The organism is Sporosarcina sp. Y1004 (assembly GCF_057669665.1).
In genome coordinates, this window is record NZ_JBYHFQ010000030.1 from 1 (window position 1) to 46,593 (window position 46,593).

Genomic DNA, 46,593 nt, shown 5'->3' on the forward strand with positions numbered 1-46,593 from the left:
CAAGACCCCGAACATCCTTCAAACAGGAATGCTGCCCCGTTAGTTTAAGTACATTTCTTCACAATCTTTACAACTATACTAACAAAAAATACTTGTAGTCTTTAGTGTGTTGACTTTGGGTATACCCTGTCACGTTATTTATTTGCGTACTTTCAAAGCAGCTAGACAGGAATACCTTCCCTCACCGTTGACTCGTTTGCGTGACTACATCGGCTTTCCGGTGTGCTTCCAGTTTTTCACGAATTGATGCCGGAATCGTGACCGCTTTTGGTTTTCCATCGAAGGAAGTCCAAGCGCGCAACGTGAACCCTTCAGCGATGAATGTATCCCCCCTGTAGAAGCTATGGGACAATTTAAACACCTTATTGTGGATTTCGACCACTTTCGTTATGACGACTGCCTCGTCATCAAATACGAGCGGCGTTTTAAACTTACAGTTGGATTCCAAAAGCGGAACACTGATTCTTTCTTGTTCCATCAACTCGGACGCGGGGTGTCCGAGTTCCGTTAAAAACTCATGTGTCGCTTCGTCCATCCATCTATAAAAGTTTGGAAAGAAAACGATTGTTGCAGGATCAGTGTCGCCCCATCTCACCTTAAACGAATAGTTTGTAGCCATCATGTCAGCCTCCAATTTTATCTGTACGTATTCTCTAAGGGTAAGACCCCCTAGGTGGGGGACCAATCAGGGAGAGTCGAATCTTTACCTGATTCCCCGATGTTTCAGCTTTCTGAAACGAGTTTATACAGTGATATTTTCTTCTAAAATCAATTCTTTCATTTTTACCTTCTGAATTTTACCGCTTGCCGTCAATGGAAATTCATGGGTGAATAGGATCCGATTCGGCAACTTATAGGTCGCAATTTTCGGTTTCAGATAGTCCAAAATCTCTTGCTCTGTACATGTTTCCCCGGGCACTATTTGGATAACTGCGCAAACGATTTCGCCCAACACTTCATCAGGCAAACCAACAATGATCGCGGTACCTACCGATTTCTTTTCATTTGGATTCTCAAAGTCCCTGGGCTCTAAAATGCTATCCAGAATTTCTTGTTGCATAGATTTCACTTTATCTAGTATTGAATCGATATCCATAGATCGGCTTTGATTATGTTTCTTAAGCTTATTCAAATCAGCGACCAATGTCTTCATTTTCTGTGTAGCTTCTATCCCTGCATCAGTCGAATTATCTTTCAACATTGAATTGAACACTTCGTTTTGTATTGAATCAATGGCCCGAGCCACAACGTCTTGTGCATGACTACGAACAATAAGCGATACTGTGTCCTTTTGATCGACCGTTTCCCAAAGGGCATTTTCAAGAATGACAATATCATCGACTTTTACAACTTGCCGTTGATTGATGAGTGCCTTCGCTTGCAGCACGCTCAATGATTGTTTGATGCGTCGATCTGATGGGCGAATCCCTCCATCTCTTAACTCCATGCGTATCTTTGAAAGAGTCTCGTAAACTTCATTAGGAATGGCTACCATGTCCATGAAAAACTGAAGTTGAATCAATTCTTCCATTGTCATTGATGGCATTGGCTGATGTTGTCCATTCCCTTTCATCATGGAAACAAAATTCGTTTTATCTGCTATATAGTCGAATTCAAATCTTAACAGGAACCGATTGAATAGAGCCTAAGTCAAGTGAACCGTTAGTTTTTAAAAAAGGACAAATTCATTCTCCGAACTAAAAGTCAGGAAATGAATTTGCCCTTTAAACAAATGTACCCGTTCACGGTGCAACTAATGGATAACGCAATTAATAGTTAATGAACCTTTATAAGTTATTGATTAAATCGTCCGCGCTGACGAAGCAATTCACGATTTAAATCTGGATTTTCTTCGAACGCAGCCCGTCCGTGAAGCCAAAAGATATTATTGAGAACAACCAGATCGCCGACCGGAAGCTCCAATTCAATAACGCTTTCATCATTTTCCATCGAATGAGATAGCTCGCGAAGGTATTTTGCCTGCTCAATGGTTTCGGGATAAACAAATTGATCAATGTAACAGATTCCCGGTTTGTTATTGTGATTAAAGAAAGTCAAGCGATCAACCTCTTGTGCAACATTTTTACTTGCAGGAGCTTTATAGGTGAATTTATGACCCGCCAATGGATGGCTCGCATACTTGTCAAGCTCTTTCCAGTCATCGAGATGCAACAAGCGTGATTCGCCGCCTTGAGCATTCTCTTCAATTATCTTCATCATCAGAAGCCAGTCTGTCGGCTCATCTACAAACGTGCCATCTGTGTGAAGTGAAAATAAGCGGTACGCCTGGCGAAGATAAGAATCGCTACTGTCGGTATGTTTTACGCTAAAGCGCGCATAGTATTTTCCAGACATGGAATCGTGGTTAGGTGTACCCAGCAAATGCGAGATGGCTGTAGCGAAAATAACGAATTCGTCAGTATTTTCCGTGACGCCTTCTAAACCAAGCGTAAACCCACCAGACTCTCGGTCATGCACGATTCTGCGAAGCAGAGCTTCGAATTCTTCCCCTGTTTCCTCTAACAGATAAGAAGAGACGATGTGGCGCTCATATGGCGTATATTCCAAATGCTGGACAGTTTGATTATTCTGTTTCACTTTTTCTAAAAAGTTCACAATCACATTTGTTGAAATGTCAATGTGATACAAACGATTGGACTGCGGGTGAATTTTCACCTCATAGGCTTCCGTTTTCTGTTCAAATTTTACTTTTCTCATTTCTGCAATACTCATGAATAACTCCTCCTGTTATTTGTAATGTAGGTGAATCTGACAAACAGGAAATATAAAAAGCCAATCGTACAAGATCCCTAATAAATAAGGAATTTCTCTTGTACAACTGGCTTATATTCACTTCACCGCTCTATGTAAATAGAGTCGCAGCAAATTAGCAGTTAATTGTCATTTATGTTTCCTGTTTTCAAGTATTTATAATCCATCCACGATTCCGAAAGGGTGTTTTTCGAAAGGTGGAAATATCTTAAATACTTGATTGACTCTATAATACCTCTTTTAAACAGATATGTCAAATACTTTTAAATATTTTAATTTATTAAACTTTAATCTTATCTTCAGTCTGAATTTGATGAAAATGTTGACCAAGATCCTTCAATGCTGCAATGAGGGCATTTGTTGCCTTACCGTGGTAATAAGTTTGAATCTCATTGACTGCGTCATCTACACTATCTTTTAGACTTGTTCCTCTTAATATACGGTCAATAAATTCGCGGCTGTGCTCTGTTGCCAAAGTACAAGATGCTTCTAATACAACTCCATATTTAACATCGACCTCAGCAGTAATCGTTAATGTTTCAAAGACAGTTTTCGCCGCCATTCCCTGCGGTAAACGTGCATGACCAGCAATGAAAATCGTTTTTCCATTTAGCATAATTGAACCACCCCTTAAATAATTATTTATTAAACTAGTACAGCTTCTTTTATGTTTAACTGTTCTGGTATTCTATTAACAATCTCTTTTCCAATTTCAATAGAAGCTGTTGCAGCTGGAGATGGTGCATTACATACATGGATAGTTCGTTTCCCCATTATAATATGGAAATCATCAACCATATTACCATCACGTTTTAATGCTTGTGCACGAACACCAGCAGGTGCAGGTATTAAATCAGCTTCTTGGATTTCAGGTATCAATTCCTGAAGGCTTTTTGTAAATTGCTTCTTGCTAAAAGAACGGACATATTCATCTAGCCCTTCTTTCGCAAACTTACTAGCCATTTTCCATAATCCGGGGAAACTTAAAGATTCTATTAAATCTTTTGCATTAAAGTCTGTCTTTTTGTAACCTTCGCGTTTAAAACTAAGCACTGCATTGGGTCCTGCATCGACTTCACCGCTAATCATTCGAGTAAAATGGACGCCTAAAAAAGGAAACTTTGGATTCGGAACTGGATAAATTAAATGTTTAACTAAATGACGCTTTTCTGGTACCAGTTTAAAATACTCACCTCTAAACGGCAAAATTTTCATATCCGTTTTATATCCTGCAGCTGCCGCCACACGGTCACTGTGAAGCCCGGCACAGTTAATCACCATACCAGCTTTTAAGGTTCCCCGATTTGTTTCGATGATAACTCGGTCAGATTCTTCATGCATTTTTTCCACTCTTGTATTTAAGTGTATTTCCCCACCGTGCTTTTGTATAATTTCGGCGAATTTTTCACTAACTTGTTTGTAATTTACGATACCAGCCTGCGGAACACGAATTGCACCTAGTCCGTTAACATGCGGTTCGATTTCCTTTAATTCATCTCCACCGATTTTTTGAATGGCTAATTCATTTTGCAGCCCACGTTGATATAAGTTCTCCAGAAGTGATAACTCTTCCTGTTTTGTTGCGACAATTACTTTTCCACATATATCATGGTCTATTCCATAGGTTTGACAGAATTCAGTCATCGATTTACTTCCTTGTCGTGCAAAACGCGCTTTGAAACTACCAGGCTTGTAATATATCCCCGAATGAATAACTCCACTATTGTGTCCTGTTTGATGCTCAGCAACAACCGATTCCTTTTCAATAATGACTACTTTCGCATTAGGAAAGCGTTCGTAAATTGCCATCCCCGTAGACAAACCAACAATTCCTCCACCAACTACTGCAAAATCATACATTAATCAAGCACCCCTTTTATTTCAGATTTTCGCTATTAAGCAGTTCCAAATAAATAATTAAATTATTTTTGGTCCGCAAAATATGATATTCCACGGCTGCTCTTACCTCATCAGGATCTCCCCGTAAAACTGCTTCATAAATCATTCTGTGCTCCCAATCAATTAGCAAATTCGGTGCAATGGGAGAAATGCCAAGCGTTTCTACCGTTTTTTGCACCCTTTGCCATGGACAACCTTTACGTAATGTTTCATGAAATAACGAATTTACTGAATATAACGTTCATTTTTTTCGCTAGATATTTGAGATCTTCCATTTTAATCAACATTTCTTCCAAATATTTTTTCCTCATCCGTTAAAAATGGGATAGACTTTTCAACTGCAAGCCCTTCTAAAATTGAACGGGTATGATAAATTTCTTCTATATTATCCCGGGTAATTGGTGTAACAATTGCTCCCTTATGCGGAACCATTTCTACTAAACCTTCTATCTGGAGTTGAGTAAGTGCTTCTCTCATCGGCATTCGACTCACATCCAACCGTTCAGCCCATTCCTCCTGAATAAGTCGATCACCCTTTTTTAGCGTCCCATTCAATATCGCCTTCCTAAGGCTTGCCGTTACATAGTTAACAACTGTTGATTTTTCTTTACAGATATCGTCCAATACACCACCCCCTACATACAGATAAGAGCAGTACCTTATCCAATTTGTATTAACTGAATACCGTATCTATCCCAGGAATAGTTGTTGAACAAAACATGGACAATTCTTTGTTTTTTTCTTTTCTTTCCTTACGCATTTCAGCTCGTTCCGGTGCAGTTATATTTAATTTTCTCTCTTCTTCAGTTTCAGGAATAACTTTTGCAACATGTGTTAGACGTTTATTTATATCTTTAGCGACAAAAGTTAGAAAAGCAGTTGCAGCCACCTTACGCTCACCACTTTTTAAATCTTCAGCAATCACTTTCACAAACACTTCTATAGATGATGTGCTTGCCCATGTTACATACGATTCAAAACAGACTGCATCTGTTGTTCTGATAGGATATAAGAAGTCTACTGAATCTGCGGAGGCAGTTACACAATCTGTACGGCAATGTCGCAACGCAGAAATTGAAGCAACTTGATCTATATCGCTCATTAATCGACCACCGAATAACGTATTATGACTGTTTACGTCATTTTGAAATACTCGATTTGTTCTTACAACTCTTGATTCTCTACAATACTTTGCTTGCATACTTACTACCTCTTTTCCTTCAATTTTAAAAAGTTTGTATCTAATTATATTGACTAATCGCTGATTTCTCCAAAATTTCAACGATATCCAACAGAAACGGGGAGGATATGCCCTGTAATATAGGCTGCCTCATCACTAGCTAAAAATAGTGCCGCAAAGTGCCCTTTAAATTAAGGGCCATCGCATCATCCTAGCGATCGCCATCAATTTCAAAAAAGATTTAATCATGGTCGTATCACGGATACCCCCACAACATTCACTAGAATATCTATTTTCGAGAACCTTTGATTTGCTTCATCCACAATTTCTTTTATTTCATCAAAATTCAGTACGCTTCCCCATGAGTTATGTAAGAAAAGAGCCTGCATCCCTCATTTCAAAGCATTAAATAATACTGTCCTCATTAAAAACTCCTTAGAATTTTAACATCGAGTTTTTCGACAGAAAATAAACTACTCTTTACGAAAACAACTTTAGTTTAATAGCTTTATATAGTAAAACTCCCCTCAGTGCAGAATTTTCTTTCATCTCCACTGAGGGGTTAGTCACCCGATCTAGCTCTCTTTATTGATATTTCCGATGCAATTGAGCTGCAATAATATTCTTTTGAATTTCAGATGTCCCTTCATATATTCTCGTAATGCGGGCATCACGGTAATAACGTTCGATTGGATAATCAGATATATACCCCATTCCTCCATGAATTTGGACGGCTTTATCTGCAACTCGACCGTATGTTTCCGAACCAAGCAATTTGACCATGGCTGCTTCTTTAATCACATTCTTACCTTGATCAACCAGATTGGCTACATGATACGTAAATGCACGAAGCGCTTCAATTTCTGTCGCCATTTCAGCTAAGTAGTGTTGAATAATTTGTTGTTCAAAAATGGGTTTTCCAAACTGTATACGCATATGAGCATATTCAAGTGACATATCTAATAATTTATCAGCAGACCCAAGGTTTCTTGCCGCCATCGCCGCTCGTCCGTTCGCTAATATTTTCAACGCATTGACATACCCTTGACCTTCTTCACCTAGCACATTCTCAATTGGAACTTTACAATCTTCAAAGAAAATCTCCCATGTGTGTGATCCATGAAGACCCATTTTCTTTTCTTTGTTTCCTAACTTAAATCCTGGGAAATCCTTTTCAACTATGAACGACGTAATCCCTTTCGGTCCTTTAGATGGATCTGTAACGGCCATCACTGTGAATACATCTGCAAGTCCAGCATTGGTAATATAGCACTTAGAGCCATTAAGAATATAATGATCACCTTTTTTTACAGCTGTTGTTTTTAAATTGTGCGCGTGAGATCCGGCACTTGGCTCAGTTAAAGCAAAGGCACCAATGTATTCCCCGCTAGCCATTTTCGGTAGATACTTTTGTTTTTGTTCTTCATTTGCCAATTCTACAATTCCAACACTACCAATTCCCGTATGACCACCAATAACAGTTGTATAACCATTAATGGTTCTGCCGACTTCCTCTAACACAGCACATTTTCCAAGCATTCCAATCCCTAGACCGCCATACTCTTCTGGAATACTAAGAGCAAATAAACCCATTTCCTTCGATTTGTCTAAAATACTTTGGGGGATGTTATCTGTTTCTTCAATTAAATTTGCATGTGGTTCTATTTCATTCTCAATAAAGTCACGAATTCCTTGTTTTAATTGTTCAATATCCTTTGTTAACACTTGTACCATTTAACTCACGTTCCTTCCATTTATTATTTTTCTGTGGTTTTTCGCTATTTCACTTTCTAATTATTTATAAGTATAAAAACCTTGTTCCGATTTCCTACCTAATCTTCCTGCTTTCACATACTTTACTAGTAATGGAGAGGGACGATATTTCTCACCTAGAGCGTGATAAAGAAACTCCATATTGCGAAGACGACTGTCCAAACCAACGAGATCTGCCATTTCTAGTGGACCCATTGGATGATTTAAGCCTAGTTTAATCGCTTTATCAATATCTTCAGCTGATGCGACACCTTCCATTAACATATTCATGGCTTCATTTCCGATAATGCAATTCATCCGACTTGTTACAAATCCTGGAAATTCATTGACCTCAACTGTTTCTTTTCCCATCTTTCCGGAAACTTGACGGACAATCTCTACCGTTTTGTCTGAAGTATCCATACCGCGAATAATTTCAATTAATTTCATACGGTGAACAGGATTGAAAAAGTGCATCGCAACAAATTGATCTGGTTTTTTCGTTGTAGCACCAATTTCAGTCGGGCTCATCGTTGAGGTGTTTGTAGCCAAAATAGCATGGCCTGGTGCAAATTCCTCAATCTTCTTAAAGGTTTCAATCTTTAATTCCATAATTTCAAGGATGGCTTCAATAACCAAATCTGCACTTTCCACTGCTTCTTGCAACCCTGTTGTATAGGTTAAATGTTGTTGTACAAAGTCACGTTGTTCACTTGTGATATATCCTTTTTCAACACTTTTATTAGCAAGTATTCCGTTATCATTCTTTGCCTTTTCAAGTGCTTCTGCTGATATATCTTGAAGGGTTACTTCAAAACCTGATAAGGCAGCTGTATAGGCAATGCCGCGCCCCATAGTTCCACTGCCAATGACTGCAATCTTTTTTACTTCCATTTCATTTCCTCCTATTTATACCAAGCAATTTTCAAATACAGTCGTAATTCCTTGTCCGCCGCCAATACACAATGTCACTATTCCATACTTCACGCCTCTGCGTTCCATTTCATGTAGTAGTTTTGTCGTAAGAACAGACCCCGTGGCCCCCAGTGGATGACCTAGTGCAATCGCACCACCGTTAACATTCAATTTATCTAGATCCAGATTTAGTTCCTTTATAACCGCAATGGATTGAGCGGCAAAAGCCTCATTTAACTCAATTAACCCAATGTCCCCCAGTGTTAAATTGGCTCTTTGTAGAGCAAGTTTTGTGGATGTAACCGGTCCAATTCCCATAATTTCAGGAGACACACCTGAAACAGCTTGTGAAACGATCTTTGCTTTTGGCTGTACTCCAAATTGATTCACTGCATCTTCAGACATCAAAATGACGGCCGATGCCCCATCATTTCGTCCGCTGCTGTTTCCAGCTGTAACGGATCCATTTTCTTTAAAAACTGGTTTCAAACCTCCCAGCTTTTCTAAACTGGTTAGACGTGGATGTTCATCCACCTTAAAAGTCTTCACGCTCTTACGCTCCTGAACCTCATAAGGAACGATTTCTTTTTCAAACCTGCCTGAAGAAATTGCATCATGCGTAAGTTGCTGACTCCTCATGGCAAACTCATCCTGCTCTTCTCGAGAAATACCATATTGTTCAGCTAAATTTTCCGCCGTTAAGCCCATGGTTAAATTCCCATACTCTTCAATCGGTTGAGAGCGTAATTGGCTTTCCGTATTGGAATCGACAAGAACATTATTTCCTGTACCTATTCCATAACGGGCATTTCGAATATAAAATGGCGCTAAACTCATCGATTCAACACCGCCTGCAACGATTACCTCATTCAGCCCGAATGCGATTTGCAGTGCTCCATTATTGATCGCTTGAAGGGACGAACCGCACTGTCTATGAACCGTGTACCCTGGAACATCCACAGGAAGTCCTGCACGGAGCGCAGCAAGCCGGCCAATATTTGGCTGATCTGACGTTTGTTTTGTCTGGCCAAGTATGACTTCTCCTACAGCACTTTTATCTATGTTCGCTCTACTAACAACTTCTTCAATCACTTTTGCGGCAAGAAAGTCAGATGGAACATCCTTTAACGTCCCCCCCATTTTTCCTATAGCCGTTCGAACTGTTTCAACTACATATACTGGTTTCATATGCTCCTCCTATAGAAATGAATAGATTTAAGGAGCCATAAACTCCTATAGATCTATTACTGTATTTGAATGCTTATTTTAACGAATCTACCAATAACTGAATTATCCGAACTACCACCATGTTCAACTTCAACTTTTGGACGTTACTAATTGATGATTCGTAGATTTGTATTCTTTACCGATGATTTCCTTCGCAATGACCATCATATTTGCTTGTGCCGTTCCATCCCCAATTTCCAAACCAATGACATCACGTAAACGCTGTTCGTGAGGCATTTCCTTTGTATAAGCATAGTGACCGTTAAACAACAGACATTCATGAATCGCTTCTACACCATATTTTGGTCCTAACCATTTGACAGATGCAGATTCCTTAGAGTGCGGTAATCCCTGGTCACGAAGCCAAAGGCCACGATACGCCTGCCATTTGACAAACTCTAATTGAGTATAGTGAGTGACAAGTGGGAAAGATACCCCTTGATAAGTTGCTAGTGGTTTGCCAAAGGAAGTTCTCATTTTGACGTGTTCAATCGTCTCATCTATACTTTGTGAAGCGGCTCCTACACATTGAAGACCGATTAATAGACGGCTAAGATCAAACCCATTCATAACCTGGGAAAATCCTTTGTTTTCAAGGCCAATCAAATTCTCCTCTGGTACCACTACATCGGATAAATAAACTGAACCGCGTCCTACTGGAATGTTTCCCATATCCTCGTAACCTTTACATTCCACACCTGGAAGATCAGAAGGAACGATAAAGCAGCTAATCCCACGGTTACCCAGTTCAGGATCAGTTTTAGCAAAAATGAGAAAGGCATCTGCGACGGTTGCTACACTAATTCCTGACTTTTCACCGTTTAAGACATACCCATTTCCTTGACGGACGGCCGTTGTTTTAATTCCGCCAGCGTCTGTTCCAGCAGTAGGCTCTGTAATCGCAATCCCGACGATTCTCTCGCCACTCGCTATTTTCGGAAGCCACTCCTGCTTTAAGTCTTCAGTTGCATGTTTATTGATAATTTCACCAATTAAAGCATTTAACATGACAGCATAAGTAAGATTGAAATCACCGCGACCGATTTCCTCGGCTGCAATCCCTGTTGTTACACAATCCGCTCCACTTCCCCCATACTCAACCGGAATGCGAAGTCCATTTACACCTAATTCACCCAACTTCCTCCATAAATGTCTTGGCGTGATCCCTTCTCTATCCCACTTCATATAGTTTGGTAAGAGTTCCTCGCTTGCAAAGTCCCTTAACACCTTACGAAAAAATTCTTGCTCCTCTGTGAATGAAAAATTTAACATGTTAATTCCCCCTATTAATTATTTAATAAAACTATTTATACCTACTTATAATGCAAGTTTTGTGCCAATATATAACCTTGACATTAGAGCATAAAATCTAAGATTTTCGCGTAATTGATAATTTTTTCGCAAAATTAAGAATCACTTGTGCAAAATCGGGAACTTTTTATCGAAATTGAAAGTTTACTAGAAAAATGCAGGTATGATCTACTTTTTCATTACAGTGCTTTTTCTACAATTTCTACGATATCAAAGTTTCCTACGGAATCTTCCAATTCTTTGGACTTCACCCCATCACTTATCATCGTTAAACAATATGGGCATCCAGTACCAATCATGGTTGGTTTTGTCTCAAGAAGCTGTTCTGTTCTTGCTACATTAATTCTTGTTCCCATAGTCTCCTCTGTCCACATCATCCCGCCGCCAGCTCCGCAGCACATGCCGTCTTCACGGTTACGCTGGGCTTCAACTAGTTTTACACCTGGGATTGCTTTTAAAATTTCACGTGGCGGATCATAGACGGTATTGTAGCGACCTAAATAACAAGAGTCATGATACGTAATCACTTCATTTAATTCTTTTGTAAACTTTATTCGTCCTTCTTTGATCCACTGATACAGCAATTCTGTATGATGATACACTTCTGCTTCAAGACCAAATTCCGGATACTCATTTTTAAACGAGTTATAAGCATGTGGATCAATCGTGACGATTTTCTTCACGTTATGCTTTTGAAAAGTATCAATATTCGCAGTTGCTAACTCCTGGAATAAAAACTCATTTCCAATTCGTCGGGGTGTATCACCTGAATTTTTCTCTTCGTTCCCAAGAATGGCAAATTTAATTCCTGCTACATTCATGATACGGACAAATGACTGGGCAATCTTTTGGCTGCGATTATCATAAGATCCCATAGAACCAACGAAGAATAAGCATTCAAATTCTTGTCCAGATTTTTCCACTTCTTTCACAGTTGGCACTTGAATATCTTCACGGGCCTCACGCCATTTTTCACGCTCTTTTTTATTAATGCCCCAAGGGTTTCCTTGACGCTCGATATTTGTGATTGCACGCTGAGCATCAGCATTCATTTTTCCTTCTGTTAATACGAGGTAACGGCGCAGATCAATGATTTTGTCCACATGTTCGTTCGCAACCGGACATTGATCCTCACAATTGCGACAAGTTGTACAAGCCCAAATTTCTTCCTCTGTAATGATATCGCCAATCAAATTAGGCATTTCAATCGTCACTGCCGATTCCTGCGCTGCTAATCCAGCCATTGCTAATGAAGGTGTTGCCGGGGAACCGAAAACTGAACGAGGCATCCACGGACTACGCGACGTAACGACAGCCCCTTTTTCCGTCAAATGGTCTCTCATTTTCACGATTAAGTTCATTGGAGATAACGTCTTGCCGGTTGCTGATGCAGGACACATATTCGTACAACGTCCACATTCAGCACATGCATATAAATCGATTAACTGATGCTGGGTAAAATCTTCAATTTTCCCAACTCCAAAGGATTCTGCCTCTTCGTCCTCAAAATCAATCTTTCTTAATTTCCCAACAGGGCCTTGTTTTTTAAAGAAGATGTTAATCATGGCAAAGAGTTCATGAAATTGCTTGGACTGTGGCACAAAGACCATAAAGGTGAAAACAATTGCCATATGAACCCACCAAAATATGTTGAACAATATGGTTCCAACGGTTACTCCAACCCCGCCAAACAATAACGCAATACTGCCTGAGAATGGGGCATATACAAGATTTGGTTCAGACCCAAGCATAATCGCTTCGAATCCTAATGTAATCAAGATTGATGAAGTTAGCGTAAATAAGGCGATATATACAAAAGCCGCTTTGCCATCACGCTTCCATTGCAACCGTTTTAACTTTTCACCATAACGGCGATAAAATCCATATACGACGGCCAACATCATGAGTAACGTTGCCCATTCCTGTATAAGACTGTAATATTTATGTGCTTCACCGAAAGGAAACTCATAACCTCTAATAAATCCTTTAATGATGAGTTCTATTAGTCCTATTTGAATGATAAAAAAGGTATAAAATAAGACTAAGTGCATTACACCACTTTTCTTGTCTTTGAATAATTTCTTTTGACCGAACCCGTTGATCAAGATCAAATTGATTCGTTCTTTCAGATTTGGTTCAAATTCTGCTTTTTTACCAAGTTTTATAAACAAATAGCGAGTGTATAGAAGATTAACAAATAAATACAGGGCATATCCAACCACAGCTAGAAAAACAAGTAAATTCAGTAATGAGAACATTTCTTATATCCCCTTTGATGACAAGTTTTTTAAATGACAGGGAGGATATGAACTCCTCCCATAGCCATCTATCTTAGACCCCTGCACCAACCAGTGCTTTTTTAAATTCCTCCGTTAGCATTGGCACTACTTCAAATAAATCGCCAACAATTCCATAATCAGCAACATCAAAAATCGGTGCTTCCGGATCCTTATTAATCGCCACAATCACTTTTGAATTCGACATCCCTGCTAAATGTTGAATCGCTCCTGAAATCCCAACAGCAATATAAAGATCTGGAGTGACAACCTTGCCAGTTTGTCCAATTTGTAAAGAATAATCGCAATATCCTGCATCACAAGCGCCGCGTGAAGCCCCTACTGCAGCACCTAATGCTGCACTGAGGTCCTCCAAAAGCTGAAAGTTCTCCGCATCCTTCATCCCACGACCGCCTGAAACAATGATTTTCGCTTCAGATAAATCGATACCACCTGTTGATTTTTTGACAATATCTTTAATCGTTGTGCGAAGATCTTTAATCTCCACTCCGACTTGACTGACTTCACCAGAACGAGATTCTTCTTTTTCTAATGGAGGAATGTTATTAGGACGAACCGTTGCAATGATCATGCCATCCTTAATTTTGATCTTTTCAAAAGCTTTTCCAGAATATATGGGAGTCGTGAAAATCGCTTCTCCACCATCGTTTTCGATATTAATCACATCAGACACCAATCCAGCCTTTAATTTTGTGGCAATTCTTGGAGATAAATCTTCCCCTTGCGCGGTATGTCCCATTATCAAGCCATCAGGCTTTTCTATCTCTAGTACTTGGAGTAATGATTGTTGATAGGCATCCGTCGTATACTCTTTTAGATCCGAATGTTCTACCTTCACCACACGATCTGCTCCGTAGTGAATCAGGCTTAAAGCTTCATCACCAATAGATTCTCCAAATAAGGCAGCAACAATCTCGCCGCCATCTGCAATGAGTTTCGCTGCAGCAATCGCTTCAAATGTAACGTTTCTTAGAGCTCCGTCACGAATATCCCCTAAAACTAATACTTTCTTTGTCATATTTATCGCCTCCATTAAATAACTTTTGCTTCAGATTTTAATAAGGATACTAACTCTTGGACTTGTTGATTTAATTCACCCGCTAACACTTTTCCTTGTTGTTTCTTCGGTGTCAAGAAGACCTCGACCTTTTTGGTTTTAGCTTCTACATCCTCTTCTTCTAAATCTAAATCATCTAACTCAAGAATAGTTAACGGTTTCTTCTTTGCTTTCATAATCCCTGGTAGGGATGGATAACGCGGTTCATTCAACCCTTGTTGAGTCGTCACAAGAACTGGTAGATGTACTTCAAGCGTTTCTTCGTCCCCTTCCACATCATGAATAAGGGTAGCTTTTCCGTCTTCAATCGTTAGGCTTGTAATCGCCGTAACTTGAGGAATGCCTAGTAATTCAGCTACACGTGGCCCTACTTGACCTGAACCTCCATCGACCGCTACATTACCTGCGAGAATAATATCTGGATTTTTATCTTTTAAATAGGTTGCTAGAATCGTTGCCGTTGTATATTGATCGATCTCCTCAAAATCTTCACTATCAATCAACACCGCTTTATCAGCACCCATGGCAAGAGCGGTACGAAGCTCTTTGTCTGCTTCCTGTTCTCCAAAGGTTACAACCGTCACTTCACCGCCATGTTTCTCCTTAAGAGCAATGCCTTCCTCGATGGCGTACTCGTCATAAGGATTAATGATAAATTCCACCCCATCGCTCTTAATATTACCGTTTTCAATGGCAATCCTTTCTTCCGTATCAAAGGTACGCTTCATAATCACGTAAATGTTCATTTGCCTCTCTCCTCTTTTGTTATTTTATCCATTATCTGGATAAGACTTAAGGTTTTACCATCCCATTGTTTTAGACATTGAGAGATTGAATGGAAACTTACATCCCTCATTTATTATACTTGCAAGTTTCGTGCCAACTATTAGCCTATATAAGTAAAGAATGAGGTTCATATTATCTCGCAAAAATGATAATTTTTCGCAATATTGTGAATCATTTTCGTGAAAGTAAGGGTCTACCTGTAACCTGTAACCTGTATCCATCATTTTTTGTCCTTTTTTCTATACAAGGGTAGTAAAGGAAAGAATCGTTTTCTCTTTAACGAAGAATTAATCTTTTATAGAGGAAGTAGCATGATAAAATATATTCATTTAGTACATCCCTAGAAAGCAGAGAGAGTTCATTTTCTCCCTTTTTCCCCTTATTTTCTATTTTTTCATGACGGCCGCTTCCCCATCTACTACTAACTCCATATGTTGATTCATCACTTGTGTTTTTAACTTAATGATTTTTTTATCATCCCTTTTTTCCACTACCTCGACATTTGCTTTTATCGTATCTCCAATTTTTACAGGTAGTAGAAACTTGAAGTTTTGGGACAAATAAATCGTGTTCGGCCCAGGCAGCCTCATTCCAATTACAGTAGAAATTATACTACCTGATAAAATACCATGGGCAATTCTTTCTTTAAAAGGTGTTGTCATCGCATACTCTGGATCAAGGTGTACCGGATTAAAATCACCCGTCAACCTGGCAAATTGAACAATATCATACTCAGTAATCGTTTTAGTAAAAGTGTCTGTATCCCCTATTTGAATATCATCATACATGAGTTCTTTCTTTATAACTCTAATATCCATTATCTGTATCTCCTTTTATTTTTAGGCTCACTTCTTAAACCTTGTTGCTTATTAAAAGAGCCTGCAAACTGAATTCAAAAGCATAAGTTTAATGATTTGACAAAGTAGGATAAACAAGAATCAGTCCTTTTCATCAATAACTTTTTGTGAATCTATCCTACCTTTGAAAACTCCTTTACCCGAGCATACTGTGACCGCCGTTTATTGAAATCACTTGACCAGTAATCCACTCCGCATGGTTCGATAGCAAAAATAATATCATCCCCGTCACATCGTCCACTTTTCCAAGCCGTTTTAACGGATATTGCTTTACAACTTTTTCTAATGTATTTTCATTAAATCCCAATGAATCTTGGTCGATCAATCCAAGTGATACTGTGTTACACTGGACATTGCTTTTTCCTACATCTTGCGCTAAAGATTTTAAGAAGCTAATAGCCCCATTCCTAGCAGCAGCAGAAACTATTAAATTTTTGTCACCTGTTTGAGCCGAATCGCCTACGATATTAATGAACTTCCCTTGCTTTTTTTCGATCATGTCAGGCATAAACGTATGCACTAAATTCAGAACTCCGTAAAAGCAAGTATCGACTTCATGTTTCCATTCATCTAGTTCATATTGAAAGAACGATTTCATCTTAGCGAAACCCGCATTGTTTACAATACAATCAAGATCACCTAGACTTCTATATAATTCCTCTTTCATCTTTTGGACATCTTCTATTTTTGCGATATTCCCTTTTACAAGATGCACGTTAACGCCGTACGTATAACTGAGTTCCTTAGCTGTAAGAAGAGCTTCCTCTTTAGAACTCAGATAATGTAAACCAATATTCGCCCCTTCGCTGGCGCAAGCATTGGCAATACCTCTTCCTATTCCCTTTGCTGCGCCCGTAATTAAGACGTTTTTTCCTTTTAAATCAAGTTCCACCTATCTTCTCCTCCTGTTATGAAGTGGATACTGTTTCCTTTCATAAAAAATCAATACCCTTCACTTAATTTCCTGAAAACGATGGCTGTCTTTTTTCAAGGAAAGCTTTCGTTCCTTCCACTTTGTCTTCTGTTGTATATAAAAAGGCTTGTGCTAGAGACTCAATGAGCAATCCAGTATCCATATCCACCTCAAAGCCTCGATTTACCACAAGCTTAGCCATTTGTATGGCAAGAGGTCCTTTTGCTACGATTTTTTCAGCCTTTTCGAGAACAGCATCCATTAAACCCTCTAAAGGAACCACATCAGTTACTAAACCAATTACTTTCGCCTCACTCGCAGAAATAAATTCCCCTGTTAAAATCATATTCATCGCACGGCCCTTGCCTATAATTCTAGTTAAACGTTGTGTTCCGCCTGCACCAGGGATTACCGATAAATTTAATTCAGGCAATCCGAATTTTGCATTTTCAGATGCCATTCTAATATCACAGCTCATTGCTAGCTCGGATCCTCCGCCAAGGGCAAACCCATTAATGGCTGCGATGGTTGCTTTTTTACTATTTTCAATACGGCGGTACACATCACTCATACTTCCCGTCTTAAATGCTTCAATTGCTTTCCTTGTTGTTAACTGGTTGATATCCGCTCCTGCTGCAAATGCCTTCTCCCCAACTCCGGTAAATATAATTACACCTATTTCCTGATCATTCTCTAACTCTTCAAAAGCAGCTAAAATTTCTGTAACCGTTTCATTATTCAAGGCATTTCTTACTTCAGGACGATTAATTTTTATGATGCCAATTTGATTTCCCTTTTCGACTAATAGATTTTCATAGTTCATAATAAACTCCTCCTAATCGCTATGTAGCAGTTTCTCAAATAACAATCTTATAAACTTGATTAAATTAGACCCTCTTTTACATAAGCTGCATGATGGCCTAACTATCCCTTGAGGGGAGCCACCCGACACAGCTTATGAGAAGAGGGACCATTATTTTCCACCCAAACGATTCATCTTTTACACCATTGCTAGTCCGCCATTCACTGAAAGGGTTTGACCTGTTACATAGTCCGCTTCTTCTGACGCCAAGAATGCAACCCCATTAGCAATATCACTAGGTTGTGCTAAACGTCTAAATGGAATGGCTTTTTCAAGTGCTGCTGCAATCCCTTCATTGTAAGAACCAATCTCTTCAAAAAGTGGGGTATTACTTGGTCCTGGTGAAATACAATTCACATTGATCTTATGTCTTGCCATTTCACGTGCCATCGTTTTAGTGAAAGCAATGACTCCTCCTTTAGCTGCCGAGTAGACGGCCTCTCCGCTTGAACCCACTCTTCCAGAATCAGAGGCAATATTGATCACTTTGCCGGAACCATTTTTGATCAAGACAGGTAAAATTTCTTTACAAGTATGAATTTGTCCCATCATATTAATGTCCATAATCATTTTCCAAGTGCTTGGTTCACTCTTTAAAAATGGCTCAACCTTATCCCATCCAGCGTTGTTTACTAGTACATCAATTTTTTCAAAATAGGCAAGGGAAGCTCCCACTGCTTCTTGCACACTTTCCAGTTTTGTGACGTCGCAATAAACCGCAACTGCCTTTCCACCCTCTTTTTCCACAATGGAAACCGTTTCATTTGCATTATCGATATTTACATCGGTTACAATAATGTCCATTCCTCGAGAAGCTAATGTTCTAGCAATCTCTCTTCCAATTCCACGTCCTGCTCCAGTAATAAAGGCTACTTTCTTTGTCATAATAATCTCCCTCCGATTTCTTAGTTAAATGATAAATTTTTAATACCATACGAATCTATAAACCTATTATTTTAATTTTTGCTCACTTAAACCCTGGAGAATCTGTTCTCTCAAGCGGAACTTTTGAATCTTTCCACTGGCCGTTCTTGGGAAACTTTCAACAATATCCATATACTCTGGCCAATATTGCTTAGCGACCCCTTTTTGCTTAAGGAATTCTTGAATTTCTGAAAAACTAAGAGGTGTCTTCCCAGGTTTCATGCTAATAACAGCGCACGCTTTCTCTTGCAGTCTTGGATCAGGTAGTGCGATAAGCTGCGCATCCAATATGTCTTCATGTTCATACAAGACATTTTCAACATAAGCGACAGGGATATTTTCACCACCGCGAATGATAATATCTTTATTCCGACCTGAAATTCGAATGTAATCGTCTTCATCCATGTACGCACGATCTCCCGTGAAAAACCATCCATCCTGAAACTCAGACATCGTTCCTTCTAGATTTTTCAAATAACCAACAAATAGGGCCGGTCCTCTGCTAAGAAGGTCTCCTTCCTGATTAGGGGGACATGGGTCTCCGTTCGAATCAATCACCTTTACTTCCATGCTATCAAGCGCTATACCGTCAGTACTTGACAGCTTTTCTTTCGTATCGTCAAGCTTTGTCAAAGTAACGAGACCACATTCCGTTGAACCCCAACCGGACAGAATCGTAAAATTTAATTTTTCGGAAGCTTCTTTTACCATTGCCATTGGGATCGGTGCACCCATAGCAGCGAATACTCTTAGTGAATCAATGTTACGATTTCCAAGCCTCTCTAATTGCAGCATATCCTGCAGGAACGGGGTCGCCCCAGCTGTAAAAGTAATTCCTTCCTCCTCAATTAATTCAATAAATTCTAACGGGTTCCAAATTTCTTGATAAACGCCTGTTCCTCCGATCGTAGTTGGAAGGCGCACACCATACCCAAACCCAGTTTGGTGGGCAAAGGTCGAAGCCATGAACATCACGTCGTCAGAGGTTAATTGCAAATGATCAATCCAGTAATTGGTTGAGACACAAATGGTATTATGTGTATGCATGACTCCCTTTGGATTTCCCGTTGTTCCAGAGGTAAAAATAAGTTCAGTTACATCATTTGGATCATGTGTAATTTCATCTAACTCGGCAGGATCACGGATTTCCTCCCATGAATTGTCGAACAATGATGCCAATGGTTTCATATGGGATGGTACATGATCGCCTATCACATAAACATGTTGAAGCGTTGGCCATTGGTGTGACAATCGATCAATCATGGCTGGATAATCATATCCGCGAAATTCATCTGGAATGACAATCATTTTTGACTCAGCCATTCGAACCATATAATCAATTTCACGATCTCGATAAATCGGAATCAATGGATTGGTAATGGCACCAATTCGCGTTGCCGCATAGTGAAGAATAATAAATTCATTCCAGTTTGGCAGTTGTATCGAGATAACATCCCCTTTTCCTAAGCCTAATTCCAGCATCCCTAAGGCAACACGGTTGACCATTTCCCCGAGTTCACGGTACGTATAACGGCTTTTTTTATCGATTATGGCCACTTTGTCTGGAAATTTTGCAATAGCATCATATAGATAATCGAGAATCGTTTTATTTGGCCAAACAGATTGATATCTTTCTATATAATCAGGACTCAACATCGTTTCAAATTTCACGGGCCTCATCTCCTTTTTATTTTCTAAACTTACTAAAATCTGCAGATCTTTTTTCAAGAAATGCATTCATTCCTTCGGCAGACTCGTCTGTGTTGTAGAACATAGCTAGACTGCCCATTGCAAGTTGAGAAATCCCTTGGATGTGGGCACTATCAGCATTAAATGAATATTTAAGAATTTTGATTGCTGTTGGACTATTAGCAAGAATCTTCGTAGCCCATTCTTCTGCTGCCGCTTGAAGCTGGTCAGCTGGAACAATCTTGTTGACAAGGCCCATTTCCTTAGCTTCTTGAGCGGTATACTGCTCACATAAATACCAAATTTCTCTTGCTTTCTTTTCCCCAACAACCCTCGCCAAATAAGTAGAGCCGAAACCAGCATCATAGCTACCAACTTTTGGTCCAGCTTGTCCAAACCTGGCGTTCTCTGAAGCAATCGTTAAATCACATATAACATGTAAGACATGGCCTCCTCCGATCGCATATCCATTAACTGCGGCAATAACAGGTTTGGGAATATTGCGGATTGTTTGGTGCAATGTCTCAATTTCAAGACCGATACCGCCACCTAATCCACCGTTATAATCATAGCCTCCCTCATCGCCTTTTTGCTTTTGATCTCCACCTGTGCAAAACGCCTTCTGACCAGCACCAGTTAAAATGACAACACCAACTTGGTTATCATCCCAAGCATCGCGGAAAGACCAAATTAATTCTTTAATCGTACGTCCTGTAAAAGCATTGTAAGCCTCTGGACGATTAATCGTAATCTTTGCTATTCCATTCGTTTTTTCATACAACACTTCCGTTAATTCCATTTTTCATTCCCCCATTTTCATTGTTGTTTTTTCTTAAAAATTCCTTTAACATTTCCTTCATGTATTCAAATGATTCTGCAAATCAAATGCGCCTTGGCGGATATTTGCGCTAAGGATTTTACCTGAAATCGCTCGATAAACTTACTCCTGAAAATCTGCGACATCCGCCTGTGGCTTTAACTTATTCAGCTAGGGTTTGAACCCCCACTGAATTGACAAAATCTCGGCATTAGTTTCACTACTTTTAGAAGTGGGAGACTGCTGCTCAATGAAGTTAAATATTCCACCTATGTTATCCCTCCTTTCACTTATTAATGTTGCAAGTTCTGTGCCAACTTATATCCTTGATGAAATAAGCAATATAATTAGAATGATCTCGCAATCTTAATAATTTTCGCGAAATTGAGAATCATTTATGCTAAAAGGGGCTTAATGGAATATTTATTGCCAAGATATCGCTCGATAAACTAACTCCTGAAAATCTGTGGCATCCGCCTATGGCTTTAACTTTATTCAGCTAGGGTTTGAACCCCCACTGAATTGACAAAATCTCGGCATTAGTTTCACTACTTTTAGAAGTGGGAGACTGCTGCTGAATGAAGTTAAATATTCCAGCTATGTTATCCTCCTTTCACTTATTAATGTTGCAAGTTCTGTGCCAACTTATATCCTTGATGAGATAAGCAATATAATTAGAAGGATATCGCAAGATTAATAATTTTCGCAAAATTGAGAATCATTTAAGCGAAAAGGGGCATAATGGAATCTTTATTACCAAGATTAGACTTGTAAACTACCAATTTTAAACACAAAAAAACACACTACAAAATAGTGTGTTACTTTTATTTCAGATTGTACTTGGCTATTTTTCGATACAAGCTCGCAATATGGATTTTTAATTTTTGAGCAGCTAAAGATCGATCCCCATTTGATTCTTGTAAAGCTTGTTGAATGGCGGTTATCTCTGCTCTTCTCACTTCATCCTCTAAACTTTGCAGAGGCATAGTTTTCCTAGTTGTTGAATCGGTAGAAACCCGAGTTGTAAAAAAGAGATCATTCATTGATAAAGTATTTCCATCTACAATGTTCATTCCCCGCTCAATAACAGCCTTTAATTCACGAACATTTCCTGGCCAGCCATAGTTCAACATCCAATCTTGAAGCTTGGCTTCGATGTGTTTTACTTCAACATCAAACTTCACATTAAAATAATCGATAAAATAATAAGCTAATGGCAGAATGTCCCCTATTCTTTCGCGAAGTGAGGGGATCGTTAAATCAAAAACAAATAGTCGATAAAATAAATCCTGTCTAAACTTCCCCTCCTCCACAAGTTGTCCTAAGTCACGATTGGTTGCCGCAATTATACGGATATCGATGTGTTTACTAACCGTTCCTCCGACTCGTTCAATCTCTTTTTCCTGCAAGACTCGAAGCAACTTGCCTTGTGCCTCATAAGGGAGTTCAGAAATTTCATCAAGAAAAAGAGTCCCATTCATGGCTAATTCTATTTTCCCAGGCTTACCTTCCTTTTTTGCTCCACTAAACGCCCCAGGTTCATAACCAAATAGTTCAGATTCAAATAATTCCCCAGGGATGGCAGCGCAATTGACTGCAATGAAAGGATTATTTTTCCTTCTGCTCATTCCATGAATCGCTTGAGCGAATAATTCCTTACCTGTCCCACTTTCCCCTGTCAGAAGCACGGTTGAATTACTATTAGAAATTCGAATAGCTAACTCTTTAGTATTGTTCATTGCCTCACTATTCCCCATTATTTCATCAAAGCTGTATTTATGTTGGTGAGGCCTTTTTTTGTTCATCTTTTGTAAATCAATCGCATGCATGAACGATACCATTTCATAATGCTCGATATCACCATCACGGACGATCACCCGATAAACTTCCCGATTTTCTTTTCTCGTCACTCTGATTATACAATTAATTCCAGATATTACACCAAAGAATACCTTTTTACGTTTTCGGCCATACATTCCATGGATTACATCATGAATCGAACCACTTAAGCATTCATCTTTATTTGTTGAAAAATGTTCGCAAAAGTCTGGACTAACATCAATTAATCTCCCGCTTTCATCAACTACAAGAAATCCCCAATCCTCTATTAAATGAAGTGTTTTTTCCATTTATAACACCTTCTTTGTAACATAAATAACTACTTGTCCCTTAATAACCTCGGTTCTTTTTTGATTGAAGCATATCACCTTTTGCGTCACCCAGTCTCTTTCATCATTAATATCAATAATCGTCAATTCGGCGGTTATTTCATCTCCAATATACACTGGATGATAATAAATCAATTCTTTTTGGAGCAATACACAAGCACACCCTGGAAGTTTATCGGTAATCACTTGTGAGATTAAACCCTCAACCAGTAGCGCCGGAATAATCGCCCGTGAATCCCCATTCTCCAAACCAATATCATGATGTTGATAGATTGGATTAAAATCTTTTGATAATTCATTGTATTGGCGGAGATCATCTTCTGTAAATATCCGCTGTAAACAGGCAAATTGACCATTAAGCAATTCTAAATTGGTTAGACTCATCAAGATTCCTCCTATTACGATAAACTCTTCTTAATTATCAGTATATACCAAGAAGATAAGAAATGAAAGAAACCGCTTCCAAATTCAATTGTGAAAAAACCCTATTAAATGATTGGCTCTATTAAAATGCACTATTCATTTCTGGTCCTTTTTGAAAAAAGAAGGAACATAACACCATAAGCAGCAGAAGCAAACTCGTTTTCTTAGTCACTATTAAGTGGAAAAGGCAAAATTCAACAACCAAGTATAACAAAGCTATATAAATCAAATTGGCTCCGCCGAATTTGCGCCCGGATTTTTATCGAGCACGCTCGATAAAACACCTTAAAAAACCGAGGCATCCGCCGGAGGCTTAACTTCATTCAGCCGGGGTTTGTATCCCCACAGAATTAGATATCCTTTTGGCATTCATCCCCCACTTATAAAAGTGAAGGATGAATGCCGAATGAAATTAAATAGAATACTCTGATAAAAATAGACAAAAAAAGACCATACCTAAACTTAAGTATGATCTTTTTCGTATGATATTGTCTTTTCTTTACTTTTGTAGAGAAACTTCCTCAAATGGCCATGCTGGCAACATTTTTCGAAGTGGTTTATCTTCACGGTATCCTAGTGCATATTCACCTTGCATAACCGTATGAACTTCTCTTGTTCCTTCATAAATCACTGGTGCTTTAGAATTTCGAAGGAAACGTTCAACTGGATATTCATCAGAGTATCCATACGCACCGTGGACTTGGACTGCATTATTTGCCGCCTCAAACGCTGCATTACACGAAATCCATTTCGCTAATGATGTTTCTTTTGTATTGCGTTTTCCTAGATTTTTTAACCAGCCAGCTCTATAAACTAGTAATTTAGAAATTTCAAGATCTGCACTCATTTGAGCAATCATTTGTTGAACAAGCTGGTGTTTCCCAATTTGTTTTCCAAATGTTTCTCTTTCATGACAATATTTTACACTCGCTTCAAGGCTAGCTTCAATTAAACCAACAGCCCCTGCTGCAACAGTAAATCGACCATTATCTAAAGCAGCCATAGCAATTTTAAAACCTTCACCTTCTTCACCAAGTCTATTTTCTACAGGTACTCTTACATCATTAAAAAATACTTCACCTGTATTCCCTGCACGTATACCTAATTTCCCTTTGAATCCCCTTGTTGATACTCCAGGAAATGTACGTTCTACGATAAAGGCAGTAATGCCTTTATGAGAGGCATCGTGATCAGTTTTGGCAAAAATGAGGAAATTATCGGCATAGTCACATAGGGAAATCCACGTTTTTGAGCCATTCAGTACATAAGTATCCCCTTCTTTTCGTGCTGTTGATTTCATAGCAGCTACGTCACTACCTGCATCTGGTTCTGTCAAACCAAAAGCACCAATCTTTTCTCCTTTTGCCTGAGGTACTAAATACTTTTGTTTCTGCTCCTCATTCCCCCATTGTAATAACGTCATACTATTTAAACCAGTATGAACGGATACTGCTGTTCGATACGCAGTATCCCCACGCTCTAATTCAGCACACACAATAGCAAGTGTATTATAATCCATGCCAGTTCCGCCGTATTCCTCTGGGATACAAACACCCATTAACTGTAATTCCGCCAATCTTTTCATAATAGTAGGTTGAAATTCACCATTACGATCCCACTCTTGAATGTACGGGATTATTTCTTTATCCACAAACTTTCTCACCATTTTTTGTACACTTTGTTGTTCTTCAGTTAATTCGAAATTCATCATTAAAAACTCCTCCTCATTTTTCATATATAATTTAGAATCTATTGATCCAATGACTAACTCAGCTAACTACTACACTTTTCATTTCTTCAATAAACAATGGAATCACTTCAAATAAATCGCCAACAATTCCATAATCAGCAACATCAAAAATCGGTGCTTCCGGATCCTTATTAATCGCCACAATCACTTTTGAATTCGACATCCCTGCTAAATGTTGAATCGCTCCTGAAATCCCAACGGCAATATAAAGATCTGGAGTGACAACCTTGCCAGTTTGTCCAATTTGTAAAGAATAATCGCAATATCCTGCATCACAAGCGCCGCGTGAAGCCCCTACTGCAGCACCTAATGCTGCACTGAGGTCCTCCAAAAGCTGAAAGTTCTCCGCATCCTTCATCCCACGACCGCCTGAAACAATGATTTTCGCTTCAGATAAATCGATACCACCTGTTGATTTTTTGACAATATCTTTAATCGTTGTGCGAAGATCTTTAATCTCCACTCCGACTTGACTGACTTCACCAGAACGAGATTCGTCTTTTTCTAATGGAGGAATGTTATTAGGACGAACCGTTGCAATGATCATGCCATCCTTAATTTTGATCTTTTCAAAAGCTTTTCCAGAATATATGGGAGTCGTGAAAATCGCATCTCTACCATCGTTTTCGATATTAACCACATCAGACACCAATCCAGCCTTTAATTTCGTGGCAATTCTTGGAGATAAATCTTTCCCTTGAGCGGTATGTCCCATTATCAAGCCATCAGGCTTTTCTATCTCTAGTACTTGGAGTAATGATTGTTGATAGGCATCCGTCGTATACTCTTTTAGATCCGAATGTTCTACCTTCACCACACGATCTGCTCCGTAGTGAATCAGGCTTAAAGCTTCATCACCAATAGATTCTCCAAATAAGGCAGCAACAATCTCGCCGCCATCTGCAATGAGTTTCGCTGCAGCAATCGCTTCAAATGTAACGTTTCTTAGAGCTCCATCACGAATATCCCCTAAAACTAATACTTTCTTTGTCATATTTATCGCCTCCATTAAATAACTTTTGCTTCAGATTTTAATAAGGATACTAACTCTTGGACTTGTTGATTTAATTCACCCGCTAACACTTTTCCTTGTTGTTTCTTTGGTGTCAAGAAGACCTCGACCTTTTTGGTTTTAGCTTCTACATCCTCTTCTTCTACATCTAAATCATCTAACTCAAGAATAGTTAACGGTTTCTTCTTTGCTTTCATAATCCCTGGTAGGGATGGATAACGCGGTTCATTCAACCCTTGTTGAGTCGTCACAAGAACTGGTAGAGGTACTTCAAGCGTTTCTTCGTCCCCTTCCACATCATGAATAAGGGTCGCTTTTCCGTCTTCAATCGTTAGGCTTGTAATCGCCGTAACTTGAGGAATGCCTAGTAATTCAGCTACACGTGGCCCTACTTGACCTGAACCTCCATCGACCGCTACATTACCTGCGAGAATAATATCTGGATTTTTATCTTTTAAATAGGTTGCTAGAATCGATGCCGTTGTATATTGATCGATCTCCTCAAAATCTTCACTATCAATCAACACCGCTTTATCAGCACCCATGGCAAGAGCGGTACGAAGCTCTTTGTCTGCTTCCTGTTCTCCAAAGGTTACAACCGTCACTTCACCGCCATGTTTCTCCTTAAGAGCAATGCCTTCCTCGATGGCGTACTCGTCATAAGGATTAATGATAAATTCCACCCCATCGCTCTTAATATTACTGTTTTCAATGGCAATCCTTTCTTCCGTATCAAAGGTACGCTTCATAATCACGTAAATGTTCATTTGTCTCTCTCCTCTGCTGTTTTTTTATCAATCATCTGGATAAGATTTAAAGTTTTACCATCCTATTGTTTTAGACATTGAGAGATTGAAAGGAAACTATCATCCCTCATTTATTATAATTGCAAGTTTCGTGCCAACTATTAGCCTTTATAAATAAAGAATGAAGTTCATATTATCTCGCAAAAATGATAATTTTTCGCAATATTGTGAATCATTTTTGCAAAAGTAAGGGTCTACCTGTAACCTGTAACCATCATTTTTGTCCTTTTTTCGTCGAGTGGAAGGATTATGAATTCACTTTCCATTTGAATGACGGGTTTTTACCTGCGATTCATATGAATAAAGACTGCTCACAGTATCTTCACGTGAAAAATGACCTATCAAAATATATTAATACGCAATATAAAAATTATCAATGGCTTCTCAGCAGCATTGAACAGCGCAGAAATACGATCATTAATATTGTGCATGTCCTTTTGGAAAGACAGGAGGATTTTTTCAAAAACGGGTTCCGTTCATTGAAACCTCTCACCCTCAAAGAGGTCGCCGATGAAATTGAAATGCATGAATCGACTGTCAGCCGGGCAACGACAAACAAAGTGATCCAGACACCATTCGGCTCCATTTGCGATTGCTATTCACTTCAAAGCTAGAAACGGCAGATGGAAATACCATTTCCCAAACGAAAATGAAAACACTTCTGGAAAGTTTCATTGCACAAGAAAACAAATTCAAACCGTATTCCGATCAAAAAATAGCGGAATACTTTAATGCTGAACAGGGAGTTACAATCTCCAGACGGACAATCAGCAAATACAGGGAGGAACTACGAACCCCTCCTTCAAGTAAACGCAAGGACATTCAAGTATGAACCTCCCACGAATGAAAATAGAGGAGGAATGGAGATGTTAAATCATCTCCATTCCTCCTCTTATTTCAAACTAATTTGCTTTTTCTACTGAAAAGTGACCAAACCATTATTTAATAAGGATTTCAACTATCCCACTGCTAGAGTTTGCAATCTCATTACCATTTTCCGCAATCATGCTATTTCGGCCAGTCCTCTTTGACTCAAATAGTAAATCATCCGCATTACCCCATTTCAATCTCACTCTCTTCTGTTTCTCTTTCTATTACATGGTGCCAATTCGAATCTTCCCATTCTAAGCGGGTTTCCCACTCACCCATAACTTTAACTCTCTTTTCTGTTTCTAATTGTTTTTTAGTTTTAAATGGTATTATTACCGCCATGTTCGCCACCTCTTCGAATCTGATGTGCTCCTTCTATAGTAATCGTTTCAATTAGAAATATCAAAAAAACCAGACAATTCTAGTCTGGGTAATCTTGATATCACACATTATTTTCATTTCTTATATTTCTATTACTTCTTCCAACGGTAGCAATAGGTAAGCGTTTGATCTCATTAGTTGGTAGCTACCAATCAAAAGGCGCTTGAATAGTTAATCCCCTTATCATAACAATATTACCATTTTTAAAAATTTATGCATATTAGATCAGTCCCTAAACTTCATGATTTCCATGGGGGGGAAATTCCCACCCCAAACAAAAAGCACCGCCCGAAGACAGTGCCAATTAATGTTCTCAATATGTTAATTTAAATTTCAAACGCAGTAAGTAAGGGTAATTTCATATTCTACTAAAATCGTTGGTTGTTGGTTAACGCTTTCGTATAAGTAAGTATTTTATTATGTTGGCTTTCTTATTCCCGTAAACTCATTTAGTTTTGTTGTCAGTCCACCATGTCCGAATTTAATAAATTTTGATTCACCTTGCCTTATTCCATCCTCTACAGAGAACTCCAGGAATTCCAACAAGAGAATTCGGCGGTAATACACATTGACAATCCCATTCTCATAAAACCAGTTATCAATAGTATTAAAAACACCCCTATTCACACCGAATTGTCGATCGCACCATTTAAAAAATTGTAAATCGGGAAGGTTTAGTGATTCACTCCTTGCCCAGGGAATTTTATTAATTGATTTCAAATAAGCCTCTTTAGCCATAATGTCTTGCGTCTGCATAATAAATCACCTCCTTTCAAAATCCATATTACCAAGATAGTTTTGCATAAACAGAGTAGGCCCCCACCTTAGTTGTTAATAAGATGAGGGCCTTTAGTTTTCTAATCAGCCGATTTCTATTTTATTGTTAACTAACATGGTTTTCTATTACTTCTTTCTGGTTCTTAAAGTACTTCAACACATCATTGAGCCGATTCTCAGCTATCTCTGCAATGAGAAACTCATTTCCGTCTAATCGCTTAATTTGTTCATCTACTTAACTTCAATGTTAATCATTTTTCTTCACCCATTCATTCAACCATTCAATTTCATCTGGCTGCAAACTCTGTTCTTCCTTCTTTTCTCTATCTACTACATTGTGCCAATCTGCTTCTTCCCACTCACGTATTACTTTAACGGCCTTTTCTGTTTCTAATTGCTGTCTAGTTTTGAATGATATTATTTCAGCCATATTAATCACCCCTTCGACCTAAGATGTTGCTCCCATAATAAATGTTATAGAATATAATCAAAAATGAAAAAAGATTTTGAAACCCAGCATGACACGGAACTGACGAATATCTGAAGCACTGTCCGTATACAAACAAGCACCATTTGCAAAAGGTGAAGCATTGGCAACACCGATTCCTTCTGCTAAATCCTTAACACGAACAATAGAAAGGACAGGAGCGAAAACTTCTCCAAAACAATGGAATGATTTTTAGCTCCTCATATTCAGCAACGGGTGATCCAACGTATGAAACTGCTTTATTTTGTTTATGTTCTAGAATTCCAATATCATGTGCTCCATTATTTAATACACCTTTTGGCAGACCTGCTTCCATAAATAATTCTACAATACGAGCTGCAATAATTGGTACACTCAGAAGGTTTTAGGATAAGTGTATTTCCACACGCAATCGCAAGTGGGAACACCCAAGCAGGAACCATCATCGGAAAGTTAAATGGTATTTGACCCCGCTTTTGCCCCGATTTTGATTTCATTTAATTCTCCGCCGGCGCTTTCCGAACTGCAAGCAACTAGACTAAGTATTCCAACCACAGCAAAAAGACTAATCCATATTTTTTTCATTCAATTCCACACCCTCAACATTTATTCATTGATCAACCGGTATCTTACTTGAAAAGCGTTTCCCAGCGTGATGTTCTGGGAGCTGGTCACCGGCTTCGAAAAGATTCGCCCGCATAGTCGTCGCTTCAGACTGCTTCCGTACAAGTCCTCTTTCTTGCAAAACAGGCACGACCAGTTCGGCAAAGTCTTTGAATGATCCAGGTTTGACCGCATACGTAATGTTGAAACCATCCACATCCGCCTCATTTACCCAGCGTTCCATTTCGTCTGCTATTCTTTCAGGTGTCCCGACTACAACAGGACCGATTCCTCCAATTCCTACAAATTCCGCGATTTCTTTGATTGACCACTTTTTATCCGGATCCACCTTCGTGAAGATTTCAACCCTTGAACGTATAGAGTCATTTTCGACAAATTGCAAGTCTTCATCCAAATCATATTCTGACAAATCAATACCGGTCCAGCCGCTGAACAGGCTCAATGCACCCTCATGGCTTATATATTTCTTGTAATCGTTGTATTTTTCTTCCGCTTCTGCTTGCGTCCGTCCGACAATCGGCATGAACAGGCTGAAGATTTTTATTTCATCTCTTTTTCTGCCAAATGTCTCGGCTTGGCTACGTATTTTTTTTACGTATTTTTTGGCAATGTCAGCTGTCGGCATGGAAATATAAATACCTTCCGCGTGTTCAGCCGCAAAAGCAGCTCCTCTTGGCGATAAGCCCGCTTGAAAAATGACTGGTGTACGCTGCGGAGACGGTTCACAAAGGTGTGCACCTGGAACAGAAAAGTGCTTCCCTTGATGGTTGATGTCATGCACTTTTTCCGGATCAATATACACTTTACGTTTCGGGTCTCTAACAACAGCATCCTCTTCCCAGCTCTGTTCCCATAATTTATAACAGACCTCCAAATATTCTTCGGCAATGTCATACCGCTCACTATGATTGATCTGTTTATCAAGCCCCATGTTTAAAGCAGCACTCTTCAAATAAGAAGTGACAATATTCCAACCAACCCTTCCTTTTGTCAAATGGTCTAATGTCGACATACGGCGTGCAAATGTGTAAGGATGTTCATGTGTAACGGAAGCCGTCACGCCAAATCCAAGATTTTTTGTCACCGCAGCCATTGCTGGCACAACCAAGAGTGGATCATTGACAGGTGATTGCACTGCTTGGCGTAGGGAAGCATTCCTTGTTCCTTCGTACACATCGTAAGGGCCTAATACGTCTGCTAAAAAGATTGAGTCAAATTGTGCAGCTTCCAATAGTTTCGCAAGCTCTATCCAATAGTCGATGTCTGTATATCGATGAGCCTCACTATCCGGATGCGACCATAATCCAGGCGATTGATGGCTCGGGCAGTTCATTTCAAAAGCGTTTAATAGAATTCGTTTTTTTGTCATTTCGTATTCCTCCTAAGTGATATTAGACCGAATGTAGACCAAAATAAAAGCTCTCTTTTAAGAATAAAATTCTTAAATCGAGAGCCGCTAGTTGTCTAGTAGGCTTACTAATTCATTTTTTGTCTCGCTTGAATTCGCTAGAAATCGGTTTATATGATTTATTCTATCAATTACCATTAGCACATAATCGTAAACCCAGGCATCGATTGCATTATAAACTCCTCTGTTTACGTTGAAATTGATTTTAAATCTATATTCATGACTCAAATGCATTTAATGCATTCACACTGTGTGCCAAGGCTGAACCCGCTTTTAATGCAGTTGCAACCATAATTGATTCTGCTATTTCTTCCATAGTTGCGTCTGCACCCTTTGCACCCTTCGTATGAATATCAATACAGTACGGGCATCCCGTAGTATGCGCAACAGCAACAGCTATCAATTCTTTCTCTTTTACACTTAATATACTTTCTTTCATTGTTTTTGTATCAAAATCTAAAAATGACTTAAAAACATCTCCATTTAGCTTTGAGAATTCTTTTAATCTATTAAAATAAGATGCTTTATATAATTCATCGTCTTCATTTTGATCGTATGCATTTAATGCATTCACTCCATGTGCAAGAGCAGAGCCTGCCTTTAAGGCTGTTGCGACCATGATGGCTTCAGACATTTCTTCTTTGGAAACATCTTCTGATTTTGCTGCTTTCACATGAACCTCAATACAATATGGGCAACCAGTTGTATGGGCTACAGCAATGGCAATTAATTCTTTTAACTTTTTCGTTAGCTTTCCCTCTGATAGTGCAAGTTTGTCGAACTGTGCAAAAGCTTTGAAAGTATCTGGTACAAGATCACTTAATTCTCCAAGACGGTTAAAATATGATTTTCTATACAATTCTTCTCTACTCAAAATTGCTTCCCCCTAATTAATTTCATTTATTATTTACTATTTACTACATTCGTCTTTAATTTCAAAAACGATTCCAATCCAGATCGATGGCAAAATTACGATAAAAGCGAAGTCGGTGTCACCTAACGATCTTGGTAGTTGTGCAGCTTCTAGTGGTTCTACTATCGGCATTGCACCGTCAATATGGGATTATACGATTTTATCAAGATGATTATCTATTTTTACGAGTTGACCAAGAGACTTGCGCTTTTCTTAGCTTCCCTAGCTTTTAATTCGCGGCGAAGTACTTTTCCACTAATCGGAGTTTTGGGCAATTCTTTGATAAATTCAATCTCCCTCGGGGCTGCATGTGCGGCAAGTCCGCTACGTACAAATAAGCGTAATTCTTCTAATAACCCTTCACTCTCTTGATACTCTTTGTTTAAAACAATAAATGCCTTCACAATTTCCCCTCTTACTGCATCCGGCTTTCCAATAACACCCACTTCGGCAACTGCAGGATGTTCAATCAGTTTACTTTCAACTTCAAATGGTCCGATTCTTTCCCCTGAAGAGTTAATCATATCGTCACTTCTTCCTTGGAAAAAAACATATCCTGTCTCGTCGATTGTTGCCAAATCGCCGGATAAATACCACCCTTCGAAAGGGAAATATGTTGAGTATTTAGCTGGGTCCTTCCATACTTCCCGCATAATAGCGGGCCAGTTTGCTTTTAGCGCCAATTGACCGACAGATCCATTTTCTAGAATCTCTCCATCATCGCCTAAAATAGCTGCTTCAATTCCTGGAAATGGTCTTCCCATTGATCCTGGCTTTATCGCATCAGAAGGTAAATTGACGATTAACTGAGCACCAGTTTCCGTCATCCACCATGTATCGTGAATTCGGTTTGAAAGTGTTTGAATTCCCCATCTAACGACTTCTGGATTTAGTGGTTCCCCGACGCTTAATATATGTCGAATTTTTGTTAGATCATAGTTTGCTGTAAGTTTATCCCCTTCCGCCATTAACATTCTAAAGGCTGTCGGCGCGCTGTACCAGACAGTTACACCAGTTCTCTCTAAAACGTCATACCATTCTTTCGCACCAAATCTGCCCCCATGAATGACAGTTGTCGTTCGATTTAGCAATGGAGCGAATACCCCGTAGACTGTCCCTGTTACCCATCCCGGATGAGCCGTGCACCAATAAATATCTTCTTCTTTTAAATCTAGCACCCATCTACCCGTGATATATTGCTGAATCATTGCTCGATGCGCATGGATAATCCCTTTAGGTTTACCTGTCGAACCGCTTGTATAGTGGATATTCAGTCCATGATCAAGATCTACCCATTCAATTATGTTTTCTTCTACTTCAAACTTCCTTCCTTCTTCAAATAAAGAAATCTCATCTCCCGTACATTGTTCCGGTTCAGCTGTAATAAACACAGTCGTTAAAGACGGTAATTCTTCTCGGGGAACTCGTTTCACAAGTTCTGGTGATGCGATTAAAAAAGTTCCTCCGCAATCATGAATCCTTTCCTTTACCGCACCTTCCATAAATGCTTCAAAAAGTGGCCCGACGACAGCGCCGAGCTTAATTGCGGCAAGCATAGCGATATGACAATCTGGATGCTTTGGTAAAAATACGAATACGAAGTCTCCTTTTTTCACACCGTGTTTTTTCAACACTGTCGCCCACTGATCAGACCTTTCTTTCAATTCGCTATATGTAAGTTTGTATTCTTCATTTTCTCCAATATAGTGAAGTGCAATTTGGTCACCAAATCCTTTTTCGACATGACGGTCTACACATTCATATGCCATATTTACTTTTCCTGTTTGGGACCAGCTAAAATTCGACTCTACTTCTTTCCATGAGAAATCTTCCCATTTCGGTAATTCTTCCGTAATATTATAATTTCCCTCATTCGGATAAATAATTGTACTGTTTGCCATTTTACTCGACCACCTTTTCAATTTGTAGTAAATTAAGTATTTCTGATTTTTTCTCCGCAAGAAATGAACTCCCACGATCTCTTGGTCTTGTAACTTCCACTGTCAATTCAGCTTGCAGATAACCCGGTTGTCCGCCAAGAATGAAGATTCGGTCACATAAATAAAGTGCTTCGTCTATGTCATGTGTAACAATTACCATCGTTGATAAACGTTTCTTTTGAATTTTTAATAATAAATCTTGTAATTGCATTTTTGTGAATGCATCAAGCGCACTAAAAGGTTCATCTAGAAGTAGAACAGCCGGTTGCCCAATCAACGCGCGAGCGATTGCAGTTCTTTGAGCCATTCCACCTGATAAATCTTTCGGATAATAATCCCCAAAATCGGTTAACCCGACAAGATCCAAATAATCTTGTACTTCTATTTTTTTCACATCTTTGTTTCCAAATAAAATGTTTTCTTTGACTGTGAGCCATGGCATGAGCCGGGGTTCCTGGAATATCATGCCAATCGGTTGTCTTCCCACCTCAGCAATTTTTATTTCCCCGTCAAATTCCTTATCTAGCCCAGATAGTACCCGGAGAAGCGTACTTTTCCCACATCCACTCGTTCCTAGAATTCCAACGGTCTCACCTTCTTGGATAGAAAAGGATACGTTTCTGAATCCAGCTAGTCCATTATTGAATGTTCTTGAAGCCTGTCTCACTTCCAACATATTGACAACTCCTCTTATTGTTGGTTTTGCAAATTATCTTGCCATTTCAATGCACGTGCTTCTAACGCTTTCAATAGAGCGTCCGTTACTTTCCCAAGTACTGCAAATAGAATTATACTTGCCATTATAAGCTCAGGCGAATACGTATTCTGACCTACAACTAGTAAGTAGCCAAGCCCTTGACCTGCCCCCATCAACTCAGCAGCAACAACGAACATCCAACCTAAACCGACGCCACTGCGTAAACCTACAAGAAAGGATGGTAGAGAAGCTGGTAAAATGATACGGCGCACAATCTGGAATGAAGTAAAGTGATAAATCTTTCCTACTTCAATAAGCTTTCGGTCTACACCTTGGATGCCGGATACGATATTCAAATACACCGGAAAGAAAACACCAACAGCAATTAACACCACTTTGGACGATTCTCCTATTCCCATCCACAAAATGAATAATGGCACCCAGGCAAGGGAAGGGATTGATCTGAATGCTTGGATTAATGGATCCATAAGCTGTTCAAACCATTTGAAATAGCCTACGATAGAACCCAATACGAGCGCTGCTAAAGTCCCAGCAAAAAAACCAATAAATACTCGAAGAAACGTAATTCCGATATGCCCCCAAAGTGTTCCTTCTTCAGCCATTTCTAGAATCTTTTGAAATATAGTTGTAGGAGCGGGGAAAACATATGAATCTATCAAGCCAAAACGTGCGGTCGCTTCCCATGCGATTAAAAGAACGATTGGTAATATCCATCCGAGTGCAAGACCTCTAAATTTATTTAAGTCTGCACGAAATATACTTGACTTTTCACTTTTCTCTTTCGGAAATTCGTTTGTTTTAGCGTTGACCGTCATACATTTCGCCCCCTATTTTGTTACGATTACTTTTTTCGCAAATCGATCAATAGTTAATTCGCTCACTACTTTTTCGATATTTGCATCACTTTTAATAACGTTTTCTGACTTCAGGACAGCGCCAGCCTCTTCAAGTGCCTGAATTTGTTTATCGCCAGGAATAGGATCAGAAAAATCATTTCGCTCGATACCCTTCTTAGCCACTTCCAACTTCATATCCGCTTCCTTTGCCAATATTTCAGCTGCTTCATCTGGATTTTCTATAACCCATTTCCGCGCTTTCTCATATACCTCAATTACTTTTTCTACAACTTCCGGATTCTGTTCTGCAAATTCTGACCGTACATTCAATGTGCCATACGTATTTTTGTCATGATCACGTAGGAATAAATTTGCCCCAGAATCAACTTCAACTTTAGCCATATGTGGATCAAGACCAGCCCACGCATGAACCTGGCCAGTTAACAAAGCATTTGCACCATCCGCATGTTGTAAGTTCACAATTTCCAAGTCTTTCGATGAAAGACCTACTTCTTGAAGTGAACGTAGAAGGAAGATATATGGATCCGTTCCTAAAGTTGCGGCAACTTTCTTTCCTTTCAAGTCTTCAACTGTTTTAATTGGTGAATCTTCTGTCGTTACAAGTGCAGTCCATTCTGGTTTCGAATAAATATATACAGACTCGATTGGTGATCCATTCGATTTTGCTATTAATGCTGCTGCTCCCGCAGTAGATCCAAAATCTACGCTTTTTGAATTTAAAAACTCCAGTGCCTTATTGCTTCCTTGGCTAAGAACCCATTCAACCTCGATGCCTTCTTTTTCAAATGCTTCTTCTGCCCATCCGAACTCCTTTAAAGCTAAACTCGTTGGTGAGTAATAAGCATAATCCAGAACTACCTTTTTTAAATTATTCTTCTCTTCCCCTTGTGTATTTGAACAAGCCGTTATGATAAACGACGCGCCTACAACTAACAAAACAAATGTAATAATCTTCTTCATTCCAATTTCCCCCTAAAATAAGTTTTATATTTGTTTTTCAAGTTCCTAGAAACTTAACCAATTTGTTTACTAGTCTTTATACTATGTACTTTCCTCCTTTTATAAACTGGAGATACAAAAAGCCCCCTTCAATTAAGAAGAGGGCAATAAATCCTCCTCTTATCTTCCCGATTCAATTGAATCAGTAGGATTTAGCACCTTTCCAGAAAGTTATCCTGTTGGTTGCCGGGCTTCATAGGGCCTATTCCCTCCGCCGCTCTCGATAAGAGTAATATTCATTTTTAAATGTGCGAGTTTTCAATCAACCGAACCATTGGGAATTATCATACAATACAGCCAAATGAAATGTCAACTATTTTTAGATTTTTTTCCTTCTACGTGAATTCTATAACATTATTTGAAGTAGTTTACATTCCAATTTCTCATTCATCATAATTCAATTTCCTTTCTATTCCAAACCTATCCTAAACTGACCATAGCATTTACTCCAAAACGTTTTTTTGAAGACCCTTCGAAGAGTTCATGCCAGTTTGAAGAAGACTTAACTATATTGCATGTTATTGCTTAGACCTTTATTGTCAAAGTCAATGTGCTTTTATTCAAGCTGCCCCAAAGTATTAATACGAATACCCATTTTATACATGGTTAAAATAGCCGGTTAGATTCCATGCAGGTAGTAAATCAAACAAAGTTAACACGTTCTCCTCTTCCATCTCCCTTCAATACCTTTTTTAATACAAAAAGCCGACATCTCCTGAATAGGTAAAATCGGTTTTAATATAGTTCACGTAATATGCGTATGTATGAATTTTGACTTTGGTTGCGATCAATGTTTGATAGTTCACGATATTCAACAAGACCGTCTCGATGAGTTGCGCTTTGATTAACGGTGTATTCGATACGCAGAACGGGTTCGTTGCCAAATACAACTTCCCCCTTCTTTCATGTAACGAACAGTTCCTGTAAAACGTACCGTTCACAAAAAGTCAACATAGTCTTCTCGATAGCCAAGTTCCTTTAAATACTCCAAATCGCTTTCAGAAAAATGAAATGCTTGAAGATAATCAATGATTCGTTCCAATCCAGCAAAAATCACATACCCATTTCCAAACGGCAATTTCCGAAAATACAATTCAAATACTGCTTTTTCCCTATTAATATTGTCCTCCAAATTAGCTTCTTCCGTATTGATTCTGTACAAGTCCGTGTGAAGAGCGAGGCTATCATCAATATACCTGTTCATTACACTTACCACCTAACCTTACAAAGTACGCCCGGAACTGCTTACGTTAAATAGACTTTTTTATGCACTAGTTTCATTACTTTTCTGTAAGAGATCTTTTGCAAAGTCAACAAGTTGACGAGCTTCTTCGGTCCGAAGATAGTTAACATCCAAAGCATCAGTACCCAGACGGAAACGATCCAGTGCGTCAGCATCCTTGAAAATTTGATACAGCAGCACGCCCCGTCCACTTAAATCGGGAGACTTTGCAATCTCTGACAAACTAAGTGAATCATCCTGGTCATGGTAATAGATAATGTAGTAGGTTTTCGCATCATAGGACAAATCATGCGCACGACTATACTCTTTGTAATACGCTGCTGCACGACTACCATGTCCTTTATCAATCCCATCATCAAGGCGACGGGAATCATGGAAAACAGCCGCCATCGCTAGTAGCTCCTTTTCCTCTTCACTCAGACCTTTTTGATGCCCGATGAGGAGTGCCAGTAACAGTACGCGGGCGCAATGGGTTTTCGTATGCCATTCACTATCCGGCAGCCAAAACTCTACGTTTTGCTCCATGAATGTATACCATCGTTCATAAGGCTCTTTGATGGGCTGGCAGACAGGTTTATCCAGAATATTTGACAGATACAACATTCATTCCCCCTCTGTTTTCTACTAATGCAAATTAGCTTATTTCATCTGAACTAATTGCTCTAACACTTCGGCAATATCGCCGTCAACACCAATAGACTTAGCTGCAATTGCATTTGGTATATAAAGCTCGGTTCCTTTATTCAGGGTAATATAAGTAGCATTTTCTTCCGAGCTAGCTAAATTCATAAATGGAGCTTTAATCAATTGATTTCTTGCACCTACGCCTAATTCCAGTAAGACTATTTTTTTGCCATGAGCATTATCGATAAAATTCTGATAGGCCTGCAAGCTGGCTTGCCATGCCTCACCTCTTAGAAAATTGCGATCGACTTCGACATGTACTTGCATTGGGCCACCACATTCTAGACATTTAGGAATAAGGCTTGAAGGAACTTCCCCATTTTCTTGGTATCGGGCCATTTCATTCAATATTTCGTCACCTGGGTAAATTTGATTATGGCGACCATGAGAACATTGCAAATACCGACAATTGCCCTCTATTTCAAAAAGGCGTTCCTTTGGAAATCCTGCCAATGTAAAATGAGAATCTGTATTTGAGGTAACTACAAAATAATTTTTATCCTTCACCAATTCATAAAGGTTCTTTACAACAGGACTAGCTTCCTTGTTGTTTAAAAAGTAGGCGTACATACGGCTAAAAAATGCCCACTTCTCTTCCTCTGATGAATATGGATAAAAAGCTCCTTGTAGGATGCTACGAAAACCATATTTATTACTGAAATCGCCAAAATGTTCCAGAAAGGACGAATCCTCTGAAAAAATATTAGTACCTCCCGAAATGGCGAGGCCGTTACTTGCGCCAATTACGATGCTGTCAGCATTCTTGATTTTGCTTAAAATGTCTTGATAGTTCTCTCCCATATGAACCTCCATTATTTCTGAAATTTCGATGAATATATTTTACTTAATGAATTCGCGTAATGAGAAGCCAGATTGCCGAGTACTTATCCAATATCCGAATCTCTTTTTTCCTTCCCGCTCAAAGTATCTTGTAAGACATGAGCAATATCTTCTTTAATGGCAAGTCCTTTTCCAATTAACTCTCGAGGAACGATCGCATCTTTAGGATTAATTGTAATGTAGTAGGCGTCCGGAAAACTATAAGTCATATCCCAAAACGGCTCCTTAATAAACATTGGTGTCATTGTTCCAACGCCTAATTCCAGAAAGAGAATTTTTTTATCTTTGTTTTTTATAAGAAACTCATTGTATTTTCTTAATTCACTTTGGTAAGTGCTTCCTTCCAGAAATACATAAGAGCGCACCCATGGTTCCATTTCCTGCCCGCATTCTGAACATACTGGAATTAACTCTGTTGGAATTCTGGTTCCTTCTATGTTTGCATACATGTTCTCAACTTGCTCTTTATTAAAATAAATTTGATCATGGCAACGGGAGCCACATTGAAAATAACGCAAATCCCCTTGAATTGGGGAAACTTTCTCTTCAGGGAAAGTCTTGGAAAACTGTGCGTCTTGATTCGTTGTAACAATGAAATAGTCTTTGTCTTGAAGTAGTTGCAATAAATCAATGTAGGGGCGACCAGCTTCAGCATCATGTAATAATTTGATTTCAGTCGCAAGAAAAGCCCACCGTTCTTCACTTGTAGGATAACGGAAATGATAGCCCATAAAAAGGTTTTCAATCCCATATTTATCTGCAAATCCTCCAAAATGCTTCAGGAAATTTTCATCAGTATGATAAAAACTAGTGTGTCCAATAGCCTCAGACATTCCAGCAGCGCCACCTACCACAATTGCCTCAGCTTCTCGGATTTTGTTTAATAATGTGTCTATGTTGTCTTGATATTGTTGTGATAACATATTTTTTTCTCCTCCTTAGTATTTTTCGCTTTCCTATTATTGAGCTACTTTCGCCTTCTCGTTCAGGGCATCTTCAAGCACTCGGGCAATATCTTCGTTAATTGCGAGTCCTTTTTCGCTAATCTCTCTAGGAACCACCGCGTCTTTAGGATTGATGCTGATATAGTATGCATTCGGAAAACTATGAGTCATCTCCCAAAAGGGCTCTTTAATAAACATCGGCGTCATCGTTCCTACGCCTAATTCCAGGAATAGGATTTTTTTATATTTGTTTTTCATAAGGAATGCTTGGAATTTCATTAATTCGCTTCTGAAAAGGCTTCCTTCTAGAAAAACACGAGATCGTACCCATGGTTCCATATCCTCCCCACATTCTGGACAAGTAGGAATCAACTCTGTGGGAATTTTAGTTCCCTCTATGTTTGCGTACATTTCTTCAACTTGCTTTTTATTGAAATAAACATGATCGTGGCAACGGTTGCTACATTGATAATAACGCCAATCTCCTTGAATCGCAGAGACCTTCTCTCCGGGAAATACCTTAGAAAACTGAGTGTCCTGATTCGTTGTAAGGACGAAATAGTTTTTATCTTGAAGCAGTTGCAATAAATCAAGGTAGGGCTTACCGGCTTCGGCATCATATACAAACTTGTTTAAAGTAGCAATATAAGCCCAGCGTTCTTCTCTTGTCTCAAAACGGTGATATAAACCATAAAAAATATTTTCAATCCCATACTTATCTGCAAATTCACTAAAATATTTCAGAAAGATTTCATCTGTCTGATACCAGTTGTACCCGGCGGGAGCAGACATCCCAGCAGCGCCACCAACCACAACCGCCTCAGCTTCTTCGATTTTCTGAAGTAGTGTCACTAAATGGTCTTGATATTGTTGTGTTAACATACTATATTTGTCCTCCTATAGATTTATACATTGCAGTTGAAAACATTCACGCATATATTGCCCCCCGCTCAACAACAAATCGTAAAGTCTCAGATGCGCAATATCTGTTTTGGTTGTAAAGCACACCTTTACTTGAACCTAAATATATTATATAGTGGATACAAACTAAAAAACAGTATGCACTTTTACGACGCATACTATCCAGAAGGATAGTGTAAAATGAAAAATTCCAAAATGAATGTTGCTGACAATGAAGAGACCTCTTTCGGTTACACACTTTCTATTATTAACGGCAAATGGAAGCTACTAATTATTTACAATTTATCAAAAAACGGTGTAGTGCGTTATAATGAACTTCAGCGTATGATGGGTAAAATAACATATAAAACGCTCAGTTCTACACTAAAGGAAATGGTAAGTGATGGTATAGTCCATCGTGAAGAATATCCACAAATCCCTCCAAAGGTGGAATATAGCCTGACTGAAAAGGGGCACACGCTCTGGCCTATTATCCAGATAATGTGCCAATGGGGAGATCATAATAAGGAAATATAAAAGAGAGATACTTCAGGTATATTGCATGGTTGATTTGATCCTGAAGACTCAAAGGAAAAATGGTTGCAATCATCCGTATTTGATGATTGCAACCATTTTTCTTCGAATTATTTCCATTGTCTTTTGGTGTATAACAAGCTCTTCTTATATTATTCATAAAACCAAATGTACCGTCTAAACGTTCTTTGTGAAATGAAAAAACTGTTGACAAAAAATGCGTTAACATATAAGACACATTTCTTCAGTTATGTTCAGTTTACTTAACTGAAGAAGATGGAGGATATTATGCATACAAATTATCAAAAATTGTTTAAAGAATTGACTGTCGTTTTTAGTGAATATTATTTAAATTATCTATTGTACAATGAAATCGCCAAGAAATTTGCGATTTCGAAAAGTGCTGTAAGCCAAGTATTATCGAAGCTCGAAGCACTAAATTTTATCAAACGTGAGGCCAATCCAAATAATCATCGCGAGTACTTCATCGGGTTTGCAGAAAAAGGTCTCGCTTATCAGACATTAAGTAAAGAAGCAGATAAAGAATTTATGACGAAGCACTTCGCTGACATCGATTTAGAACAATTGCAAAATGTATTACAAACGATGAAGAAAGTAAATGCATCCATTTCATCCTCCGACAAATAGGACCGTGAATTGTTTGACAATTAATTAGAGGAAATCAATTATGATTCGAAAAGAGAAAGTGTCTATTGCACTTGCATTATCTAGATTGGATACGTGAATTATCGGATAGTAACCGTAGGATCTGAAATTCAATGTTATCAAATTCCATAATACATTTCTTTCACCGTGAAATTTTTTGAGCTGAAAGTGTTTCGCCAACCTATCGATAAAAAACAATATACGAGATATGATTAAAGTGGACCAAAATACTTTAAATGAGGTGGAGAAATAATGAGCACAGCGCTAATTATTGTAGATATTCAAAATGACTATTTCCCAAATGGAAAGATGGAATTAGTTAATCCAGATAAAGCCGCGGCTAATGCTGCTAAAGTTCTTGAATGGTTTAGGCAGAACAATAAAGAGAATATTTTTCATGTTCAGCACATCGCAGCTGATCCTGCTTTAGGATTCTTCCTTCCGGATACGGACGGTGCTGCAATACATGAAACTGTTCAACCTTTGGAAAACGAAAGCATTATCATCAAACATTTCCCTAACAGCTTTTTACAGACTGATTTGGAAAACAAATTAAGAGAAAATGGCGTAACCAAGGTAGTCGTTGTAGGAATGATGACGCATATGTGTATTGATGCGACAGTCAGAGCGGCAGTGGATCTAGGCTTTGAGACGACACTTATTGAAGATGCATGTGCGACGACAGACTTATCTTATGATGGTAAAGGCGTTCCAGCTGAACAGGTTCATTACGCGTTTGTCGGTGCACTTAACGGTATGTATTGTGCTGTAACTTCGACTGAGGACTTCTTGCAATAAGAAACACAATCTTAATGTAAAAGGCATTTGGGAATGCGCTTATTCCCAAATGCCTTTTACTTTTTCTGGAAACAATCTATGCGAAAAATCTCCTCATTTAGCGTGATTTATGCAGTAATAGTATCCTTTACTAGCACATCTAATTTACCTGTTTTCGGGGTTGTTTTGGAACTTGGGCCCTTTCCTGTTGAAGGCAAAAACTTTTCAAAGTGTAGATTTACAAATTAGAAGGACCCCACACTTTTCTAAAGAATAAAATGTACTGCTAGCTTATAAGTTAATTGTTAATATATTTCTCAAACACATCACCAAAGTCTTTAATTCGGTATTGGTCACGGGCAGCCGTTAACCAGGAGAAACCAAACTCGGTCAATTGTTTATACTGGTCGGCTAGCTGGATATCAGACAGTCGTGCGTTATGCAACACTGTTACAGCTTTATCAAGACTTCCATTCGCTAACTCTAACAGGATATTGTTGTCGTGGACTTTTTCCGAAATATAAGATAATGCTTTGTACAGATCAATCAATTGGGCAAGTTGCTTTTTATCAACGTCAATGCTGAACGATTGATTGCCTAAAGAGAACTTGATTTCAACATCCAAATCCACTTTTCCCGCCGTTTCCAAAAACACATCGGTAATTTGATATTGCGAATACGAATAGCGTTTTAGCAAGCGCTTCGAAGATATAGCTTTCTCTCCATCGACGTGAATAAATGCAATGTTCGTAAAGCAATATTCATCCATTTTTGTCTTGATTAAAAAATAAATCTTTTCATTCTCTTCATTTCGAATATAATCATCCGCATCCGTTTTATCATAATCTTCTGGACCTATGATTTTACCGATATCCGACAAGCCCAACGCATCTGAAGCAAATTTTTTCAACATATGCCTCGCCCCTTCTCTCTACTTATATTCTTTCACCTGTATTATATAACTTTTCATGAGATAAATGTAGAACCTCTATTCAAACTGATAAGTAATTCCCTGTGAACTTCTCTCACCTTGTCTGGTAACATTGAAGATTGATTATTTGCGAATCTAACTTAGTGTAGCCTGTCCATTACTCTCGATTTCGATAACAGTCAAACGGTAACAACTCTAACTAAATAATCCTGTCTTTTTCGTCATAATAAAAAATCCTCCATTCAATTGAATTGGAAGATAATTTCGTGACATATTATACGTAATTGTTAGGGTACAAAAAAAGGATTCTGCACCAGTGACCGAAGCCCTGACCGAATCCCTAGTTTCTCACAAATCCAATTGTATCAACGGTTTGTGACTGATTTAATTATGTCCCAGGAGAACGTTTTTTAGAGCCTTTAAACTCTTATACACCAGTGTTTCTTCTATTCAATGTATATAATATGCGTATAAACTTTTCATACCGAAAAATGTTATAAAGACTTACTTTTCCGAGTTGAGTCACCCATTATTCTTGCACTGACAACATTATGCATCTTAATGTATTTTACAACTTCATCTCCCTTCAGTACCTTTTTGGATGCAAAAAAACCGACATCTCCTGAATAGGAAAAATCGGCTTTAATATAGTTCAAGCAAAATGCGTAAATACCTCTTCTGGCATGCCAAAGTAATTTTCGGACGTGTAACACGTCTGCCTAACTTCTCCTTTATATGTGGAATACGAAGGCTGAACATTTGTGCCGAATCTCCTTCTGCATATGCAAAAGTGTAACGACTTTCACCGGTGGTAAAGGTGACAAAGAAACGATTGGATATATATTATTATTAACAAAAATAGAATCACATAGCAAAACAATCAGAATGACATAGTGGGGTTACATTCTTTATTTAATAATTTCTTCTAGGTCCTGTTTTAATGAGATAACCTTACCTAGTATATTTATGTAATAATGAGGGATATTTCAATCCATTTACTTCAGATTTAGCAATTGAGCATACGATTGAGGGACTTGGGGATATGTTAGCTTTGATTCGGTACAAAAATTCGTATGGCCGTTCAAGGTTTTATTCGATCAAGTTCTAGATTATTAGTACCGACTATATAGTATTCTCGAAGCAAACGAAAAGCAGCTTTACTAGTTCTCAATGAACTAGTAAAGCTGCTTTTTATTATGACCCCTACGGGATTCGAACCCGTGATACCGCCGTGAAAGGGCGGTGTCTTAACCGCTTGACCAAGGGGCCAAAGAATATGGCGGAGAAAACCCTCGCACCGCTTTCGCGATTAATGCCCTTAGCAGGGGCACCTCTTGAGCCGCTTGAGTACTTCCCCATATAAATGGCTCCGCAGGTAGGACTCGAACCTACGACCGATCGGTTAACAGCCGATTGCTCTACCACTGAGCTACTGCGGAATGGTGGGCCTAAGTGGACTCGAACCACCGACCTCACGCTTATCAGGCGTGCGCTCTAACCAGCTGAGCTATAGGCCCTCTTGAAGCGAGTGAAGGGAATCGAACCCTCATCATCAGCTTGGAAGGCTGAGGTTTTACCACTAAACTACACTCGCATAATAATGGTGGCTTCGGTTTACAGTAAGCTCTCGCTTTACTTAAACCCTATGATAATACTAATAAAAATGGCGGTCCCGACCGGGATCGAACCGGCGATCTCCTGCGT

At 38.9% G+C, this 46,593-nt stretch carries 43 protein-coding genes, 4 tRNA genes, 3 pseudogenes and 1 riboswitch; of the genes and pseudogenes, 4 read left to right on the forward strand and 46 right to left on the reverse strand.

Annotated features, from left to right (window positions below; translation table 11 throughout):
- Nucleotides 1-181: 181 nt before the first annotated feature.
- From AC25Y6_RS16355 to AC25Y6_RS16475, 25 genes are all read right to left on the reverse strand, one after another.
- Nucleotides 182-619: an acyl-CoA thioesterase gene (locus tag AC25Y6_RS16355; RefSeq protein WP_488143770.1), complete on the reverse strand. Its 438-nt coding sequence runs from the start codon at nucleotides 617-619 to the stop codon at nucleotides 182-184.
- A 123-nt stretch (nucleotides 620-742) separates the two neighbouring features.
- Entirely contained in the window at nucleotides 743-1,576 is an 834-nt protein-coding gene (locus tag AC25Y6_RS16360) for an AMP-binding enzyme (RefSeq protein ID WP_488143771.1), read from the reverse strand.
- 218 nt (nucleotides 1,577-1,794) lie between these two features.
- Nucleotides 1,795-2,733, reverse strand: coding sequence for a glutarate dioxygenase GlaH (glaH, locus tag AC25Y6_RS16365; protein ID WP_488143772.1), 939 nt, complete (start codon nucleotides 2,731-2,733; stop codon nucleotides 1,795-1,797).
- A 319-nt stretch (nucleotides 2,734-3,052) separates the two neighbouring features.
- The gene (locus AC25Y6_RS16370) at nucleotides 3,053-3,388 is read right to left on the reverse strand and encodes a DUF3870 domain-containing protein (RefSeq protein WP_488143773.1); all 336 of its coding nucleotides are present in this window, start codon (nucleotides 3,386-3,388) and stop codon (nucleotides 3,053-3,055) included.
- A 29-nt stretch (nucleotides 3,389-3,417) separates the two neighbouring features.
- On the reverse strand, nucleotides 3,418-4,632 hold the full coding sequence (gene lhgO / locus AC25Y6_RS16375) for an L-2-hydroxyglutarate oxidase (RefSeq protein WP_488143774.1): 1,215 nt from the start codon (nucleotides 4,630-4,632) through the stop codon (nucleotides 3,418-3,420).
- Between the two features lie 315 nt (nucleotides 4,633-4,947).
- Nucleotides 4,948-5,295 (reverse strand): GntR family transcriptional regulator, encoded by a 348-nt coding sequence (locus AC25Y6_RS16380; protein ID WP_488143775.1) that lies wholly within the window; start codon nucleotides 5,293-5,295, stop codon nucleotides 4,948-4,950.
- A 49-nt stretch (nucleotides 5,296-5,344) separates the two neighbouring features.
- Nucleotides 5,345-5,872 (reverse strand): acyl-CoA thioesterase, encoded by a 528-nt coding sequence (locus AC25Y6_RS16385; RefSeq protein WP_488143776.1) that lies wholly within the window; start codon nucleotides 5,870-5,872, stop codon nucleotides 5,345-5,347.
- 564 nt (nucleotides 5,873-6,436) lie between these two features.
- Nucleotides 6,437-7,585: an acyl-CoA dehydrogenase family protein gene (locus AC25Y6_RS16390; RefSeq protein ID WP_488143777.1), complete on the reverse strand. Its 1,149-nt coding sequence runs from the start codon at nucleotides 7,583-7,585 to the stop codon at nucleotides 6,437-6,439.
- Between the two features lie 60 nt (nucleotides 7,586-7,645).
- A complete protein-coding gene (locus AC25Y6_RS16395; RefSeq protein WP_488143778.1) occupies nucleotides 7,646-8,497 on the reverse strand; it encodes a 3-hydroxyacyl-CoA dehydrogenase family protein in 852 nt (283 codons plus the stop codon).
- A 15-nt stretch (nucleotides 8,498-8,512) separates the two neighbouring features.
- Entirely contained in the window at nucleotides 8,513-9,706 is a 1,194-nt protein-coding gene (locus AC25Y6_RS16400; protein WP_488143779.1) for a thiolase family protein, read from the reverse strand.
- 129 nt (nucleotides 9,707-9,835) lie between these two features.
- Nucleotides 9,836-11,017, reverse strand: coding sequence for an acyl-CoA dehydrogenase family protein (locus AC25Y6_RS16405; RefSeq protein ID WP_488143780.1), 1,182 nt, complete (start codon nucleotides 11,015-11,017; stop codon nucleotides 9,836-9,838).
- 218 nt (nucleotides 11,018-11,235) lie between these two features.
- Nucleotides 11,236-13,314, reverse strand: a complete 2,079-nt coding sequence (locus AC25Y6_RS16410; protein WP_488143781.1) for a (Fe-S)-binding protein — start codon at nucleotides 13,312-13,314, stop codon at nucleotides 11,236-11,238.
- Nucleotides 13,315-13,387: 73 nt separating this feature from the next.
- Nucleotides 13,388-14,371 (reverse strand): electron transfer flavoprotein subunit alpha/FixB family protein, encoded by a 984-nt coding sequence (locus AC25Y6_RS16415; RefSeq protein WP_488143782.1) that lies wholly within the window; start codon nucleotides 14,369-14,371, stop codon nucleotides 13,388-13,390.
- 14 nt (nucleotides 14,372-14,385) lie between these two features.
- On the reverse strand, nucleotides 14,386-15,156 hold the full coding sequence (locus tag AC25Y6_RS16420) for an electron transfer flavoprotein subunit beta/FixA family protein (RefSeq protein WP_488143783.1): 771 nt from the start codon (nucleotides 15,154-15,156) through the stop codon (nucleotides 14,386-14,388).
- Nucleotides 15,157-15,582: 426 nt separating this feature from the next.
- Nucleotides 15,583-16,014 (reverse strand): MaoC family dehydratase, encoded by a 432-nt coding sequence (locus AC25Y6_RS16425; RefSeq protein ID WP_488143784.1) that lies wholly within the window; start codon nucleotides 16,012-16,014, stop codon nucleotides 15,583-15,585.
- A 175-nt stretch (nucleotides 16,015-16,189) separates the two neighbouring features.
- Nucleotides 16,190-16,945: an SDR family NAD(P)-dependent oxidoreductase gene (locus AC25Y6_RS16430; protein WP_488143785.1), complete on the reverse strand. Its 756-nt coding sequence runs from the start codon at nucleotides 16,943-16,945 to the stop codon at nucleotides 16,190-16,192.
- A 64-nt stretch (nucleotides 16,946-17,009) separates the two neighbouring features.
- On the reverse strand, nucleotides 17,010-17,789 hold the full coding sequence (locus tag AC25Y6_RS16435) for an enoyl-CoA hydratase/isomerase family protein (RefSeq protein WP_488143786.1): 780 nt from the start codon (nucleotides 17,787-17,789) through the stop codon (nucleotides 17,010-17,012).
- A gap of 177 nt (nucleotides 17,790-17,966) precedes the next feature.
- A complete protein-coding gene (locus AC25Y6_RS16440) occupies nucleotides 17,967-18,713 on the reverse strand; it encodes an SDR family NAD(P)-dependent oxidoreductase (protein WP_488143787.1) in 747 nt (248 codons plus the stop codon).
- A 66-nt stretch (nucleotides 18,714-18,779) separates the two neighbouring features.
- Entirely contained in the window at nucleotides 18,780-20,423 is a 1,644-nt protein-coding gene (locus tag AC25Y6_RS16445) for an AMP-binding protein (RefSeq protein WP_488143788.1), read from the reverse strand.
- Nucleotides 20,424-20,439: 16 nt separating this feature from the next.
- Nucleotides 20,440-21,240, reverse strand: a complete 801-nt coding sequence (menB, locus tag AC25Y6_RS16450; RefSeq protein WP_488143789.1) for a 1,4-dihydroxy-2-naphthoyl-CoA synthase — start codon at nucleotides 21,238-21,240, stop codon at nucleotides 20,440-20,442.
- A gap of 842 nt (nucleotides 21,241-22,082) precedes the next feature.
- Nucleotides 22,083-23,387 carry a sigma-54 interaction domain-containing protein gene (locus AC25Y6_RS16455; protein ID WP_488143790.1) on the reverse strand — a complete coding sequence of 435 codons (1,305 nt, stop codon included), beginning with the start codon at nucleotides 23,385-23,387 and terminating at the stop codon, nucleotides 22,083-22,085.
- Nucleotides 23,388-23,810 (reverse strand): hotdog family protein, encoded by a 423-nt coding sequence (locus tag AC25Y6_RS16460; protein WP_488143791.1) that lies wholly within the window; start codon nucleotides 23,808-23,810, stop codon nucleotides 23,388-23,390.
- 538 nt (nucleotides 23,811-24,348) lie between these two features.
- A complete protein-coding gene (locus tag AC25Y6_RS16465; RefSeq protein ID WP_488143810.1) occupies nucleotides 24,349-25,557 on the reverse strand; it encodes an acyl-CoA dehydrogenase family protein in 1,209 nt (402 codons plus the stop codon).
- 61 nt (nucleotides 25,558-25,618) lie between these two features.
- Entirely contained in the window at nucleotides 25,619-26,593 is a 975-nt protein-coding gene (locus AC25Y6_RS16470; protein ID WP_488143792.1) for an electron transfer flavoprotein subunit alpha/FixB family protein, read from the reverse strand.
- 14 nt (nucleotides 26,594-26,607) lie between these two features.
- A complete protein-coding gene (locus tag AC25Y6_RS16475; RefSeq protein ID WP_488143793.1) occupies nucleotides 26,608-27,378 on the reverse strand; it encodes an electron transfer flavoprotein subunit beta/FixA family protein in 771 nt (256 codons plus the stop codon).
- Nucleotides 27,379-27,713: 335 nt separating this feature from the next.
- Here AC25Y6_RS16475 and AC25Y6_RS16480 point away from each other — a divergent pair.
- Nucleotides 27,714-28,249 (forward strand): annotated as a pseudogene (locus AC25Y6_RS16480) (RNA polymerase factor sigma-54).
- 221 nt (nucleotides 28,250-28,470) lie between these two features.
- Here AC25Y6_RS16480 and AC25Y6_RS16485 read toward each other — a convergent pair.
- From AC25Y6_RS16485 to AC25Y6_RS16560, 16 genes and pseudogenes are all read right to left on the reverse strand, one after another.
- Nucleotides 28,471-28,629 (reverse strand): hypothetical protein, encoded by a 159-nt coding sequence (locus AC25Y6_RS16485; protein ID WP_488143794.1) that lies wholly within the window; start codon nucleotides 28,627-28,629, stop codon nucleotides 28,471-28,473.
- Between the two features lie 456 nt (nucleotides 28,630-29,085).
- The gene (locus tag AC25Y6_RS16490) at nucleotides 29,086-29,424 is read right to left on the reverse strand and encodes a hypothetical protein (RefSeq protein ID WP_488143795.1); all 339 of its coding nucleotides are present in this window, start codon (nucleotides 29,422-29,424) and stop codon (nucleotides 29,086-29,088) included.
- Between the two features lie 268 nt (nucleotides 29,425-29,692).
- A complete protein-coding gene (locus AC25Y6_RS16495; protein ID WP_488143796.1) occupies nucleotides 29,693-29,875 on the reverse strand; it encodes a hypothetical protein in 183 nt (60 codons plus the stop codon).
- Between the two features lie 93 nt (nucleotides 29,876-29,968).
- Nucleotides 29,969-30,381: pseudogene (locus AC25Y6_RS16500) on the reverse strand (aldehyde dehydrogenase family protein); the annotation flags it as partial.
- The gene (locus tag AC25Y6_RS16505; RefSeq protein ID WP_488143797.1) at nucleotides 30,365-30,496 is read right to left on the reverse strand and encodes a hypothetical protein; all 132 of its coding nucleotides are present in this window, start codon (nucleotides 30,494-30,496) and stop codon (nucleotides 30,365-30,367) included. The gene AC25Y6_RS16505 and the pseudogene AC25Y6_RS16500, both read right to left, overlap by 17 nt.
- A 25-nt stretch (nucleotides 30,497-30,521) precedes the next feature.
- Nucleotides 30,522-31,904 carry an LLM class flavin-dependent oxidoreductase gene (locus AC25Y6_RS16510; RefSeq protein ID WP_488143798.1) on the reverse strand — a complete coding sequence of 461 codons (1,383 nt, stop codon included), beginning with the start codon at nucleotides 31,902-31,904 and terminating at the stop codon, nucleotides 30,522-30,524.
- Between the two features lie 256 nt (nucleotides 31,905-32,160).
- A complete protein-coding gene (locus AC25Y6_RS16515) occupies nucleotides 32,161-32,817 on the reverse strand; it encodes a carboxymuconolactone decarboxylase family protein (RefSeq protein ID WP_488143799.1) in 657 nt (218 codons plus the stop codon).
- 221 nt (nucleotides 32,818-33,038) lie between these two features.
- Complete coding sequence (gene acsA, locus AC25Y6_RS16520) at nucleotides 33,039-34,757, reverse strand: acetate--CoA ligase (protein WP_488143800.1); 1,719 nt, start codon at nucleotides 34,755-34,757, stop codon at nucleotides 33,039-33,041.
- Between the two features lies 1 nt (nucleotide 34,758).
- Nucleotides 34,759-35,472 carry an ABC transporter ATP-binding protein gene (locus AC25Y6_RS16525; RefSeq protein WP_488143801.1) on the reverse strand — a complete coding sequence of 238 codons (714 nt, stop codon included), beginning with the start codon at nucleotides 35,470-35,472 and terminating at the stop codon, nucleotides 34,759-34,761.
- A 14-nt stretch (nucleotides 35,473-35,486) separates the two neighbouring features.
- On the reverse strand, nucleotides 35,487-36,329 hold the full coding sequence (locus tag AC25Y6_RS16530; RefSeq protein ID WP_488143802.1) for an ABC transporter permease: 843 nt from the start codon (nucleotides 36,327-36,329) through the stop codon (nucleotides 35,487-35,489).
- Nucleotides 36,330-36,341: 12 nt separating this feature from the next.
- Nucleotides 36,342-37,331, reverse strand: coding sequence for an aliphatic sulfonate ABC transporter substrate-binding protein (locus AC25Y6_RS16535; protein ID WP_488143803.1), 990 nt, complete (start codon nucleotides 37,329-37,331; stop codon nucleotides 36,342-36,344).
- 156 nt (nucleotides 37,332-37,487) lie between these two features.
- A riboswitch (SAM riboswitch) is annotated at nucleotides 37,488-37,600 on the reverse strand.
- A 546-nt stretch (nucleotides 37,601-38,146) separates the two neighbouring features.
- Nucleotides 38,147-38,574 (reverse strand): annotated as a pseudogene (locus AC25Y6_RS16540) (nicotinate phosphoribosyltransferase); the annotation flags it as partial.
- 60 nt (nucleotides 38,575-38,634) lie between these two features.
- Nucleotides 38,635-39,216, reverse strand: coding sequence for an HD domain-containing protein (locus tag AC25Y6_RS16545; RefSeq protein WP_488143804.1), 582 nt, complete (start codon nucleotides 39,214-39,216; stop codon nucleotides 38,635-38,637).
- Nucleotides 39,217-39,252: 36 nt separating this feature from the next.
- On the reverse strand, nucleotides 39,253-40,098 hold the full coding sequence (locus AC25Y6_RS16550; protein WP_488143805.1) for an SIR2 family NAD-dependent protein deacylase: 846 nt from the start codon (nucleotides 40,096-40,098) through the stop codon (nucleotides 39,253-39,255).
- Between the two features lie 83 nt (nucleotides 40,099-40,181).
- On the reverse strand, nucleotides 40,182-41,060 hold the full coding sequence (locus tag AC25Y6_RS16555) for an SIR2 family NAD-dependent protein deacylase (protein ID WP_488143806.1): 879 nt from the start codon (nucleotides 41,058-41,060) through the stop codon (nucleotides 40,182-40,184).
- Between the two features lie 36 nt (nucleotides 41,061-41,096).
- Complete coding sequence (locus AC25Y6_RS16560; RefSeq protein ID WP_488143807.1) at nucleotides 41,097-41,963, reverse strand: SIR2 family NAD-dependent protein deacylase; 867 nt, start codon at nucleotides 41,961-41,963, stop codon at nucleotides 41,097-41,099.
- 219 nt (nucleotides 41,964-42,182) lie between these two features.
- Here AC25Y6_RS16560 and AC25Y6_RS16565 point away from each other — a divergent pair, with 219 nt between their 5' ends.
- The 3 genes from AC25Y6_RS16565 (at nucleotide 42,183) to AC25Y6_RS16575 (ending at nucleotide 43,979) form a co-directional block, all read left to right on the forward strand.
- Complete coding sequence (locus AC25Y6_RS16565) at nucleotides 42,183-42,518, forward strand: winged helix-turn-helix transcriptional regulator (protein ID WP_482100989.1); 336 nt, start codon at nucleotides 42,183-42,185, stop codon at nucleotides 42,516-42,518.
- A gap of 285 nt (nucleotides 42,519-42,803) precedes the next feature.
- Nucleotides 42,804-43,163 carry a MarR family winged helix-turn-helix transcriptional regulator gene (locus tag AC25Y6_RS16570; protein WP_488143808.1) on the forward strand — a complete coding sequence of 120 codons (360 nt, stop codon included), beginning with the start codon at nucleotides 42,804-42,806 and terminating at the stop codon, nucleotides 43,161-43,163.
- Between the two features lie 270 nt (nucleotides 43,164-43,433).
- The gene (locus AC25Y6_RS16575; protein ID WP_488143809.1) at nucleotides 43,434-43,979 is read left to right on the forward strand and encodes a cysteine hydrolase family protein; all 546 of its coding nucleotides are present in this window, start codon (nucleotides 43,434-43,436) and stop codon (nucleotides 43,977-43,979) included.
- Between the two features lie 277 nt (nucleotides 43,980-44,256).
- Here the strand turns inward: AC25Y6_RS16575 and AC25Y6_RS16580 are convergent, their stop codons facing one another.
- From AC25Y6_RS16580 to AC25Y6_RS16600, 5 genes are all read right to left on the reverse strand, one after another.
- Nucleotides 44,257-44,871 (reverse strand): PH domain-containing protein, encoded by a 615-nt coding sequence (locus tag AC25Y6_RS16580; RefSeq protein ID WP_482106119.1) that lies wholly within the window; start codon nucleotides 44,869-44,871, stop codon nucleotides 44,257-44,259.
- 1,215 nt (nucleotides 44,872-46,086) lie between these two features.
- Nucleotides 46,087-46,158: transfer RNA gene (locus AC25Y6_RS16585), tRNA-Glu, on the reverse strand.
- A gap of 95 nt (nucleotides 46,159-46,253) precedes the next feature.
- Nucleotides 46,254-46,328: transfer RNA gene (locus AC25Y6_RS16590), tRNA-Asn, on the reverse strand.
- Nucleotide 46,329: 1 nt separating this feature from the next.
- Nucleotides 46,330-46,406, reverse strand: a tRNA-Ile gene (locus AC25Y6_RS16595).
- Between the two features lie 6 nt (nucleotides 46,407-46,412).
- Nucleotides 46,413-46,483 (reverse strand) — tRNA-Gly (locus AC25Y6_RS16600).
- Nucleotides 46,484-46,593 lie beyond the last annotated feature (110 nt).

Bases quoted from the DNA above. Each gene is read 5' to 3' on its own strand.
- AC25Y6_RS16535 (WP_488143803.1), bottom strand. From the start codon at position 37,331: ATGAAGAAGATTATTACATTTGTTTTGTTAGTTGTAGGCGCGTCGTTT.
- menB (WP_488143789.1), bottom strand. From the start codon at position 21,240: ATGGAATTAACGGAAGTGTTGTATGAAAAAACGAATGGAATAGCAAAG.
- AC25Y6_RS16575 (WP_488143809.1), top strand. From the start codon at position 43,434: ATGAGCACAGCGCTAATTATTGTAGATATTCAAAATGACTATTTCCCA.
- AC25Y6_RS16390 (WP_488143777.1), bottom strand. From the start codon at position 7,585: ATGGTACAAGTGTTAACAAAGGATATTGAACAATTAAAACAAGGAATT.
- AC25Y6_RS16455 (WP_488143790.1), bottom strand. From the start codon at position 23,387: ATGGAAAAAACACTTCATTTAATAGAGGATTGGGGATTTCTTGTAGTT.
- AC25Y6_RS16555 (WP_488143806.1), bottom strand. From the start codon at position 41,060: ATGTTATCACAACAATATCAAGACAACATAGACACATTATTAAACAAA.
- AC25Y6_RS16405 (WP_488143780.1), bottom strand. From the start codon at position 11,017: ATGTTAAATTTTTCATTCACAGAGGAGCAAGAATTTTTTCGTAAGGTG.
- AC25Y6_RS16530 (WP_488143802.1), bottom strand. From the start codon at position 36,329: ATGACGGTCAACGCTAAAACAAACGAATTTCCGAAAGAGAAAAGTGAA.
- AC25Y6_RS16400 (WP_488143779.1), bottom strand. From the start codon at position 9,706: ATGAAACCAGTATATGTAGTTGAAACAGTTCGAACGGCTATAGGAAAA.
- AC25Y6_RS16545 (WP_488143804.1), bottom strand. From the start codon at position 39,216: ATGTTGTATCTGTCAAATATTCTGGATAAACCTGTCTGCCAGCCCATC.
- AC25Y6_RS16355 (WP_488143770.1), bottom strand. From the start codon at position 619: ATGGCTACAAACTATTCGTTTAAGGTGAGATGGGGCGACACTGATCCT.
- AC25Y6_RS16550 (WP_488143805.1), bottom strand. From the start codon at position 40,098: ATGGGAGAGAACTATCAAGACATTTTAAGCAAAATCAAGAATGCTGAC.
- AC25Y6_RS16435 (WP_488143786.1), bottom strand. From the start codon at position 17,789: ATGAACTATGAAAATCTATTAGTCGAAAAGGGAAATCAAATTGGCATC.
- AC25Y6_RS16410 (WP_488143781.1), bottom strand. From the start codon at position 13,314: ATGTTCTCATTACTGAATTTACTTGTTTTTCTAGCTGTGGTTGGATAT.
- AC25Y6_RS16460 (WP_488143791.1), bottom strand. From the start codon at position 23,810: ATGAGTCTAACCAATTTAGAATTGCTTAATGGTCAATTTGCCTGTTTA.
- AC25Y6_RS16580 (WP_482106119.1), bottom strand. From the start codon at position 44,871: ATGTTGAAAAAATTTGCTTCAGATGCGTTGGGCTTGTCGGATATCGGT.
- AC25Y6_RS16415 (WP_488143782.1), bottom strand. From the start codon at position 14,371: ATGACAAAGAAAGTATTAGTTTTAGGGGATATTCGTGACGGAGCTCTA.
- AC25Y6_RS16560 (WP_488143807.1), bottom strand. From the start codon at position 41,963: ATGTTAACACAACAATATCAAGACCATTTAGTGACACTACTTCAGAAA.
- AC25Y6_RS16505 (WP_488143797.1), bottom strand. From the start codon at position 30,496: ATGAAAAAAATATGGATTAGTCTTTTTGCTGTGGTTGGAATACTTAGT.
- AC25Y6_RS16440 (WP_488143787.1), bottom strand. From the start codon at position 18,713: ATGACAAAGAAAGTAGCCTTTATTACTGGAGCAGGACGTGGAATTGGA.
- AC25Y6_RS16395 (WP_488143778.1), bottom strand. From the start codon at position 8,497: ATGGAAGTAAAAAAGATTGCAGTCATTGGCAGTGGAACTATGGGGCGC.
- AC25Y6_RS16470 (WP_488143792.1), bottom strand. From the start codon at position 26,593: ATGACAAAGAAAGTATTAGTTTTAGGGGATATTCGTGATGGAGCTCTA.
- AC25Y6_RS16475 (WP_488143793.1), bottom strand. From the start codon at position 27,378: ATGAACATTTACGTGATTATGAAGCGTACCTTTGATACGGAAGAAAGG.
- AC25Y6_RS16495 (WP_488143796.1), bottom strand. From the start codon at position 29,875: ATGGCTGAAATAATATCATTCAAAACTAGACAGCAATTAGAAACAGAA.
- AC25Y6_RS16425 (WP_488143784.1), bottom strand. From the start codon at position 16,014: ATGGATATTAGAGTTATAAAGAAAGAACTCATGTATGATGATATTCAA.
- AC25Y6_RS16370 (WP_488143773.1), bottom strand. From the start codon at position 3,388: ATGCTAAATGGAAAAACGATTTTCATTGCTGGTCATGCACGTTTACCG.
- acsA (WP_488143800.1), bottom strand. From the start codon at position 34,757: ATGGCAAACAGTACAATTATTTATCCGAATGAGGGAAATTATAATATT.
- AC25Y6_RS16525 (WP_488143801.1), bottom strand. From the start codon at position 35,472: ATGTTGGAAGTGAGACAGGCTTCAAGAACATTCAATAATGGACTAGCT.
- AC25Y6_RS16465 (WP_488143810.1), bottom strand. From the start codon at position 25,557: ATGAATTTCGAATTAACTGAAGAACAACAAAGTGTACAAAAAATGGTG.
- glaH (WP_488143772.1), bottom strand. From the start codon at position 2,733: ATGAGTATTGCAGAAATGAGAAAAGTAAAATTTGAACAGAAAACGGAA.
- AC25Y6_RS16485 (WP_488143794.1), bottom strand. From the start codon at position 28,629: ATGGCGGTAATAATACCATTTAAAACTAAAAAACAATTAGAAACAGAA.
- AC25Y6_RS16510 (WP_488143798.1), bottom strand. From the start codon at position 31,904: ATGACAAAAAAACGAATTCTATTAAACGCTTTTGAAATGAACTGCCCG.
- AC25Y6_RS16490 (WP_488143795.1), bottom strand. From the start codon at position 29,424: ATGCAGACGCAAGACATTATGGCTAAAGAGGCTTATTTGAAATCAATT.
- AC25Y6_RS16420 (WP_488143783.1), bottom strand. From the start codon at position 15,156: ATGAACATTTACGTGATTATGAAGCGTACCTTTGATACGGAAGAAAGG.
- AC25Y6_RS16565 (WP_482100989.1), top strand. From the start codon at position 42,183: ATGAAAAATTCCAAAATGAATGTTGCTGACAATGAAGAGACCTCTTTC.
- AC25Y6_RS16570 (WP_488143808.1), top strand. From the start codon at position 42,804: ATGCATACAAATTATCAAAAATTGTTTAAAGAATTGACTGTCGTTTTT.
- lhgO (WP_488143774.1), bottom strand. From the start codon at position 4,632: ATGTATGATTTTGCAGTAGTTGGTGGAGGAATTGTTGGTTTGTCTACG.
- AC25Y6_RS16385 (WP_488143776.1), bottom strand. From the start codon at position 5,872: ATGCAAGCAAAGTATTGTAGAGAATCAAGAGTTGTAAGAACAAATCGA.
- AC25Y6_RS16360 (WP_488143771.1), bottom strand. From the start codon at position 1,576: ATGATGAAAGGGAATGGACAACATCAGCCAATGCCATCAATGACAATG.